This window comes from Endozoicomonas sp. ALB032 (assembly GCF_049310125.1).
Lineage (GTDB): Bacteria > Pseudomonadota > Gammaproteobacteria > Pseudomonadales > Endozoicomonadaceae > Endozoicomonas_A.
This window is the reverse complement of record NZ_JBLYNW010000001.1, coordinates 1,614,804-1,672,474: the sequence shown is the minus strand read 5'-3', so window position 1 is coordinate 1,672,474 and position 57,671 is coordinate 1,614,804. Positions and strand designations below refer to the sequence as shown.

Below are 57,671 nucleotides of genomic sequence, written 5' to 3'. Positions count from 1 at the left end.
CGACAGACTTTAAAAGCGTAATCCGCAACTCTTCCGTACTCAGCCGGTCAAATAAACACTTGAAAAAAACTTTGTTTGCCTCGGATTCCCTGGCTGCTTGCAAAAGTAAACTGGCGTGATTCTTGGTATAATGTTTAGTTAGAAAAGATCTAGGGGCTTCAGCCATCAAAAGGCTTTTGATCTGATCTTCTCTAAGTGCATATAATTGTTTCTCAAGTGTTGGATGGTCATTTTCTTGCAAAGATTCATAGATTTGCCCGAAACAATCAAACCAAGGCCTTATTGTTTCGGTGTTATTGCTTTCAGAATGGGGTCTATAATCAAGCCCGGTAGCCGGTATTTTAACAATCTCTTCTGCAGGCATGCATGCAGCACTTGAACTTTGCAGCTTGGCCAGTCGGGTATCTGCCAAGGATAAGTCCAGCATATCCACCTTCCTTTCTAAGCCTGTTTCTGCATAAGGCTTTGATGAAGTCATACCTTCTGGTTTAGTATTTGGAACTAACTGCTCATTTTTGAAGGGTAAAACTTTAGATTCTGGCATTTTTTTAGAGATTTTACCGCTCTGTGAATGATCGTCTGTAGAATTTGTCATCCTTTTTCGAGCAGTTTCATCTAAGACGAACTGAGAATTGGTTGATTTAATAGTATCCATAAGAATTATCTCCTTTTCTTGTGTATAAAATAACTAGATATAGCAATCGAGCCTTGTAACCACGCTATTGTTCGGCAATCTGTGTACCAACGTGGCATTGGTGCTCCTCGCAATACCAGCTATTACTGTTCGTTTCCTTGACATGCTCATTACGGCAGTTAGAAAGCAGGACAATAGTATTTGACAGTTACAATGGCTTTTAGTTCCCTGGAATTGAATTCAGCAGCATTTTTATGTAAGTGCTCATTTGAGGACGTCTTCAAAAATCACAACTTGACTGCCAGACTTTCTCCTGCAAACAACGCAGGAGATGCGAAACATGAATCAACCGACAAGAAGCGCTTGAAATTGCAATCGCTTTGCTTTTTGGGTTGCTGAACTGACGGAGTTTTTCAAGATAGATGTCGCCTCTTTTGATTCATGACTCTCAATAACCGAGAGTATTGAGAAAGAGGCTGTTATATCGGATTGAGTGTGCTGTTCATGGATCAGCATACTTCACCGGCTGTCTACACCAGCGGTGGTCAGGCCGGTGATTATGTTTATCGGCCCTGACCTGGCTTCTACTGCCGGTGGGTTAGTATTAGCTGACTTTTCTGCCACCGATACAATTGACGATGAGTCTCAATTTTTAAACAGAACGGCGTATTTTGGATCAGAGTTCAATTTTTTTTCAAACTTGCCAACATCTATAGCAGGTTCATCTTGATTGTCTTTGATATTCACTAACTCACGAAATGTTCCAAGACCAAGTTCATCAATTAACAGATCAACGATTTCATAATTTATTCTATAAAAGGAAAATAATTTGTGCAGAGGTGTGCAGCCATTGTTGTCTTTTAGTTTGAGCAACTCAACCAGATGAATGCGATCTGTTTTTGTCCGGCATAGGCGCTGCAGAATATTTTTTTGTGTTGATCCAGCCCTCGAGCGACGTATTCCTCCTTCTGCATTCAAGAGTACATGTAAAGGGGTTGAGCCATCGTTTTCCGAATGACTTTGCAAAAACGAGGTTAATCCATAGATTTTATCCAGCCATTCAACTGTATCAATCATATTTTTCTTATCTACGTAATTTTCATTAATAAGATTGCTCCTGAAAATAATATGCAATAAATTTTCACCAGTCTTCGGATCTGTTTTTTCAAGAAAGGCTTTGCCTGAACCGTCCGGTCTTTCCACGATTGGCTCAAGGATATCTTTATAAACAAGCAAGTATAAATTATTACTCCCACCCAGTTCAGGCAAAAGCCACTCTCTTATCTGCTCCAGTGTCATCATTTTAATGATCTTCTGAAATATCGGCCTACTCAACATGATTTCTTTTTTGGCACTTTTACTTTCTAAAAAAAGCTTCCCCCAGAGATAACTTTTATCAGGGCTATTGATCGCAAGACAAGCAGTAGTAAACCGTTCCAGGATCTTAATCAATGGGCTTTGCTTTCCGTTCAACGGACTTAAAGCCCACTTGACAAAAGCATCTTTATCACCTCTATTCTCCTGTACCATAAGCAACGGCAAATGATTTTTCCCGGGGTATTCTTTTGTATAGAAGCTATGTTCAAATATATATGTAATAGCGTCTGTACATTGAGATGGGGTTGTTTTGCTGAAATCAGCTTCTGTAAGCTTCTTACCCTGCTTGTAGAGGTTAGCTAAAAAATATTTATAATGATCTTTAGACACATCCTTTATTAATTGTGAATCCCTGATTTGGCTTAGGTAATAAGAGGCATCTTTCATGCGATCAGCTTTTGATGCAATCTTATATAATTCAGCCGCGAGTAGATCCCGTTCGGTTCCGCTGTCGGTATCTGTCAGCATTTTGTTGAACCATTGCAGACTAACTCCTTTTTCCAAAATGTGCTGGAACAGGTTTTTTTGGTGTTTTGACCTGTAAAGTAAGAGTTTAATTCGTAATTGCGGGTCAGTAATCTGTGTCCAGAGATATTCAGCCAGTGACATATTTTCTTTGTTCAAGGCAACTACTATTGGATTTCGCTCTTGCTGTCTGAGTGCTCGATCGCTACTCACGGCAGATTGCTCCCAAATATTTGCATCACCAATAACCAGTTGATTCCGTTCGCTAGAATCCATATCACGTAATATGTCTTTCACATTATTATTACTGTAAAAAAAATCATTTTCGACTAACAGCCGTTGAAATACGGAATCGCCTTCTGCATTGGGCAAAGACAATACTTTAAATCTCAATAATGCAGATTGGATTAAATGGACAATTCGCATAACAGTAACTGAATGATTTATTTCAAAGCACTTGTGCAACAGTGACTTGCCCGTTTCCACTTCCCATTTACAAAGCTCAAAAAGCTTGTTATCACTAAGTTTTGCCGCAATTAATTTATAAAATTCCCAGCTGTTTACGTTTTTACAGGCCGTCAGAAAAACAGACTCATTCTTTTTGCCAGCAAATCTGAGCGCATCCAAAAATTCTTGACCAATCAGAAAATTTGACAGATCATTTAAACGCTCCCAGTATTCCTCATTATTTAGACCCTTTCCTAGCACGTAATTCCCAAAATTAACAAACATGAACTGTAACAAGCTTTCATCAATATCGGGACCACCCTTCAGGAGTTTTTCTATCAATTCCCTGTTTTGTGTGAGAGCGGTATTAAACAGATATGTACTTTGATTATAAAGGCAGGCATATGCAATAGGAGGAGCATGATTATTTACCTTAAGGGTTACCATTTCCAGAAGTGTTTCCCTACCTAATTTCTGCTCCAGCTGCTTGAATAGTGACTCTTCTATAACGGAGCTGGCATAATGCAATAGTGTCAGACCATCATCGACAGACTTTAAAAGCATAATCCGCAATTCTTCCGTACTCAGCCGGTCAAATAAACACTTGAAAAAAACTTTGTTTGCCTCGGATTCCCTGGCTGCTTGCAACAGTAAACTGGCGTGATTCTGGGTATAATGTTTAGTTAGAAAAGATCTAGGGGCTTCAGCCATCAAAAGGCTTTCGATCTGATCTTCTCTAAGTGCATATAATTGTTTCTCAAGTGTTGGATGGTCATTTTCTTGCAAAGATTCATAGATTTGCCCGAAACAATCAAACCAAGGCCTTATTGTTTCGGTGTTATTGCTTTCAGAATGGGGTCTATAATCAAGCTCGGTAGCCGGTATTTTAACAATCTCTTCTGCAGGCATGCATGCAGGACTTGAACTTTGTAGCTGGGCCAGTCGGGTATCTGCCAAGGATAAGTCCAGCATATCCACCTTCCTTTCTAAGCCTGTTTCTGCATAAGGCTTTGATGAAGTCATACCTTCTGGATTAGTATTTGGAACTAACTGCTCATTTTTGAAGGGTAAAACTTTAGATTCTGGCATTTTTTTAGAGATTTTAACGCTCTGTGAATGATCGTCTGTAGAGTTTGTCATCCTTTTTAGAGCAGTTTCATCTGAGACGAACTGAGAATTGGTTGATTTAATAGTATCCATAGGAATTATCTCCTTTTCTTGTGTATAAAATAACTGGATATAGCAATCGAGCCTTGTAACCACGCTATTGTTCGGCAATCTGTGTACCAAGGTGGCATTGGTGCTCCTCGCAATACCAGCTATTACTTTTCGCTTCCTTGACATGCTCATAACGGTAGTTAGAAAGCGGATAACGGTATTTGACAGTTACAATGGCTTTTAGTTCCCTGGAATTGAATCCAGCAGCGTTTTTATGTAAGTGCTCATTTGAGGACGTCTTCAAAAATCACAACCTGACTGCCAGTCTTTCTCCTGCAAACAACGCAGGAGATGCGAAACATGAATCAACCGACAAGAAGCGCTTGAAATTGCAATCGCTTTGCTTTTTGGGTTGCTGAACTGAAATATTATGACTATCGTGTTTTTTCTCTACTTGTTTGGATTTATTCATGGGATTGTCCTCTTGCTGTATAGAAAAAAGTTAGAGGCAAGCGGATGAAATTGGCAATGGCTATCACAATGATAAAAAAGCTGTATTCAAATTATTGCAGTGCTGGACGCTAACAGTTTTTAATCAATATCTGATAATAAGGCCGCATTACCCATGCCTATGGTCAGGCTTTTTCTGGTCGCGACTCAGGACGTAATTTCATGATCTACCACGGAGTTAAGGTTGATGAAAATCATTGTGTATAACAAGAAAAATAGTGAACTTTGGACTTCAGCCTTCAGGAATGCTTTTCCTGATGCAGACGCACGTCATAAAATTAATTATGAAAAAATTAAGCACTTCTGCTTTTTTACAGCTACCCTTCGAACTCATATAAATTTCAGAGAAATCTGAAAGCAGCAGAATTTAAACAGATAAAAAACACAACCCGTAGACTGGTACGAAACTCCGTCGTATTTCTGAGAAATCTCCTTGACCAGTTGTTCAGTATTATATCGCTATGTGTTGATTCATGACCTTAGTTCAATGCTGGGTTTGTGAAGCGTTGCTAGCACATTGCAGCGAATCAAATGCTAATCCGTTTCAATCTGTCTAAAACATCAAGAGGGGACTTTCTTTAGCTGTTAGCTGAAGTTGACTAAACATAAATAGTAAATTCGGAGCCATTTAAAAAATGAATAATTTAGCCAGATGTATGGCATTAATTTTAATTTTGACTGCACTTCCATTCGCTGCAAGTGGAAATACTGAAACACTCATTACAGTCAATCAAAATCCGGTAGGTACTACTCTTTCGAGTCAGAGAATACCTCATTTATTAAAAGCTCAGACCCACCTTCTGCTACACCAGGATTCTTACACAATGGCACAGCAGATACTGGCCACACTGAGAACTTCTGCGTCTCTTGTGGGGGTCGCATTTTTACCCTACTACATAGCCGCCGTCGGCGAGGTTGTTCTCAGGCAGCCGTCAGCAGGCAGTCACTCTTATATAACCGATTTTTTCGCAGTATCTGCAATGACATTGGAGTCTCAGATCAGGGCATTTTTTATACTGATCAACCTGAAATTTTATTTTAACTATCTGACCAGTACGCTATCTGAATATGTGGATAGAGAAAACAAAATCCTTGCCTGTGACGCACAACTTCCCCGCAAAGGCATTATGCCTGTCTATCCTGAGCACCCCTGGCTGGCCAGTCATTATTATCAGCAGGTTGTATTCCCCGAAGATCAAAAGCCTTTCCTGGAAATCAATGTTCTGAATAATACCGGAAACAGTGCTGAAATTGATCCGCCTGAAGATATTCCGGAATGGGTCAACTTATATCAAACGCTTTCTGACAACCGTATGGATAAACTGACTATCCAAATTCAGGGGATCAATAATAACCTGTTAAAACTTATGATGAGTGGCGATCAGGTTTCTGAGGAAATAAACTTGCTTATTGACGCTGAAGCGGATGTTCAATGGGACTTAGAGACAATCACAACCCTCTGCTCACACTTTCAAGAGGATAAGGTTTACAGCCTCTTTCATGGACAAACCTTAAAGGCTGTTAACCGGGCCATTGAAAACACAATGTCAGGCAATACCGCTGAAAGGGAGGTTTTTTCCCCACCTTTAACCGATGTTTTAAAAAGTCAAAAAGGCGCTGCGGTAATCGGCCTGAGTAGTAGCCAGAATAACCCGGTATCACGACTGGTTTACTCTGATCATGATCTTTTTACCCATCATCCGGGCTTTTTATTGCTCACTGACTCAAGTCAACATTCAGAGAATCTGTTTTCACTGGCTCTCAGTACGACATCAGATAGACTGGCTACGGGGATTTCGTCGCAAAAAATCTGGAGGCAAGATCATATCAATGACCTGATGTCATTACTCCAAATGGGAACCGGGCACTTGTTCTATCACTCCACGAATACCTATCTGGCAAGGTCGTCTAACTTTGGCGCAACCCCATCACCTCAACAGAGCAACTCCTTTAAAAACAGCCTGTCAAATGTTCGGGAGTCGACGACACAATTATCGAAACGCTCGGCAGTGCCTGTTTTTTTTAGATCATTGACACATAATTTCAAAGAGATGGCAGAAGCAGGCAAATCGCCTCTGCGCAACAGACAGCACAGGCAGGATGTTTCAGAAGCTGGAGTAGATAGTGGCATAATCGCTGGTAGCCATGTCGCCACTCCACTGGTTTCAGGGGAAAGGACAGTTAATAAACATATAAAATATGGTGATAAATTTATAATGGTAAACCATTTATTTGATGAAGATCTTTTAAAAATGGTCAACGAAGAAGTAGACAAAGATCGCCGATTGTTTGATGCCGATTTTCTGAAAAGCGAGATTGATAAATCCACCGCTTATGAATTTGAAATACCAAAGAATGATGTTTTTGATCGTATCTTAGTCAGCTTTCAGCGCGCTAACATACGGCATTCAACGCTTTTGCATTCCAGGAACCAAAACTTAATTAGTCATTTTGATGAAAATGGCAAGATAAAAGAAAAAGAAGCGTTCAAGAAAAATATTATTCATACTCGTTCAGAAGCTGTTAAAGAGCTATGCTGTCAGGCATTGGAAAAAATGGCTGATTCATTAGATTGGTCAGGTAAAAAAGTTGAAAATATAAAGTTTTGGATAATTCGCTATCCCTCAATCAATGCTGACAGCTTTGAAGGGTTCTTCTTCACTCCCCGGAACGTTGTGGATATGCCTTGGCATCGCGACAAAGGGCTGGCAAGTCTGGTCGTACAGTTGAATGACAACGATTGTGAGATTGAATATTCAGGCGGTGGGCTTAATATTGGCCAGTCTTCAAGCCCTGAGTTTGCTGTTGACTCGCCAGATGAAGGTACGAAAGAAACACATCGTTATAAAAGAAATTGCGGTTTTATCTTTACTAACAGGAAGGGGTTGGTTCACCAATGTGAAGATATAGACTTTAAAAGCAGTAATGGTCAGAAAAAAGTGGCAGAAAAACGCATAATGGCTGTATTAGCTGATGACTGGTAACCACAAAAGCTGTATGGCGAAATCACCCGCACCTTTAATCAGTAATGGCGAGTCTCAGCGAACCTATCTTGTTGTGGCAGGAGCCTGGCTGTGAGGTCAGGCTCATTCGATCATCAATCCTTCTTCCGAAGTTCAGTGATTTCCACTTGGTTAAGGTCACTGAAGGTCAATATATATCGGCCATCGGCGCTGATGTTGGCTGATCTGGACGCTATCTCATGTTGAACAGTGGCTTTTTTTACCCATGATCCATCGGGCCCAAGACTATAAATGTTCGCCATATTGTCATCACTGGCGGTTGTTATAACATGGCATCCATCGCCACTAAAGGCGGCTCGTTGAACCGGACCTTTGTGGTGAATGGTGGCTTTTTTTACCCAGGATTCAGTGGCCTCCAGACCATAGATTTTTGCTGTGTGATCGTCACTGGTGGTCACCAGGTGGCGTCCATCGGCGCTGAAGTCGGCTGACTTGACTGACTCATTGTGTAAAATGGTGGTCTCTCTTACCCATAATCCAGGGGCCCTCTGGCCATAGACCTCTGCCGTACCATCTCTGCTGGCGGTCACCATATGACTGCCATCGGCGCTGAAGTTGGCTGAGTAGGCCTCCTCATAGTGAGAAATCCTGACTATTTCTTTCCATGACCCATTGGCCTGTAGGACACAGATTTTTGCCGTACCATCTTTACTGGTGGTTGCCATATGGCGACCATCGGCGCTGAAAGTGGCTGAGGTGACAAAATAATTATGGGAAATGGTAGACTTTATTTCCCAGAATCCGTCGTCTCCCTGACCGTAGATTGTCGCATTGTTATTTGTATCGACAATCAACACATAACGGCCATCGTAGCTTAAACTGGTTGACCTGGCTGGACAATTATGCTTGATAGATTCTTTTTCTTCCCATGATCCATCGTCTTTCTGACTACAGATTTTCATTATGGCATCATAACCGTTAGTCACCACATGGCGACCATTAGCACTAAAGGCCGCCCACTTGACTGAAATTTTATGGAGAATGTTGGCTTTTATTTCCCATGATCCATCGTCCTCCAGACCATAGATTTTCACTGTGCAATCCTTACTGGCGGTCACCACATGACGGCCATCGGAACTGAAGGCGGCTGATCTGACCGCTTTGTTATGGTTAATAGTGGCTTTTAGTTTCCATGATCCATCGTTCTCCCGGCCATGGATTTCCACCACTTCAGCGACAGTGGCAATCAGTGCATGGCGACAATCAGCGCTGAAGGTGGCCGACATGACAGTGTGACATTTGCTCATTTCGGCTGTTTTCACCAGGTAAAATTCTTCACATTGAGACATCAGTCTACTGTTGTTGAAAAGAAGCAGAGCAGGAAAATAAGCCTTATATTGATGTTTTATGAGTGACTCGACAGTGTCCTCATTGGCAAACGGCTTCAACCAATCACGGAGCTGTTGTTCATCTTTCGTCGATACGATGGTCTTTAGTTGATCCTGGCGTGGTGAAGGAAACCGGCGGTACCAGGCTCTTTCCAGAACTTTCTCTCTTTCAACAAAATCGCGAAGACATTTGCATACTCTTGCTAAACGGGTAATCTCTCGAAAACTCAAATAGCGAATAATCATAGATCTTGTTTCGTTGGGCAAATAGAAGAATGAAGATTGATTTTGGTTATATACACTAACGCCCCTGCCGGCACTGACACCTGTTGGTGTTTCCTCCAGTGAAAGCTGTTCAGGTGTTGGTGAGAGTGATCCGTTAATGCCGGAATGGCTTTCAATGGGCTCCATGCCTGATTTCTCCGTAGCTCTATAGTTGGTATTCATCCTTGCCTGGAAAGGACATTCGAAATTGATTCGATCTATTAGAGTCGGTTTGGTTATGGAAGTTCAAAATATTGAACAGCTTATTCCTTCCTCCTTAGTTCAGTCATTTTCGTCGTGATATATTCATCGACGGTCAACACATGTCGGCTATCGGCGCTGATGATGGCGAATCTGAGCTTCTCCTTGTGTCGAATAGTGGCTTTTTTTACCCATGATCCATTGGCCCCTGGTCCATAAATTTTTGCCTTTTTGTCACCTATGGCGGTCGTTACGACATGGCAACCATCAGCACTAAAGGCGGCTGGTCGAACCCAGCCTTTGTGGGCAATGGTGGCTTTTTTTTTCCATGATCCGGAGATCTCCCGGCCATAGATTTTTGCCCTGTGATCTTTACTGGTGGTCACCAGGTGGCGGCCATCGGGACTAAAGTTAGCTGAGATGACTGATTGTTTGTGTTTAATGGTGGCCTCTTTTACCCACGACCCGGGGGTCTCTTGACCATAGATTTTTGCCGTACCATCTTCACTGGCGGTCACCAGATAGCTGCCATCTGTGCTGAAGGTGGCTGAGTAGACCACATCATCATGAGAAATTTTGACTATCTCTTTCCATGATCCATCGGCCTGCAGGGCACAGATTTTGGCCGAACAATCTTCACTGGCGGTTACCAGATGACGTTCATCGCCGCTGAAGGTGGCTGAGTAGACAATACCCTCATGAGTAATGGTGCCTTTTACTTTCCATGATCCATCTTCCTCCTGACCATAGACTGTGGCATTTCTATCAAAACCGTCGACCAGCAAATGACGGCAATCGGCGCTCAAGCTGGCTGAGGTAACCGGACCATTATGTTTGATAGTGGCTATTTCTTCCCATGATCCATCGGTCTTCAGACCATAAATTTTCATCGTCTCATCCATACTGGCAGTCACCAGATGGCGGCCATCAGCACTGAAGTTGGCCGATCTGGCCGAAAATTTATGGGAAATGATGGTCTTTACTTCCCATAAGCCATCGTCTCCCAGACCACAGATTCTCGATGTGCGATCATAACTGGCGGTCACCAGATGCCTGCTATCTGGACTGAAGGAGGCTGATCTGACCCAATTCTCATGGGAAATGGTGGCTTTTGTTTTCCATGATCCATCAGTCTTCCGGCCATAGATTCTCACCTTACCCATACTGGCGGTTACCAAGTGGCAACCATCGGGACTGAAGGCGGTTGTGGTGATCTGGTAATTAAGGTTATTTTTTTTTCTGGTCACCCTGTGAAATTTTTCACATTGAGACATCAGCTTACTGTTGATGAAAAGTAACTGAGCAGGAAAATAACTGCTCTTTCGTTGTTTTATGAGTGACTTGACCGTGCCTTTATTCGCTAATGGCTGCAACCAATTACTGAGTTGTTTCTTATCTTTTGCTGTAACGATAGTCTTTAGTTGATATTGGTGTGCTGAAGGAAACCGGCGAATCCATGCTCTTTCCAGAGCCTTATTATTTTCAACATGATCACGAAGATATTTGCATACCCTTACTAAACGGGTAATCTCTCGAAGACCCAAATAGCGAATGATCATAGATTTTGTTTCGTCGGGCAAACGGAAGAATGAAGATTGATTTTGGTTATATACAGCAACGTCCCTGTAGGCACTGACACCTGTCGGTGCTCCCTCCAGTCGAGGTCTCTTGGGTGTTGGCGAGAGTGAACCGTCATTGCTGGAAGTGTTGTTCAAAGGGTTCATGCCGGGCTTCTCCAGAGCTCCAATGTCAGTATTTATCCTTGCTTAAAAAGGTCATTCAAAATGGATTCGATCAGTTAGAGTCGGTTTTATAATGAAAGTTCAAAATACTGAGGTCAGTGTAACCAAGAAAAAAACAGCCCTGATCCGGGAAAATGGCAGGAAGAAATTTTTTTTATTAAGAGCCCGGTGCAAAAATTGCCACCGGGCTTTCGATATAACGCTATTTTTTAATTGGTTCTCACCAAAATTAAGCTTAATTACTGTTCATTTAGAAACAGTCCGTGCAAGAAACTATTATTCACTTTGCGCGGTCATTTCAGCAAAAAAAGCTTCTAATTTTTGAGGTTTATCTAAAAAGATAGAATACATTTGACTGGCAAAATCATCAGGAAATACATCACTAACCCCGGCATCTAAACTTTCGAATGTTCTGATTGCCACCTCTTCAGGAGCAGGTTTATCCATCTCAATGCCTTCAGCCAGGCGAGTGTCCGTTGGGCCGGGATAGACCCCTAAAACCCGTATCCCAAACCCGCTTAAATCTGCTCGCAACCCCTGAGTGTAAGAATGCAATGCTGCTTTTGTTGCTGAATAAGGCCCTAAAGATGGGAAATTACTTATGGCAGCAATGGACGAAATATTAATTATGGCCGCTTGATTAGACGCTTTTAATTTCGGCAGTAAAGCATGGGTCAGCGCCATTGGACCCAATAAATTTACTTCCATTTCTTTGCGTGCCACCTCAAGGGCTCCGGGCTCGGTGGTGTGGATTCCTGTGGCAATCCCCGCATTGTTAATAAGAATATCCAGCTCTGGTACGGATTCCCTCACGTTGGTCACATGCGCGTTATTCGTTACATCCAACTGGATGGGCTTAATCACCCGAGGGTCAAGGGCAATGACTGACGGCAAATTATCCAGATCACGAGCAGCGGCGTAAATGGTTTTAGCGCCCTGTGCCAATAAAATCTTTGCAAAACCTTCTCCAATCCCTCGATTGGCACCTGTTACCAACACGACTTTATCTTTAACTGAAAACGACATAAGACTCTCCTTAACGGTAAAGAATGGGCGACTTTGCAGCGGCAGAATGACCCCTTCAGGCTGATTCGATAATCAATTGCTCCCACGTAGTTCAGTGATTCTAGCCGTGTAATCTTCACTGGCGGTCACTATATATCGGCCATCGGTGCTGAAGGTGGCTGAGGTAATCGGCCTCTTGTGAGAAATGATGGCTTTTATTACCCATGATCCATTGTGTCCCAGACCATAAATTTTCGCCTTTTTGTCGCAACTCGCGGTCACCACGAGGCACCCATCGGGGCTGAAGGTGGCTGACAGGACCCAATCGTCGTGGGTGATGGTAAGTTTTTCTACCCATGACCCATCGGCCCGGAGGCCATAGATTTTCGACGTATTGTCAGCACTGGTGGTCACCACATGGCGGCCATCGGCGCTGAAGTTGGCTGAAGTGGCTGCCCTGATGTGGTTAATGGTGGCTTCTTTTTCCCATGATCCAGAGGCCTTCAGACCATAGATTTTTGCCGTGTTATCTTTACTGGCAGTGACTACACGGAGGCCATCGAGGCTGAAGGAGGCTGAGTAGACTGCACCCTCATGACTAATGGTGGCTTTTTCTTCCCATGAACTATCGTCCTGGAGGCCGTAGATTTTTGCCGTGTGATCTTCACCCGCAGTCACTACATATCGGCCATCGGCGCTGAAACTGGCTGAGAAGACTTTATCCTCATGGGCGATGGTGGTTTTTTCTTCCCATGACCCATTAGCTTTCCGGACATAGATTTTTGCCATGTGATCGATACTTGCGGTCAGGACATGACGGCCATCGCAGCTGAAGCTGGCTGATCTGACCGGACCATCATGTTGAATGGTGGCTTTTATTGACCATGATCCATCGTCGTCCCGACCACAGATTTTTGCCGTGTGATCGTGACTGGCAGTCACCACGTGGCTGCCATCAGCATTGAAGCTCGATGTGTTGATCCAACTATTATGGGAAATGGTGGTTTCTACTTCCCATGAGCCATCATCTCTTTCACTACAGATTTTCGCTGTGTGATCACGGCTGGCGGTCACCAATTGACGGCCATCGGCACTAAAGGTGGCTGATATGACCCAACAATTATGGGAAATGGTCGTTTTTTCTTTCCATGATCCATCGGCCTCCCGGGCACAGATTTTCACATTACTATCCAAACTGGCGGTCACTAGATAGCGGTTATCGGTGCTTAGAGTAGCTGTCTCCACATCGTGACGATGGATAATGGTTGCTTTTTTCACCAGGTGGAATTTTTTACACTGAGACATCAGTTTACTCTTGTTAAAAAGGACCAGAGCATGAAAATAAGCGCTATCTCGATGTTTTACGAGTGACTCGACAGTGTCTTCATTCGCAGACGGCTTCAGCCAGTCACGGAGTTGTTGCTCATCTTTTGCCGTAACGAGGGTCTTTAGTTGATATTGGTATGGTGAAGGAAATCGGCGAATCCATGCTCTTTCCAGAGCTTTATCGTTTTCAACAAGATCGCGAAGATATTTGCATACCGTTACTAAACGGGTAATCTCTCGAAGACCCAAATAGCGAATAACCATAGATTTTGTTTCGTTGGGCAAACAGAAGAATAAAGATTGATTTTGGTCATATACAGTAACGTCCCTTCCTGCACTGACACCCATTGGTGCTTCCTCCGGTTCGGACTGCCTGGGTGTTGGCGGGTTTGAAACGTCGGTGCTTAAATGGCTGTTCATTGGGTCCATGCCCGATTCCTCAACGGCTTCAAAGTCAATATTTATCCTCCCATAGAAAAGGAGGCTCAAAATGGATCAGGTCTGTTAGAGTCGGTTTTGAAATGGAAGTTCAAAATATTGAAGTCAGTGGAATTAAGAAAAAGAAGAGTCCTGGTCCGGGAAAATTCATTCCTGCAAAAAGCATTTCTGTCTGATAGCCGTCTGCAGTCAATGGGTTTTACACTCATTAGCTCATCAAAGTTTCTGCAGTTCAGTGATTCTTACCTTGTGATCATTACTGATGGTCAACACATGTCGGCCATCGGGGCTGAAGGTAGCTGAGGAGATGCCCTCCTCGTGAGAAATGATGGCTTTTTTTAGCCATGTTCCCTCGGGACCCAGACCATAAATTTTTGCCGTTTTGTCATTATCGGCCCACGTCACCAGATGGGTACCATCAGGACTGAAGGTGGCTTCTGAGAAATGACCTTTGTGGCAAATGACGGTTTCTTTCTTCCATGATCCATCTTCCCCCAGGCCATAGATTATTACCTTGTTATCAGTGCCGTTGATCGCCAGATGCTGGCCATCGGGGCTAAGGGTGGCTGAGTGGATGCCTTTCTTGTGAGAAATGGTGGCATTTTTCACCCATGATCCAGCCGCCTTATGGCTATGGGCTTTTGCCGAGTTATCTTCACTGGCGCTTACCAGATGGCGGCTATCGGCGATGAAGCTGGCTGAGTAGATCGCATTATCATGAAAAATTCTGACTTTTCTTTGGGTGATGGTCACCAAATAGCAGCTATCGTGGCTTAATATGGTTGAGAAGACAGTATCGTCATGAGCAATTGTGGCTGTTTCTCTCCATGACCCATCGTCCTGCAGGTCACAGATTTTTGCCGTGCGATCATCAGCGGTGGTGACCAGACGGCGGTTATCGGCGCTGAAGGTGGCTGAGAAGATCTTACCCTCATGGGTAATGGTGGCTTTTACATCCCAGGATCCATCGTCCTCCAGACCATAGATTGTCACTGTGTTATATGAACTGGCGATCAACAAATGACGACTGTCTGAGCTGAAGCTGAACGAAATGATCGTATCATCATGCTTATAAGCGGCTTTTTCTTTCCATAATCCATCGGTCTCCTGACCATGGATTTTCACCAAATTATACTGACTGATGGTCAACAGATAGCGGCCATCGGGGCTGAAGGTGGCTGAAATGATACCACCCTCTTGGGTGGTGGTAGCTTTTACTTCCCATGATCCATCTTTCTCCTGAGCATGGATTTTCGCAGTCTCAGAGTTATCTCCATCGGAAGTCAGAAGATAACAGGTATCAGAGCTGAAGCTGGCCGCAAAGACTGGACCATCAAGGTTAATAGTGTCTTTTGCTTCCCATGATCCATCGGTCTTCCGGTCACAGATTGTCAACGAACCATCGTTACTGGTCATGATAAAGCTGGCATCAGCGCTGAAGCTGGCTGTGTAGACCTCGTCAAAATGGGAGATTTCGTTTTTTTTCACTAACTTGAATTGTTCACAGTCAGACATCAGACTGCTGTTGTTAAAAAGAAGCAGAGCAGGAAAATAAGTACTCAGTCGTTGTTTTACCATTGACTCGACAGTGCCCTGAGGTGCAAAAGGACTCAACCAGTCACGGAGTTGTTGCTCATCTTTTGACTTAACGATGGTCTTTAGTTGATTTTGGTGTGGTGAAGAAAATCGGCGATACCAGGCTTTTTCCAGAAGTTTATGGTTTTCAACAAGATCGCAAAAATATCTGCATACCTCTTTTAGGCGGGTAATCTCTCGAAAGCCCAGGTAGCCGATAATCATAGTTTTTTTTTCGTCGGGCAAACAGAAGAATAAAGATTGATTTTGGTCATATACAGTAACGTCCCTGCCTGCACTGACACCCGTTGGTGCTTCCTCCGGTAAAGGTTGCCCGGGTGTTGGCGGGTTTGAAACGCCGATGCTGGAATGGCTGTTCATGGGATCCATACCCGATTCCTCCCTGGTTCCAGAGTCATTATTTATCCTTGCATAGAAAAAGACATTCAAAATACATTCGATATTTAGAGTTGGTTTTGTAGTGGGAGTTCATAACATTGAGGTCAGTGAAACTAAGAAAACCTGAGCTCAACGCAAACGAACAGGGTCTTGATCACGGGAAATGATAGAAAGAAATTTTTCCATTGAGAGCCCAGTGAAAAAATTGCCAGAGGGCTTTTCATATAACGCTGTTTGCTGATCGGTTCTGAGAAAAAATACATTCATTCGATTATCAATCGTTCTTCCATAGTTCAGTGATTCTCACCTTGTGATCTTTGCTGGCGGTCACCAGGTGTCGGCCATCGGCGCAGAAGGTGGCTGAGATGACTGCACTGTTGTGTACAACGGTGGTTTTTTTTACCCATGTTCCGTCCTTCCCCAGACCATAAATTTGCGCCGTGTTATCCTCACTGGCGGTCACCACAAGGCATCCATCGGCACTGAAAGTGGCTGATCGGATCCAACCTTCGTGGACAATGGTGGTTTTTTTTACCCACAATCCACCGGCCCCAAGGCCATAGATTTTCGCCGTTTTATCACCACTGGCGGTCACTAAATGGCGGCCATCGGCGCTGAACCTGGTTGCGGTGATACTCGCATTGTGTTTAATGGTGGTTTCTATTACCCATGATCCAGGGGTCTCCTGACCATAGACTTTCGCCTTGTTATCTTCACTTCTGATAATCAGATAGCGGCCATCGGCACTGAACTCGACTGAGTAGATAAAACCATCATGAGAAATGCTGGTTATTTCTTTCCATGATCCATCATCCTGCAGGTCACATATTTTCGTTGTATTATCAAAACTGACGGTTGCAAGATGGCGGCAATCGTCGCTGAAGGCGTGTGAGTGGACAAAATTATTATGGTTAATGGTGGCTTTGACTTCCCATGACCCAATGGCCTGCTGGCCGCAGATTTTCATAGTGTTATGTCCAACGCGTATCAACGCATGACGGCCATCGGAGCTGAGGCGGGCCCAATCGACACTACCCGGATCAGTAATGGTGGCTTTTGCTTGCAATGAGCCATCGTCCTCCTGACCATAGATTGTCGCAACGTCAGATGTATTGACAACCAACAGATGACGGCCATCGGCACTGAAGCTGGCCCACTTGATCGAAGTATCACAGTTAATAATGTATTTTGCTTCCCATGATCCATCGGTCTTCTGGCCATAGACTTTCAGCGTATTATCGAAACTGGCGGTCAACACATGGCGACCATCAGCACTGAAAGTGGCTGAAATGACGGAATTATTATGGGAAATGTTGGCTTTTGCTTCCCATGATCCATCCTCCTTCGTACCATAGATTTCCACCCTCAAACGACTGACGACCAACACATGCCGGTTATCGGCGCTGAAAAAGGCTTCATAGATCCAACCATTCCTGGGAATGGAGGCTTTTACTTTCCATGATCCATCGGTCTCCTGACTACAGATCTTCACTGTGTTATCCAAACTGACGGTCACTAAGTGGCGGCTATCGGCGCTTAAGGTGACTACAAAGATATCATTAGGATGGGTAATTTCGGTCTTTGTCTGTAAGTTAAATGTTTCACATTGAGACATCAGTTTACTGTTATTGAAAAGGAGCAGAGCAGGAAAAGAAGTACTCTTTTGTTGTTTTACGAGTGATTCGACAGTGTCCTTATTCGCAAACGGTTTCAACCAGTCACAGAGTTGCTGCTCATTTTTTGCGGTAGCGATGTTCTCCAGTTGATATTGGTGTGGTGAAGGAAACCGGCGATACCAGGCTCTTTCCAGAGCGTTATGGTTTTCAACAAGATCGCGAAGGTATCTGCATACCTTTGCTAAACGGGTAATCTCCCGAAAACCCAGATAGCGAATGATCATGGTTTTTGATTCGTCGGGCAAAGAGAAGAATGAAGACTGATTTTGGTTATACACACTAACGTCCCTGCCTGCGCTGACACCCGTTGGCGCTTGCTCGAGTCGAGACTGCTCAGTTGTTGGCGAGAGTAAACCGTCATTGCTGGAACGTTGGTTCAAAGGGATCAAGAGCAGCTCCTCCAGAGCTTTAGAGTTAATATTTATCCCCGCATAGAAAAAGGATATTTAAAATGAATAAGTCTGGTTCCCATGCTTTCAGGTCCTGTGGGACTCAGCGTGGGAACGAGTTGACTACCGTCATTCCCGGCTTCATTCTCGTCATTCCCGCGAAGGCGGGAATCCACACTGACTCTCCACCAGAACCCTACTGCCCGGTGTCCCCCTGGCCTTGTTATCCCCGAGAAGGCAGAGATCCACCGTTGGCGCTGGATTCCCGCCTTCGCGGGAATGACGACTTCAGAGCGTGAGAACGAGCTGTTGAAGTTTTGCGACACCCTCAGAGCGTGGGAACGAGTTGTTAAATTGATTCGATCTGTTTGACTCGGTTTTGTCATGGAAGTTCAATCTATTGATATAACACGCTGTTTGCTAATCGGTTCAGAGTAAAAATACGTTCATCCGATCATCAATCGTTCTTCCATAGTTCAGTGATTCTCACCTTGTGATCTTCACTGGTGGTCACCAGATGTCGGCCATCGACGCAGAAGGTGGCTGAGATGACGGCTTTATCGTGTACGACGGTGGCTTTTTTTACCCAAGACCCATCCTTCCCCAGACCATAAATTTGCGCGGTGTTATCGTCACAGGCGGTCACCACAAGGCAACCATCGGCACTGAAGGTGGCTGATCGGACCCTATCTTTGTGGGCTATGGTGGCTTTTTTTACCCAGGATCCACCGGCCTCAAGTCCATAGATTTTCGCTGTTTTATCAAAACTGGCGGTCACTAAATGGCGGCCATCGGCACTGAACCCTGCTGACGTGATATGATCATTGTGTTCAATGGTGGCTTTTTTTGCCCATGATCCGGGGTTCTCCTGACTATAGACTTGCGCCGTATTATCATCTCTTCCGGTCACCAGATGGCAACCATCGGCGCTGAACTTGACAGAGTAGAAAAAAATATCATGAGAAATCGTGGTTATTTCTTTCCATGATCCATCGTCCAGCAGGCCACATATTTTCGTTGTATTATCGGAACTGACGGTTGCAAGATGGCGGCAATCGTCGCTGAAGGTGTGTGAGTGGACAAAATTATTATGGTTAATGGTGGCTTTGACTTCCCATGACCCAATGGCCTCCTGACCGCAGATTTTCATAGTGTTGTGTCCAACGCATATCAAAGCATGACAACCATCGGAGCTGAGGCAGGCCCAATCGACAATACCCAGATCAGTAATGGTGGCTTTTGCTTGCAATGAGCCATCGTCCTCCAGACCATAGATTGTCGCAACGTCAGGTGTATTGACAACCAGCAGATGACAGCCATTGGCGCTGAAGCTGGCCAATCTGATCGGAGTATCACAGTTAATAATGTGTTTTGCTTCCCATGATCCATCGGTCTTCTGGCTATAGACTTTCAGCGTATCGGAAATGGCGGTCAACGCATGGTGACCATCAGCACTGAAGGTGGCTGAGAAGACCCAAAAATTATGGGCAATGGTGGCTTTTGCTTCCCATGATCCATCCTCCTTCATACCATAGATTTCCACCCTGGAACGACTGACGGTCAACACATGTCGGTTATCGGTGCTGAAAAAGGCTTCATAGACCCAACCATTCGTGGGAGTGGAGGCTTTTACTTTCCATGATCCATCGGTCTCCTGACTACAGATCTTCACTGTACCATCTACACTGGTGGTCACTAAGTGGCGGCTATTGGCGCTTAAGGTGACTACAAAGATATCATCAGGATGGGTAATTTCGATCTTTGTCTGTAAGTTAAATGTTTCACATTGAGACATCAGTTTACTGTTATTGAAAAGGAGCAGAGCAGGAAAAGAAGTACTCTTTTGTTGTTTTACGAGTGATTCGACAGTGTCCTTATTCGCAAACGGTTTCAACCAGTCGCAGAGTTGTTGCTCATTTTTTTCAGTGGCGATGGTCTCCAGTTGATATTGGTTTGGGGAAGGAAACCGGCGATACCAGGCTCTTTCCAGAGCCTTATGGTTTTCAACAAGATCGCGAAGGTATCTGCATACCTTTGCTAAACGGGTAATCTCCCGAAAACCCAGATAGCGAATGATCATGGTTTTTGATTCGTCGGGCAAAGAGAAGAATGAAGACTGATTTTGGTTATACACACTAACGTCCCTGCCTGCGCTGACACCCGTTGGCGCTTGCTCGAGTCGAGACTGCTCAGTTGTTGGCGAGAGTAAACCGTCATTGCTGGAACTTTGGTTCAAAGGGATCAAGAGCAGCTCCTCCAGAGCTTTAGAGTTAATATTTATCCCCGCATAGAAAAAGGATATTTAAAATGAATAAGTCTGGTTCCCATGTTTTCAGGCCCTGTGGGTCTCAGCGTGGGAACGAGTTGACTACCGTCATTCCCGGCTTCATTCTCGTCATTCCCGGCTTCATTCTCGTCATTCCCGGCTTCATTCTCGTCATTCCCGCGAAGGCGGGAATCCACACTGACTCTCCACCAGAACCCTACTGCCCGGTGTCCCCCTGGCCTTGTCATCCCCGAGAAGGCAGAGATCCACCGTTGGCGCTGGATTCCCGCCTTCGCGGGAATGACGACTTCAGAGCGTGAGAACGAGCTGTTGAAGTTTTGCGACACCCTCAGAGCGTGGGAACGAGTTGTTAAATTGATTCGATCTGTTTGACTCGGTTTTGTCATGGAAGTTCAATCTATTGATATAACGCTGTTTGCTAATCGGTTCAGAGTAAAAATACATTCATCCGATCATCAATCGTTTTTCCATAGTTCGGTGATTCTCATCTTGTGATCTTCACTGGTGGTCACCAGATGTCGGCCATCGACGCAGAAGGTGGCTGAGATGACGGCTTTATCGTGTACAACGGTGGTTTTTTTTACCCATAATCCATCCTTCCCCAGACCATAAATTTGCGCGGTGTTATCGTCACAGGCGGTCACCACAAGGCAACCATCGGCACTGAAGGTGGCTGATCGGACCCTGTTTTTGTGGGCTATGGTGGCTTTTTTTACCCAGGATCCACCGGCCTCAAGTCCATAGATTTTCGCTGTTTTATCATAACTGGCAGTCACTAAATGGCGGCCATCGGCACTGAACCTGGCTGATATGATATCCCCATTGTGTTTAATGGTTGCTTTTTTTACCCATGATCCAGGGGTCTCCTGACCATAGACTTGCGCAGTATTATCATAACTTCCGGTCACCAGATGGCGACTATCGGCGCTGAACTTGACAGAGTAGAAATTATTATCATGAGAAATCGTGGTTATTTCTTTCCATGATCCATCGTCCTGCAGGTCACATATTTTCGTTTCATTATCGAAACTGACGGTTGCAAGATGGCGACAATCGTCGCTGAAGAAGTGTGAGTGGACAAAATGATTATGGTTAATGGTGGCTTTGACTTCCCATGACCCAATGGCCTCCTGACTGCAGATTTTCATAGTGTTATGTCCAACGCGTATCAACGCATGACGGCCATCGGGGCTGAGGCTGGCCCAATTGACACCACTCGGATCAGTAATGGTGGCTTTTGCCTGCAATGATCCATCGTCCTCCTGACCGTAGATTGTCGCAACGTCTGATATATTGATAACCAACAGACGACAGCCATCGGCGCTGAAGCTGGCCAATCTGATCGGAGTATCACAGTGAATAATGTATTTTGCTTCCCATGATCCATCGGTCTTCTGGCCATAGACTTTCAGCGTATCATCCAAACTGGCGGTCAACGCATAGCGACCACCATCACTGAATGCGGCTGAAAGGATCATACGATTATGGGGAATGGTGGCTTTTGCTCCCCATGATCCATCCTCCTTCGTACCATAGATTTCCGCCCTGAAACGACTGATGACCAACACATGGCGGTTATCGGTGCTGAAAAAGGCTTCATAGACCCAACTATTCCTGGGAATGGAGGCTTTTACTTTCCATGATCCATCGGTCTCCTGACTACAGATCTTCACTGTGTTATCCACACTGGCGGTCACTAAGTTACGGCCATCGGCGCTTAAGGAGACGACTGAGATCTTGCTGGGATGAGTAATTTCGTTTTTTGCCTCTAAGTTAAATGTTTCACATTGAGACATCAGTTTACTGTTATTGAAAAGGAGCAGAGCAGGAAAAGAAGTACTCTTTTGTTGTTTTACGAGTGATTCGACAGTGTCCTTATTCGCAAACGGTTTCAACCAGTCACAGAGTTGTTGCTCATTTTTTGCGGTAGCGATGTTCTCCAGTTGATATTGGTGTGGTGAAGGAAACCGGCGATACCATGCTCTTTCCATAGATTTATCATTTTTAACAAGATCACGAAGATATTTGCATACCTTTGCTAAACGGGTAATCTCCCGAAAACCCACATAGCGAATAATCATGGCTTTTGATTCGTCGGGCAAAGAGAAGAATGAAGACTGATTTTGGTTATACACACTAACGTCCCTGCTTGCGCTGACACCCGTTGGCGCTAGCTCGAGTCGAGACTGCTCAGTTGTTGGCGAGAGTAAACCGTCATTGCTGGAACTTTGGTTCAAAGGGATCAAGAGCAGCTCCTCCAGAGCTTTAGAGTTAATATTTATCCCCGCATAGAAAAAGGATATTTAAAATGAATAAGTCTGGTTCCCATGCTTTCAGGCCCTGTGGGTCTCAGCGTGGGAACGAGTTGACTACCGTCATTCCCGGCTTCATTTTCGTCATTCCCGGCTTCATTCTCGTCATTCCCGGCTTCATTCTCGTCATTTCCGGCTTCATTCTCGTCATTCCCGCGAAGGCGGGAATCCACACTGACTCTCCACCAGAACCCTACTGCCCAGTGTCCCCCTGGCCTTGTCATCCCCCGAGAAGGCAGAGATCCACCATTGGCGCTGGATTCCCGCCTTCGCGGGAATGACGACTTCAGAGCGTGAGAACGAGCTGTTGAAGTTTTGCGATGAAGTTTTGCGACACCCTCAGAGCGTGGGAACGAGTTGTTAAATTGATTCGATCTGTTTGACTCGGTTTTGTCATGGAAGTTCAATCTATTGATATAACGCTGTTTGCTAATCGGTTCAGAGTAAAAATACGTTCATCCGATCATCAATCGTTCTTCGATAGCTCAGTGATTCTCACCTTGTGATCTTCAGTGGCAGTCACCAGGTGTCGGCCATCGACGCAGAAGGTGGCTGAGATGACGGCTTTATCGTGTACAACGGTGGTTTTTTTTACCCATAATCCATCCTTCCCCAGACCATAAATTTGCGCGGTGTTATCGTCACAGGCGGTCACCACAAGGCAACCATCGGCACTGAAGGTGGCTGATCGGACCCTATCTTTGTGGGCTATGGTGGCTTTTTTTACCCAGGATCCACCGGCCTCAAGTCCATAGATTTTCGCTGTTTTATCAAAACTGGCGGTCACTAAATGGCGGCCATCGGCACTGAACCCGGCTGACGTGATATGATCATTGTGTTCAATGGTGGCTTTTTTTGCCCATGATCCGGGGTTCTCCTGACTATAGACTTGCGCCGTATTATCATCTCTTCCGGTCACCAGATGACGACCATCGGCGCTGAACTTGACAGAGTAGAAAAAAATATCATGAGAAATCGTGGTTATTTCTTTCCATGATCCATCGTCCAGCAGGTCACATATTTTCGTTGTATTATCGGAACTGACGGTTGCAAGATGGCGGCAATCGTCGCTGAAGATGTGTGAGTGGACAAAATGATTATGGTTAATGGTGGCTTTGACTTCCCATGACCCAATGGCCTCCTGACCGCAGATTTTCAAAGTTTCATGTCCAATGCGGATCAGCGCATAACGGCCATCAGAGCTGAGGCAGGCCCAATTGACACCACCCGGATCAGTAATGGTGGCTTTTGCTTGCAATGATCCATCGACCTCCAGACCATAGATTGTCGCAACGTCAGATGTATTGACAACCAGCAGATGACAGCCATTGGCGCTGAAACTGGCCAATCTGATCGGAGTATCACAGTTAATAATGTGTTTTGCTTCCCATGATCCATCGGTCTTCTGGCCATAGACTTTCAGCGTATCGGAACTGGCGGTCAACGCGTGGTGACCATCAGCACTGAAGGTGGCTGAGAAGACCAAAAAATTATGGGTAATGGTGGCTTTTGCTTCCCATGATCCATCCTCCTTCATACCATAGATTTCCACCCTGAAACGACTGATGACCAACACGTGGCGGTTATCGGTGCTGAAAAAGGCTTCATAGACCCAACTATTTCTGGGAATGGAGGCTTTTACTTTCCATGATCCATCGGTCTCCTGACTACAGATCTTCACTGTGTTATCCACACTGGCGGTCACTAAGTTACGGCCATCGGCGCTTAAGGAGACGACTGAGATCTTGCTGGGATGAGTAATTTCGTTTTTTGCCTCTAAGTTAAATGTTTCACATTGAGACATCAGTTTACTGTTATTGAAAAGGAGCAGAGCAGGAAAAGAAGTACTCTTTTGTTGTTTTACGAGTGATTCGACAGTGTCCTTATTCGCAAACGGTTTCAACCAGTCACAGAGTTGTTGCTCATTTTTTGCGGTAGCGATGTTCTCCAGTTGATATTGGTGTGGTGAAGGAAACCGGCGATACCAGGCTCTTTCCAGAGCGTTATGGTTTTCAACAAGATCGCGAAGGTATCTGCATACCTTTGCTAAACGGGTAATCTCCCGAAAACCCAGATAGCGAATAATCATGGTTTTTGATTCGTCGGGCAAAGAGAAGAATGAAGATTGATTTTGGTTATATGCAGTAACATCGCTGCCTGCAAGGGTGCCCGTTGGCGCTTGCTCGAGTCCAGGCTGTTTGGGTGTTGGTGAGAGTGAACCGTCATTGCTGGAATTATTGTTCAAAGGGGTCATGTGCAGCTCCTCCAGAGCTTCAGAGTCAATATTTATCCGCGCGTAGAAAAGGACATTCGAAATGGATAACTCTGGTTTCCATGCTTTCAGGCCCAGTGGGTCCCCGTGCGGAAATCCATACCTATCTCACGCTGTAGAGTCCGCTTTTCAGGGAAGGTATGCATTCCCACGCAGAGCGAGGGTGTCGCAAAACTCTCTCCGGCGTGGGAACGCGTTGACTCCCGTCATTCCCGGCTTCATTCTCGTCATTCCCGGCTTCATTCTCGTCATTCCCGGCTGCATTCTCGTCATTTCCGGCTTCATTCTCGTCATTCCCGCGAAGGCGGGAATCCACACTGACTCTCCACCAGAACCCTACTGCCCGGTGTCCCCCGGCCTTGTCATCCCCGAGAAGGCAGAGATCCACCGTTGGCGCTGGATTCCCGCCTTCGCGGGAATGACGAATTCAGAGCGTGAGAACGAGCTGTTGAAGTTTTGCGACACCCTCAGAGCGTGGGAACGAGTTGTTAAATTGATTCGATCTGTTTGACTCGGTTTTGTCATGGAAGTTCAATCTATTGATATAACGCTGTTTGCTAATCGGTTCAGAGTAAAAATACGTTCATCCGATCATCAATCGTTCTTCAATAGTTCAGTGATTCTCACCTTGTGATCTTTGCTGGCGGTCACCAGGTGTCGGCCATCGACGCAGAAGGTGGCTGAGATGACGGCTTTATCGTGTACAACGGTGGTTTTTTTTATCCATAATCCATCCTTCCCCAGACCATAAATTTGCGCGGTGTTATCCTCACTGGCGGTCACCACAAGGCAACCATCGGCGCTGAAAGTGGCGGATCGGACCTTATCTTTGTGGACTATGGTGGCTTTTTTTACCCAGGATCCATCGGCCTCATGGCCATAGATTTCCGCTGTTTTATCATAACTGGTGGTCACCAAATGGCGGCCATCGGCGCTGAACCCGGCTGACGTGATATGATCATTGTGTTCAATGGTGGCTTTTTTTGCCCATGATCCGGGGTTCTCCTGACTATAGACTTGCGCCGTTTTATCATCACCGATGGTCACCAGATGACGACCATCGGCGCTGAACTTGACAGAGTGGACAAAACGATCGTGATAAATCGTGGTTATTTCTTTCCATGATCCATCGTCCTGCAGGTCACATATTTTCGCTGTATTATCGAAACTGGCGGTTGCAAGATGGCGGCAATCGTCGCTGAAGGAGTGTGAGTGAACAAAATTATTATGGTTAATGGTGGCTTTGACTTCCCATGACCCAGTGGCTTCCTGACTGCAGATTTTCAAAGTTTCATGTCCAATGCGGATCAGCGCATAACGGCCATCAGAGCTGAGGCAGGCCCAATTGACACCATCCGGATCAGTAATGGTGGCTTTTGCTTGCAATGATCCATCGACCTCCAGATCATAGATTGTCGCAACGTCAGATGCATTGACAACCAACAGATGACGACCATCGGCGGTGAAGTTGGCCAACCTGATCGGAGTATCACAGTTAATAATGTATTTTGCTTCCCATGATCCATCGGTATTCTGGCCATAGATTTTCAGCGTATTATCCATACTGGCGGTCAACGCATGGCGACCATCAGCACTGAGTGCGGCTGAGAAGACCCAACCATTATGGGAAATGGTGGCTTTTGCTTCCCATGATCCATCCTCCCTCATACCATAGATCACCGCCTTGCGACGACTGATGACCAACAGATGGCGGCTATCGACGCTGAAAACGGCTTCTTTGATCCAACCATTACCGGAAGTGGAGGCTTTTACTTTCCATGATCCATCGCTCTCCTGGCTACAGATCTTCACTGTATTATCCAAACTGGCGGTCACCAGGTGGCGGCCATCGGCGCTTAAAGTGACTGCTAAGATTTTGCTGTGATGGGTAACTTCGTTTTTTGCCTCTAAGTTAAATGTTTCACATTGAGACATCAGTTTACTGTTGTTAAAAAGGAGCAGAGCAGGAAAACAAGTACTCTTTTGCTGTTTTACGAGTGACTCGACAGTGTCTTTATTCGCAAACGGCTTCAACCAGTCACGGAGTTGTTGCTCATCTTTTGTAGTAGCTATGGTCTTTAGTAGATGTTGGTGTGGGGAAGGAAACCGGCGATACCATTCTCTTTCCAGAGTTTTATGGTTTTCTAAAAGGTCGCAAAGATATTTGCATACCTTTGCTAAACGGGTAATCTCCCGGAAACCCAGATAGTGAATAATCCTGGTTTTTATTTCATCGGGCAAACGGAAGAATGAAGATTGATTTTGGTTATATGCAGTAACATCCCTGCCTGCAACGATGCCCGTTGGCGCTTGCTCGAGTCGCAACTGCACAGGTGTTGGTAAGAGTGAACCGTCATCGCCGGAATTATTGTTCAAAGGGGTCATGTGCAGCTCCTTAAGAGTCAATATTTATCGTCACATTGAAAATCAATAACTCTGGTTCCCATGCTTTCAGGCCCTGTGGGTCCCAGCGTGGGAATGAGTGATTCGATCTGTTTGACTCTGTTTTGTCATGAAAGTTCAAACTATTGATACAACAACACTGTTTGCTAATCGGTTCTGAGCAAAAATACGTTCATTCGTTCATCAATCGTTCTTCCATAGTTCAGTGATTCTCACCTTGTAATCTTCACTGGTGGTCACCAGGTGTCGGCCATCGGCGCAGAAGGTGGCCGAGATGACTGCTCTGTCGTGTACAAGGGTGGCTTTTTTCACCCATGATCCATCCTTCCCAAGGCCATAAATTTGCGCCGTGTTATCCTTACTGGCGGTCACCACAAGGCAACCATCGGCACTGAAGGTGGCTGATCGGACCCAATCTTTGTGGGCTATGGTGGCTTTTTTTACCCAGGATCCACCGGCTTCACGGCCATAGATTTTCGCTGTTTTATCATAACTGGCGGTCACCAAATGGCGGCTATCGGCGCTGAACCCGGTTGAGATGATCCTCTCATCGTGTTTAATGGTGGCTTCTTCTACCCATGATCCAGGGGTCTCCTGACCATAGATTTTCAGAGTAATATCATCACTTCCGGTCATAAGACGGCGAGAATCAGCGCTGAACTTGAGAGAGTAGAAAAAATGATTATGAGAAACCGTGGTTATTTCTTTCCATGATCCATCATCCTGCAGGTCAAATATTTTCGCTGTATTATTGGAACTGGCGGTTGCAAGATGGCGGCAATCGTCGCTGAAGGAGTATGAGTTGGCAAAATTATTATGGTTAATGGTGGTTTTTACTTTCCATGACCCGGCCTCCCGACCGTAGATTTTCAAAGTATTAGGTCTAAAGCGGATCAACGCATGGCGGCCATCGGAGCTGAGGCAAGCCCAATTGACACCACCCGGATCAGCAATGGTGGCTTTTGCTTCCAATGATCCATCGTTCTCCAGACCATAGAATGTCGCAACATCAGATGTATTGACAACCAACAGATGTCGGCCATCGGCGCTGAAACTGGCCAATCTGGTCGAAGCATCACAGTTAACAATGTATTTTGCTTCCCATGATCCATCGATCTTCTGGCCATAGATTTTCAGCGTATTATCCAAACTGGCGATCACCACATGACGACCATCAGCACTGGTGATGGCTGAGATGATCCAAGGATTATGAGAAATGTTGGCTTTTGCTTCCCATGATCCATCCTCATTCATACCATAGATTCTTGCCCTGAGACGACTGACGACCAACACATGGCGGTTATCGGTACTGAAAATGGCTTTTTGGACCCAACCATTATCGGGAGTGGAGGCTTTTACTTTCCATGATCCATCGGTCTCCTGACTACAGATCTTCACTATACCATCCAAACAGACGGTCACTAAGTGGCGGCTATCGGCGCTTAAGGTGGCTATCAAGATATGGTAAGGATGGGTAATTTCGGTCTTTGTCACTAAGTTAAATGTTTCACATTGAGACATCAGTTTACTGTTGTTGAAAAGCAGCAGAGCAGGAAAATAAGTACTCTGTTGTTTTTTTACGAGTGACTCGACAGTGTCCTTATTCGCAAACGGCTTCAACCAATCACGGAGTTGTTGCTCATCTTTTGTCGTAGCGATGGTCTTTAATTGATACAGGTGTGGTGAAGGAAACCTTTGATACCAGGCTCTTTCCAGAGCTTTATGGTTTTCAACAAGATCGCGAAAATATTTGCATACCTTTACTAAACGGGTAATGTCCCGAAAACCCAGATAGCGAATAATCATGGTTTTTGATTCGTCGGGCAAACAAAAGAATGCAGATTGATTTTGGTTATATGCAGTAACATCCCTGCCTGCAACCATGCCAGTTGGCGCCTGCTCGAGTCGAGGCTGCTCAGGTGTTGAACCGTCATTACCGGAATTATTGTTCAAAGGGGTCATGAGCAGCTCCTTCAGAGCTTCAGAGTCAGTATTTATCCTCACATAGAAAAGGACATACAAAATCGATAACTCTGGTTCCCATGCCGTGGGAACCCATACCTATCTCACGCTGTAGAGCCTGCTTTTCAGGTGTGGTATGCATTCCCACAGAGCGTGGGTGTCGCAAAACCTCTGGCTCCCATGCTCCAGCGTGGGAACGGATTGACTTCCGTCATTCCCGGCTTCGTTCTTGTCATTCCCGCGAAAGCGGGAATCCACACTGACTCACCACCAGAACCATACTGCCCGGTGCCCCCCTGGCCTTGTCATCCCCGAGAAGGCAGAGACCCACTGTTGGCGCTGGATTCCCGCCTTCGCGGGAATGACGACTTCAGAGCGTGAGAACGAGCTGTTGAAGTTTTGCGACACCCACAGAGCGTGGGAACGAGTGATTCGATCAGTTTGACTCGCTTTTGTCATGGAAGTTCAAACTATTGAGTGTTTGCTAATCGGTTCTGAGCAAAAAGACGTTCATTCGTAGATCAATCGCTCTTCTAGTTCAGTGATTCTTACCTTGTAATCTTCACTGGTGGTCACCACATGTCGGCCATCGACGCAGAAGATGGCTGATATGAGGGCTTTATCGTGTACAACGGTGGCTTTTTTTACCCATGATCCATCCTTGCTTAGACCATAAATTTGCGCGCTGTTATCCTCACTGGCGGTCACCACAAGGCAACCATCGGTACTGAAGGTGGCGGATCGGACCTTATCTTTGTGGGTTATGGTGGCTTTTTTTACCCAGGAACCACCGGCCTCATGGCCATAGATTTTCGCTGTTTCATCATGACTGGCGGTCACCAAATGGTGGCCATCGGCGCTGAACCCGGCTGAGGTGATAGCCCCATTGTGTTCAATGATGGCTTTTTTTACCCATGATCCAGGGGTTTCCTGACTATAGACTTGCGCCGTTTTATCATCACTTCTGGTCACCAGATGGCAACCATCGGTGCTGAACTTGACAGAGTGGACATAACTATCATGAGAAATCGTGGTTATTTCTTTCCATGATCCATCGTCCTGCAGGTCACATATTTTTGCTGTATTATCGAAACTGGCGGTTGCAAGATGGCGGCAATCTTCGCTGAAAGTGGTTGACCTGATTACATCATTATGGGTAATGATCGCTTTTACTTCCCATGACCCAGTGGCCTGCTGACCGTAGATTTTCAAAGTCTCATAATCAACGCGGATCAACAAATGACAGCCATCGGAGCTGAGGCGGGCCCGACTGACACTACTCGTATCAGTAATGCTGGCTTTTGCTTCCAATGATCCATCGTCCTGCAGACCATAGATAGTCGCAACATCAGATGAATTGACAACCAATAGACGACGGCCATGGGTGCTGAAGCTGGCAAACCTGATCGGATTATCAAAGTTAATAATGTATTTTGCTTCCCATGATCCATCATTCTTCTGGCCATAGGTTTTCAGCGTATTATCGAAACTGGCGGTGAATACATGGCGACCATCAGCACTGAATGCGGCTGAGATGACCCAACGATTATGGGAAATGGTGGCTTTTGCTTCCCATGATCCATCCTCATTCATACCGTAGATTCTTGCCCTGAGACGACTGACGACCAACGCATGGCGATTATCGGTGCTGAAAATGGCTTTTTTGACCTCATTATTGGGAGTTGAGGCTTTTACTTTCCACGATCCATCGGTCTCCTGGCTACAGATCTTCAATGTGTCATCCAAACTGGCGGTCACTAAGTGGCGGCAATCGGCGCTTAAGGTGGTTATAGAGATTTTGTCAGGATGGGTCATTTCGGTTTTTGTCTTTAAGTTAAATGTTTCACTTTGAGACATCAGTTTACTGTTGTTGAAAAAGAGCAGAGCTGGAAAATAAGTACTCTTTTGTTGTTTTACGAGTGACTCGACCGTGTCTTTATTCGCAAATGGCTTCAACCAGCCACGGAGTTGTTGCTCATCTTTTGCAGTAGCGATGGTCTTCAGTTGATATTGGTGTGGTGAAGGGAACCGTCGATACCAGGCTCTTTCCAGAGCTTTATGGTTTTCAACAAGATCGCGAAGATATTTGCATACCTTTGCTAAACGGGTAATCTCCCGAAAACCCAGATAGCGAATAATCATGGTTTTTGATTCGTCGGGCAAAGAAAAGAATGCAGATTGATTTTGGTTATATGCAGTAACATCCCTGCCTGCAATGATGCCCGTTGGTGCTTGCTCGAGTCGAGGCTGCTTAGGTGTTGAACCGTCATTACTGGAATTATTGTTCAAAGGGGTCATGAGCAGCTCCTCCAGAGCTTCAGAGTCAATATTTATCCGCGCGTAGAAAAAGACATTCAAAATCGATAACTCTGGTTCCCATGCCGTGGGAACCCATACCTATCTCACGCTGTAGAGTCTGCTTTTCAGGTGTGGTATGCATTCCCACAGAGCGTGGGTGCCGCAAAACCTCTGGCTCCCATGCTCCAGCGTGGGAACGGGTTGACTTCCGTCATTCCCGGCTTCATTCTCGTCATTCCCGCGAAAGCGGGAATCCACACTGACTCACCACCAGAACCATACTGCCCGGTGCCCCCCTGGCCTTGTCATCCCCGAGAAGGCAGAGACCCACTGTTGGCGCTGGATTCCCGCCTTCGCGGGAATGACGACTTCAGAGCGTGAGAACGAGCTGTTGAAGTTTTGCGACACCCACAGAGCGTGGGAACGAGTGATTCGATCAGTTTGACTCGCTTTTGTCATGGAAGTTCAAACTATTGAGTGTTTGCTAATCGGTTCAGAGCAAAAATACATTCATTCGATCATCAATCGTTCTTCCATAGTTCAGTGATTCTCACCGTGTAATCTTCACTGGCAGTCACCAGGTGTCGGCCATCGACGCAGAAGGTGGCTGAGATGAGGGCTTTATCGTGTATAACGGTGGCTTTTTTTACCCATGATCCATCTTTGCTCAGACCATAAATTTGCGCGGTGTTATCCTTACTGGCGGTCACCACAAGGCAACCATCGGCACTGAAGGTGGCGGATAGGACCTCATCTTCGTGGGTTATGGTGGCTTTTTTTACCCAGGTTCCATCGGCCTTACGGCCACAGATTTTCGCCGTTTTATCATGACTGGCGGTCACTAAATGGCGGCCATCGGCGCTGAACATGGCTGCGGTGATATACCCATTGTGTTTAATGGTGACTTCTTCTAGCCATGATCCAGGGGCCTCCTGACTACAGATTTTCGCCTTGTTATCATAACTTTTGGTCACCAGATGGCAGCCATCGACGCTGAACTCGACAGAGAGGACAAGGCTGTGATGAGAAATCCTGGTTATTTCTTTCCATGATCCATCGTCCTGCAGGTCACATATTATTGCTGTATTATCGCAACTGCCGGTTGCAAGATGGCGGCAATCTTTGCTAAAAGAGATTAAGCTGAGACCACTATTATGGGTAATGGTGGCTTTTTCTTCCCATGACCCGGCCTCCTGACTATAGATTTTTAAAGTCATCCATCCATCGCAGAACAACGCATGACGGCCATTGGAGCTGAGGAAGGCCCAGCTGTCACTACCCTCATCAGGAAGGGTGGCTTCTACTTCCCATGATCCATCCTCCTCCTGACCATAGATTGTCGCAACGCCAGATGTGTTGACAACCAACAGATGACGGCCATCGTCGCTGAAGCTGGCCAAACTGTTCGGAGTATCACAGTTAATAATGTATTTTACTTCCCATGATCTATCGTTATTCTGGCCGTAGATTTTCAGCGTATTATCCACAATATCCACATTATTCAAACCGGCGGTCAACACATGGCGACTATCAGCACTGAAGGTGGCTGAGAAGGTCGTACGATTATTGGGAATGGTGTCTTTTGCTTCCCATGATCCATCCTCGTTCATACTATAGATTTCCGCCGTGAAACGACTGACGACCAGCACATGTCGGTTATCGGCGCTGAAAAAAGCTTCATTGACCCATCCATTCCTGGGAATGGAGGCTTTTACTTTCCATGATCCATCGGTCTCCTGGCTACAGATCTTCAATGTATCATTTGAACAGGCGGTCACCAGGTGGCGGCTATCGGCGCTTAAGGTGGCTTTTAAGATTCTGTCAGGATGGGCAATTTCGATTTTTGTCTTTAAGTCAAATGTTTCACATTGAGACATCAGCTTACTGTTGTTGAAAAGGAGCAGAGCAGGAAAGTAAGTACTCTCATGTTTTTGTACGAGTGACTCGACAGTGTCCATATTCGCAAACGGCTTCAACCAGTCACGGAGTTGTTGCTCACCTTTTGTGGTAGCTATGGTCTTTAGTAGATATTGGTGTGGTGAAGGAAACCGTTGATACCAGGCTCTTTCCAGAGTCTCATTGTTTTCAACAAGATCGCGAAGGTGTTTGCAAACCCTGGTTAAACAGGTAATCTCCCGAAAACCCAAATAGCGGATAATCAAGTCTTTTGTTTCATTGGGCAAACAGAATAATGCAGATTGCTTTTGGTTATACAAAGTAACGTCCCTGCCTGCACTGACACCTGTTGGTGCTTCTTCTCGCCGAAGTTGCCTGATTGGCAAGAGTGAACCGTCATCGCTGGAATTGTTGTTCAAAGGGTTCATGAGCAGCTCCTCCCTGAGCTTCAGAGTCAATATTTGTCCCCGCACAGAAACATAGAATAAGGACATTCAAAATGGATTCGATCTACAATAGAGTCGATTTTGTCATGAAAGTTCAAACTATTGAGGTCAGTGGCATTAAGAAAAAGAAGAGCCCTGATCCGGGAAAAGGATAGAAAGGCATTTTTTTATTGAGAGCCCAGTGCAAAAATTGCCAAGGGTCTTTTGATCATACCTTCATTCGATCATCAATCGTTCTTCAATAGTTCTGTGATTCTCACCTTGTAATCTTCACTGATGGTCACCACATGTCGGCCATCGGCGCAGAGGTCGGCTGAAATGACTCTGTCATTGTGTTGAATGGTGGTTTTTTTTACCCAGGATCCATCCTCACTCAGACCATAAATTTGCGCTGTGTGATCCTTACTGGCGGTCACCACAAGGCAACCATCGGCACTGAAGGTGGCTGATCGGACCCAGCCTTTGTGGACAATGGTAGTTTTTTTTACCCAGGCTCCACCGGCCTCACGGCCATAGATTTTCGCCGTTTTATCATGACTGGCGGTCACCAAATAGCGGCCATCGGCACTGAACTCAGCTGTGATGATCCTCCCATTGTGTCTAATGGTGGTTTCTTCTACCCATGATCCGGGGGTCTCCTGACCACAGACTTTCGCCGTATTATCCTCACTTCTGGTCACCAGATGGCGACCATCGGCGCTGAACTTGACTGAGAAGACAAAACGATCATGAGAAAACCTGGTTATTTCTTTCCATGATCCATCATCCTGCAGGTCAAGTATTTTCACTGTATTATCTAAACTGATGGTTGCAAGATGGCGGCAATCGTCGCTGAAGTAGTGTGAGTTGGCAAAATTGTTATGGTTAGTGGTGGCTTTTACTTCCCATGAACCAATGGCCTCCTGACCGTAGATTTTCAAGGTGTTTGGTATAACGCGGATCAGCGCATGACGGCCATCGGAGCTGAGGCAGGCCCAATTGACACCACCCGGATCAGTAATGGTGGCTGTTACTTGCCATGATCCATCGTCCTCTAGGCCGTAGATTGTCGCAACGTCATATGTATTGACAACCAACAGATGACGGCCATCGGCGCTGAAGCTGGCCGACCTGATCGAAGCATCGCAGTTAATAATATATTTTGCTTCCCATGATCTATGAGTCTTCTGGCCATAGATTTTCAGCGTATTATCGCAACTGGCGATCAACACATGGCGACCATCAGCACTGCAGGTGGCTGAAATGACCGAGCTATTATCGGTAATGGTGGCTTTGACTTCACATGATCCGTCCTCGTTCATACCATAGATTCCCGCCCCTAAATGATTGACCACCAACAGATGGCGGCTATCGGCGCTGAAAATGGCTTCTTTGAACCAACCATTATTGGAAGTGGAGGCTTTTACTTTCCATGATCCATCGGTCCTCTGGCTACAGATCTTCACTGTATTATCCAAACTGGCGGTCACTACGTGGCGGCCATCGGCGCTTAAGGTGACTGCAAAGATATCATCAGGATGGGTAATTTCGGTTTTTGTTTCTAAGTTAAATGTTTCACATTGAGACATCAGTTTACTGTTGTTGAAAAGGAGCAGAGCAGGAAAATAAATACTCTTTTGTTGTTTTACGAGTGACTCGACAGCGTCCTTATTCGCAAACGGTTTCAACCAATCACAGAGTTGTTGCTCAACTTTTGTCGTAGCGATGGTCTTGAGTTGATATTGGTGTGGTGAAGGAAACCGGCGATACCAGGCTCTTTCCAGAACTTTATGGTTTACAACAAGATCGCGAAGATATCTGCATACCTTTGTTAAACGGGTAATCTCCCGAAAACCCAGATAGCGAATAATCATGGTTTTTGATTCGTCGGGCAAACAGAAGAATAAAGATTGATTTTGGTCATATGCAGTAACATCCCTGCCTGCAACGATCCCCGTTGGCATTGGCTCGAGCCGAGGCTGCTTAGGCGTTGGTGAGAGTGAACCGTCATTACTGGAATTATTGTTCAAAGGGTTCATGAGCAGCTCCTCCAGAGCTTCAGAGTCAATATTTATCCTCACATAGAAAAGGACATTCAAAATGGATTCGATCTACATAGAGTCGATTTTTTCATGGAAGTTCAAACTATTGAGGTCAGTGCCATTAAGAAAACGAAAGTCAGGCACTGTTAAACATGAAAGTACCAGTTTACGGCCAGTACGGAAGCGATGGTTAGCAGGGCGCTGCCAAAGGTGACAAGGTATTGTCGGTTGATGGTGGTGTGGATTTCGGTTTTTAGTTCGGCGTATGCCCTGATGTTGTCCATTTTTACTTCGTGGTAGCGGGCGTCTGATTCGGCTTTCTGTTCGTAGTAGCGGGCGTCTGACTCGGCTTTCATTTCTTTGAATTGAGCATCTGACTCGGCTTTCATTTCTTTGAATTGAGTGTCTGACTCGGCCTTCTGTTGTTTGAATTCGGCATCAAACTTGGCATTCTGTTGTTTGAATTCGGCATCAAACTTGGCATTCATTTCAGCCATTTTTTGACTGAAGTGTGCCTGATGCTGCAAGATGGCCTCCTGCATGATGAGCACGTCTTTCTTGCTGGCGTTGTGGTCCGGGTCGAGGGAGGCACTGACTTTTGCCGCCAGCTCCTCACTGATGCCGATGTTTTTCAGTTCGTTGAACAGCGTGTCCGTCACATTCAGCTCCTGTTAACCGATGGAAGAGGCTGAAGCATAGACCATGGATGAACAAACTACCTGGGCTGATTGATCCTCTGGCCAGTGCCGAGGATCAACCGAGGGCCCAGTGCAAAATTTGCCATCGGGCTTTTGATATAAAGCTGTTTGTTGATCGGTTCAGATTGAAAATACGTTCATTCGATCACTAAAATCTTCTTCCATAGTTCAGTGATTCTTACCCTGTGATCTTCACTGGTAGTAACTACATGTCGGCCATCGGCGCAGAAGGTGGCTGAGATGACTGCTTCATTGTGTACAACGGTGGCTTTTTTTACCCATGATCCATCCTTCCCCAGACCATAAATTTGCGCCGTTTTATCCTTACTGGCAGTCACCACAAGGCAACCATCGGCACTGAAGGTAGCGGATCGGACCTTATCTGTGTGGACTATGGTGGCTTTTTTTACCCAGGATCCACCGGCCTCACGGCCATAGATTTTCGCTGTTTTATCAAAACTGGCAGTCACTAAATGGCGGCCATCGTCGCTGAACCTGGTTGTGGTGATCCACCCGTTGTGTTTAATGATGGTTTTTTTTACCCATGATCCAGGGGTCTCCTGACCATAGACTTGCACCGTTAGACGATCACTTCGGGCCATCAGATGGCGACCATTGGCGCTGAACCTGACAGAGTAGATAGAACTATCGTGAGAAACTGTGGCTATTTCTTTCCATGATCCATCGTCCTGCAGGTCACATATTTTGGCTGTATTATCGAAACAGCCGGTTGCAAGATGGCGGCAATCGTCACTAAAGGTGGTTGAGTTGACAATATCATTATGGGTAATGGTGGCCTTGACTTCCCATGATCCAATGGCTTCCTGACCGTAGATTTTCAAAGTGTAATGTCCAACCTGGATCAACGCATGACGGCCATCGGAGCTGAGGCAGGCCCAATTGACACCACTCTCACCATTAAGGTTGGCTTTTACTTCCCATGACCCATCGTCTTTCTGACCATAGATTATAGGAGCGTAAGATGAAGTAAGGACCAACAGACGACGGCCATCGGCGCTGAAGCTGGCCGACAAGATCGAAAGATCACAGTTGATATTGTATTTTACTTCCCATGATCCATCGGTCTTCTGGCCGTAGATTTTCAGCGTATTATTGAAACTGGCGGTCAACACATGGCGACCATCAGCACTGAATGTGGGTGAAATGACCGAACTATTATGGGAAAGGGTGGCTTTTGCTTCCCAGGATCCATCCTCATTCACACTATAGATTCCCGCCCTGAAACTACTGACGACCAACACATGCCGATTATCGGCGCTGAAAATGGCTTCTTTGGCCCAACCATTGTCGGAAGTGGAGGCTTTTACTTCCCATGATCCATCGGTCTCCTGGCTAAAGATCTTCACTGTATTGTCCAAACTGACGGTCACTAAGTGGCGGCCATCGCCGCTTAAGGTGACTGCAAAGATATTATTAGAACGGGTAATTTCGGCCTTTGTCTCTAAGTCAAATGTTTCACATTGAGACATCAGTTTGCTGTTGTTGAAAAAGAGCAGAGCAGGAAAATAAGTACTTTTTTGTTGTTTTACGAGTGACTCGACAGCATCCATAATCGTAAACGGTTTCAACCAGTCACGGAGTTGTTGTTCATCTTTTGTCGTAGCGATGGTCTTGAGTTGATATTGGAGTGGTGAAGGAAACCGGCGACACCAGGCTCTTTCCAGAGCGTTATGGTTTTCAACAAGATCGCGAAAATATTTGCATACCCTTACTAAACGGGTAATCTCCCGAAAACCCAGATAGCGGATAATCGTGGTTTTTGATTCGTCGGGCAAACAAAAGAATGAAGATTGATTTTGGTTATATGCAGTAACATCCCTGCCTGCAACGATGCCTGTTGGCACTTGCTCGAGTCGGGGCTGCTTAGGTGTTGGTGAGAGTGAACCGTCATTGCTGGTATTATTGTTCAAAGGGGTCATGAGCAGCTCCTCCAGAGCTTCAGAGTTCGCTTTTCAGTTGTTGTATGCATTCCCACGCAGAGCGAGGGTGTCGCAAAACTCTCTCCGGCTTGGGAACGCGTTGACTCCCGTCATTCCCGGCTTCATTCTCGTCATTCCCGCCTTCATTCTCGTCATTCCCGGCTTTATTCTCGTCATTCCCGGCTTCATTCTCGTCATTCCCGGCTTCATTCTCGTCATTCCCGCGAAGGCGGGAATCCACACTGACTCTCCACCAGAACCCTACTGCCCGGTGTCCCCCTGGCCTTGTCATCCCCGAGAAGGCAGAGATCCACCGTTGGCGCTGGATTCCCGCCTTCGCGGGAATGACGACTTCAGAGCGTGAGAACGAGCTGTTGAAGTTTTGCGACACCCTCAGAGCGTGGGAACGAGTTATTAGGACTTAGAGAGGACATCCAAAGGACTTATTCTCGTCATTCCCGGCTTCATTCTCGTCATTCCCGCGAAGGCGGGAATCCACACTGACTCTCCACCAGAACCCTACTGCCCGGTGTCCCCCTGGCCTTGTCATCCCCGAGAAGGCAGAGATCCACCGTTGGCGCTGGATTCCCGCCTTCGCGGGAATGACGACTTCAGAGCGTGAGAACGAGCTGTTGAAGTTTTGCGACACCCTCAGAGCGTGGGAACGAGTTGTTAGGACTTAGAGAGGACATCCAAAACTGATTCGATCTATATAGACTCGATTTTGTCATGGAAGTTCAAACTACTGTTCTTCCATAGCTCAGTGATTCTCACCTTGTGATCTTCACTGGTAGTAACTACATGTCGGCCATCAGCACTGAAGCTGGCTGTGGCGATAATCTCATTGTGTTCAATGGTGGCTTTTTTTACCCATGATCCAGGGCTTTCCTGACTGAAGATTTTCGCCGTTTTATCATCACTTATACTCACCAGGTGGCGACCATCGGCACTGAAATCGACAGAGCAGACAAAATTATCATGAGTAACCGTGGCTATTTCTTTCCATGATCCATCGTCCTGCAGGTCACATATTTTCGCTGTATTATCGTAACTGGCGGTTGCAAGATGTTGGCAATCTTCGCTGAAAGTGGCTGAGTTGATAACACGATTATGGATAATGATGGCTTTGATTTCCCATGATCCAGTAGCCTCTTGAGCGCAGATTTTCAAAGTGTTACGTCCAATGTAGAACAACGCATGACGGCCATCGGAGCTGAGGCAGCCCCAGTTGACACGGCTCCGATCAGTAATGGTGGCTTTTGCTTCCAATGGTCCATCGTCCTTCTGACCATAGATTGTCGCAACGTCAGATGTATCGACAACCAACAAATGACGGGCATCGGCGCTGAAACTGGCCGACTTGATCGAAGTATCACAGTTAATAATGTATTTTGCTGCCCATGATCCATCGGTCTCCTGGCTGCAGATCTTCACTGTATCATCCAAACTGGCGGTCACTAAGTGGCGGCTATCGGCGCTTAAAGTGGCTACCGAGATTTTGTCAAGATGGGTCATTTCGGTTTTTGTCTTTAAGTTAAATGTTTCACTTTGAGACATCAGTTTACTGTTGTTGAAAAAGAGCAGAGCAGGAAAATAAGTACTCTTTTGTTGTTTTACGAGTGACTCAACAGCGTCCTTATTCGCAAAGGGTTTCAACCAGTCACGGAGTTGTTGTTCATCTTTTGTCGTAGCGATGGTCTTCAGTTGATATTGGAGTGGTGAAGGCAACTGGCGATACCAAGCTCTTTCCAGAGCTTTATGGTTTTCAACAAGATCGCGAAGATGTTTGCATACCTCTGCTAAACGGGTAATCTCGCGAAAACCCAGATAGTGAATAATCTTGGTTTTTATTTCATCGGGCAAACAGAAGAATGAAGATTGATTTTGGTTATATGCAGTAACATCCCTGCCTGCAACCATGCCCGTTGGCACTTGCTCGAGTCGGGGCTGCTTAGGTGTTGGTGAGAGTGAACCGTCATTACTGGAATTATTGTTCAAAGGGGTCATGAGCAGCTCCTCCAGAGCTCCAGAGTCAATATTTATCCCCGCATAGAAAAGGACAGTCTTAAGTCCGACAGGCTGCTAGAGTCGGTTTTGTAATGGAAGTTCAAAATATTGGGGCCATTGGCATCAAGAAAAATCGCTCTTCAATAGTTCAGTGATTCTCACTTTGTAATCTTCACTGGTGGTCACCACATGTCGGCTATCGGTGCAGAAACTGGCTGTGATAACGGTTTTATTGTGCAGAACGGTGGCTTTTTTTACCCATGTTCCGTCCTTCCCCAGACCATAAATTTGCGCCGTGTTATCCTCACTGGCGGTCGCCACAAGGCATCCATCGGCACTGAAAGTGGCTGATCGGATCCAGCCTTCGTGGACAATGGTGGTTTTTTTTACCCACGATCCACCGGCCTCAAGGCCATAGATTTGAGCCGTTTTATCACCACTGGCGGTCACTAAATGACAGCCATCGGCGCTGAACCTGGTTGCGGTGATACTCCCATTGTGTTCAATGATGGCTTCTATTACCCATGATCCAGGGGTCTCCTGACCATAGACTTTCGCCGTATTATCACCACTGGCGGTCACTAAATGGCGGCCATCGGCGCTGAACTCGACTGAGTAGACAAAACTATCATGAGAAATCGTGGTTATTTCTTTCCATGATCCATCGTCCTGCAGGTCACATATTTTCGCTGTATGATCGAAACTGGCGGTTGCAAGATGGCGGCAATCTTCGCTGAAAGTGGTTAAGCCGATATTATGATTATGGGTAATGGTCGCTTTTACATCCCATGACCCAATGGCCTGCTCACCGCAGATTTTCAAAGTGTTATAACCAATACGGATCAGCGCATGACGGCCATCGGAGCTGAGGCGGGCCTGACTGGCACCATTCGTATCAGTAATGGTGGCTTTTGCTTTTAATGACCCATCGTCTTCCAGATCATAGATTGTCGCAACGTCAGATGTATTGACAACCAGCAGATGACGGCCATCGGCGCTGAAGCTGGCAAAAATGACCGGAGTATCACAGTTAATGGTGTATTTTGCTTCCCATGATCCATCGGTATTCTGGCCGAAGATTTTCAGCGTATTATCGAGGCTGACGGTGAATACATGACGACCATCAGCACTGAATGTGGCTGAGCAGATCCAATGATTATGGGCAATGGTGGCTTTTGCTTCCCATGATCCATCCTCCTTCATACCGTAGATTTCCGCCCAGAGACGAAAGTCGACCAACACATGGCGGTTATCGGTGCTGAAAATGACCTTTTTGAACGAACCATTACTGGGAGTGGAGACTTGTACTTTCCATGATCCATCGGTCTCCTGGCTACAGATCTTCACTGTACCATCCAAACTGGCAGTCACTAAGTGGCGGCTATCGGCGCTTAAGGTGGCTGTTAAGATTTTTTCAGGATGGGTGATTTCGGTTTTTGTCTCTAAGTTAAATGTTTCACATTGAGACATCAGCTTACTGTTGTTGAAAAGGAGCAGAGCAGGAAAATTAGTACTCTGTTGTTTTTTTACGAGCGACTCGACAGTGTCCTTATTCGCAAACGGCTTCAACCAGTCACGGAGTTGTTGCTCATCTTTTGTGGTAACGATGGTCTTTAGTTGATACTGGTGTGGTGAAGTAAACCGTTGATACCAGGCTCTTTCCAGAGACTTATGGTTTTCAACAAGATCGCGAAGGTATTTGCATACCTTGGCTAAACAGGTAATCTCCCGAAAACCCAGATAGCGGATAATCATGGTTTTTGATTCGTCGGGCAAACAAAAGAATGAAGATTGATTTTGGTTATATGCAGTAACATCCCTGCCTGCAACGATGCCCGTTGGTGCTTGCTCGAGTCGAGGCTGCTCAGGTGTTGGTGAGAGTGAACCGTCATTACTGGAATTATTGTTCAAAGGGGTCATGAGTAGCTTCTCCAGAGCTTCGGAGTCAATATTTATCCTCACATAGAAAAGGACATTCAAAATGGATAACTCTGGTTCCCATGCTTTCAGGCCCTTTGGGTCCCAGCGTGGGAACGAGTGATTCGATCTATATGACTCGATTTTGTCATGGAAGTTCAAACTATTGAGGTCATTGGCATTAAGAAAAAGAAGAGCCCTGATCCGGGAAAAGGATAGAAAGGCATTTTTTTTATTGAGAGCCCAGTGCAAAAATTACCATCAGGCTTTTGATATAACGCCGTTTGCTAATCGGTTCTGAGCAAAAATACGTTCATTCGATCATCAATCGTTCTTCCATAGCTCAGTGATTCTCACTTTGTAATCTCCACTGGTGGTCACCACATGTCGGCCATCGGCGCAGAAGGTGGCTGAGATGACGGCTTCATTGTGTACAACGGTGGCTTTTTTTACCCATGACCCATCCTTCCCCAGACCATAAATTTGTGCCGTGTTATCTTGGCTGGCGGTCACCACAAGGCAACCATCGACACTGAAGGTGGCGGATCGGACCCTATCTTTGTGGGCTATGGTGGCTTTTTTTACCCAGGATCCACCGGCCTCAAGGCCATAGATTCTGGCTGTTCTGTCAGCACTGGCGGTCACCAAATGGCTGCCATCGGCGCTGAAACTGGTTGAGTTGATCAACCCATTGTGTTCAATGGTAGTTTTTTTTACCCATGATCCAGGGGTCTCCTGACCATAGACTTTCGCCCTATAATCACTACCTCTGGTCACCAGATGGCGACTATTGGCGCTGAACCTGACAGAGTAGATAGATTCATCATGAGAAACCGTGGCTATTTCTTTCCATGATCCATCGTCCTGCAGGTCACATATTTTCGCTGTATTATCGTAACTGGCGGTTGCAAGATGTTGGCAATCTTCGCTGAAAGTGGCTGAGTTGATAACACGATTATGGGTAATGATGGCTTTGATTTCCCATGATCCGGTAGCCTCCTGAGCCCAGATTTTCAAAGTGTTATGTCCGATGCAGAACAACGCATGACGGCCATCGGAGCTGAGGCAGGCCCACTCGACACGACTCTCACCAGCAAGGGTAGCTTCTGCTTCCAATGGTCCATCGTCCTTCTGACCATAGATTGTCGCAACGCCAGATGTATCGACAACCAACAAATGACGGGCGTCGGCGCTGAAGCTGGCCGTCCTGATCGGAGTATCACAGTTAATAATGTATTTTGCTTCCCATGATCCATCGGTCTTCTGGCCGTAGATTTTCAGCGTCTTGTCGAAACTGGCGGTCAACACATGGCGACCATCAGCACTGAAGGTGGCTGAGACGACCCAACGATTATGGGAAATGGTGGCTTTTGCTTCCCATGATCCATCTTCCTTCATACTATAGATTCGCGCCCAGAGAATACTGATGACCAACGCATGGCGGTTATCGGTACTGAAAATGGCTTTTTGGACCCAACCACTATCGGGAGTGGAGGCTTTTACTTTCCATGATCCATCGGTCTCCTGGCTGCAGATCTTCACTGTATCATCCAAACTGGCGGTCACTAAGTGGCGGCTATCGGTGCTTAAAGTGGCTACCGAGATTTTGTCAAGATGGGTCATTTCGGTTTTTGTCTTTAAGTTAAATGTTTCACTTTGAGACATCAGTTTACTGTTGTTGAAAAAGAGCAGAGCAGGAAAATAAGTACTCTTTTGTTGTTTTACGAGTGACTCAACAGCGTTCTTATTCGCAAAGGGTTTCAACCAGTCACGGAGTTGTTGTTCATCTTTTGTCGTAGCGATGGTCTTCAGTTGATATTGGAGTGGTGAAGGCAACTGGCGATACCAAGCTCTTTCCAGAGCTTTATGGTTTTCAACAAGATCGCGAAAATATTTGCATACCTTTACTAAACGGGTAATGTCCCGAAAACCCAGATAGCGAATGATCATGGTTTTTGATTCGTCGGGCAAACAGAAGAATGAAGATTGATTTTGGTCATATGCAGTAACATCCCTGCCTGCAACCCTGCCCGTTGGCGCTGGCTCGAGTCGAGGCTGCTCAGGTGTTGGCGAGAGTGAACCGTCATTACTGGAATTGTTGTTCAAAGGGGTCATGAGCAGCTCCTCCAGAGCTTCGGAGTTAATATTTATCCCCGCATAGAAAAGCGCGCATAGAAAAGGACATTCAAAATGAATAAATCTGGTTCCCATGCTTTCAGGCGCTTTGGGTCCCAGCGTGGGAACGAGTGATTCGATCTGTTTGACTCAGTTTTGTCATGGAAGTTCAAACTATTGAGGTCAGTGGCATTAAAAAGAAGAGCCCCGATCCGGGAAAAGGATAGAAAGGCATTTTTTTTATTGAGAGCCCAGTGCAAAAATTACCATCAGGCTTTTGATATAACGCTGTTTGCTAATCGGTTCTGAGCAAAAATACGTTCATTCGATCATCAATCGTTCTTCCATAGCTCAGTGATTCTCACTTTGTAATCTCCACTGGTGGTCACCACATGTCGGCCATCGGCGCAGAAGGTGGCTGAGATGACGGCTTCATTGTGTACAACGGTGGCTTTTTTTACCCATGACCCATCCTTCCCCAGACCATAAATTTGCGCCGTGTTATCGTGGCTGGCGGTCACCACAAGGCAACCATCGACACTGAAGGTGGCGGATCGGACCGTATCTTTGTGGGCTATGGTGGCTTTTTTTACCCAGGATCCACCGGCCTCAAGGCCATAGATTCTGGCTGTTCTGTCAGCACTGGCGGTCACCAAATGGCTGCCATCGGCGCTGAAACTGGTTGAGTTGATCAACCCATTGTGTTCAATGGTAGTTTTTTTTACCCATGATCCAGGGGTCTCCTGACCATAGACTTTCGCCCTATAATCACCACCTTTGGTCACCAGATGGCGACCATTGGCGCTGAACCTGACAGAGTAGATAGATTCATCATGAGAAACCGTGGCTATTTCTTTCCATGATCCATCGTCCTGCAGGTCATATATTTTCGCTGTATTATCGAAACAGATGGCTGCAAGATGGCGGCAATCGTCGCTAAAGGTGGTTGCGCTGACAATATGATTATGTGTAATTGTGGCTTTGACTTCCCATGATCCAAGGGCTTCCTGACCGTAGATTTTCAAAGTGTTAGGTCCAACGCGGATCAACGCATGACGGCCATCGGAGCTGAGGCAGGCCCAATTGACATCACTCTCACCAGTAAGGTTGGCTTTTACTTCCCATGATCCATCGTCTTTCTGACCATAGATTATCGGAGTGTCAGATGAAGTAAGGACCAATAGACGACGGCCATCGGCGCTGAAGCTGGCCAACCAGATCGAAAGATCATAGTTAATACTGTATTTTACTTCCCATGATCCATCGGTCTTCTGGCCATAGATTTTCAGCGTATTATTGAAACTGACTGTCAACACATGCTGACCATCAGCACTGAAGGCGGCTGAAATGACCGAATTATTATGGGAAATGCTGGCTTTTGCTTCCCATGATCCATCCTCCTTCGTACCATAGATTTCCACCCTGAAACGATTGACGACCAACACATGCCGGTTATCAGTGCTGAAAAAAGCTTTTTTGACCCAACCATTTTTGGGAATGGAGGCTTTTAGTTTCCATGATCCATCGGTTTCCTGACTACAGATTTTCACTGTACCATCAAAACTGGCGGTCACTAAGTTACGGCTATCGGCGCTTAAGGTGACTACAAAGATATCATTAGGATGGGTCATTTCGGTTTTTGTCTTTAAGTTAAATGTTTCACTTTGAGACATCAGTTTACTGTTGTTGAAAAAGAGCAGAGCAGGAAAATAAATACTCTTTTGTTGTTTTACGAGTGACTCGACAGTGTCCATATTCGTAAACGGTTTCAACCAGTCACGGAGTTGTTGTTCATCTTTTGTCGTAGCGATGCTCTTCAGTTGATATTGGAGTGGTGAAGGAAACCGGCGATACAAGGCTCTTTCCAGAGCTTTTTGGTTTTCAACAAGATCGCGAAAATATTTGCAGACCTTTACTAAACGGGTAATCTCCCGAAAACCCAGATAGCGAATAATCATGGTTTTTGATTCGTCGGGCAAACAGAAGAATGAAGATTGATTTTGGTTATATGCAGTAACATCCCTGCCTGCAACCATGCCCGTTGGCGCTTGCTCGAGTTGAGGCTGCTTAGGTGTTGGTGAGAGTGAACCGTCATTACTGGAATTATTGTTCAAAGGGGTCATGAGCAGCTCCTCCAGAGCGCCAGGGTCAATATTTATCCCCGCATAGAAAAAGGATATTTAAAATGAATAATATCCGGTTCCCATGCTTTCAGGCCCTGTGGGTCCCAGCGTGGGAAAAAGTTGTTAAATTGATTCGATCTGTTTGACCCGGTTTTGTCATGGAAGTTCAAACTATTGAGGTCATTGGCATTAAGAAAAAGAAGAGCCCTGATCCGGGAAAAGGATAGAAAGACATTTTTTTATTGAGAGCCTGGTGCAAAAAATTGCCATCGGGCTTTTGACATAACGCTGTCTGCTAATCGCTTCTGAGCAATAATACGTTCATTCGGTCATCAATCCCTCTTCACCAGTTCAGTGATTCTCGCCGTTTTATCTTTACTGGCGGTCGCCACATGTCGGCTATCCATGCTGAATTTGGCTGAGGTGACTGCACTCTTGTGGTTAATGGTGGCTTTTTCTACCCATGACCCACTGCTCCCCAGACCATAAATTTTCGCTGTTTTGTCGCAACTCGCGGTCACCACGAGGCATGCATCGGCGCTGAAAGTGGCTGACAGGACCCAATCGTCGTGGGTGATGGTCACTTTTTCTACCCATGACCCATCGGCCCGGAGGCCATAAATTTTCGACGTATTGTCAGCACTGGCGGTCACCACATGGCAGCAATCGGCGCTGAAATTGGCTGAGATGACTGCCTTCTCATGTTGAATGGTGATTTCTTCTTTCCATGATCCATCGCTCTGCAGGCCATGGATTTTTGCCGTTTCATCTTGGCTGGTGGTCACCAGATAAAGGCCATCGGCACTGAATTTGGCTAAGTAAACCGCATCATCGTGGGAAATGGTGGCGACTTCTTCCCATGACCCACTGGTCCGCAGGCTCTGGATTTTTGCCGTCTTATCTCCACTGGCGGTTACCATATGGCGGCCATCAGCACTGAAGGCAGCTGAGAAGACCGTGAGATTATGGGTAATAGTGGCTTTTACTCCCCATAATCCATTGGCCTGCTGAACGTAGATTGCTACATTGTTATCTCCACAGACCAACAAATGACTGCCATCGGAGCTGAAGCTGGCCCAATCGGCCACAGCATAATGGTGAATAATGGCCTCTTCTTCCCATGAACCATCGTCTGCCTGAGCACAGATTTTTGCCGTGCAATCGTCACTGGTGGTTACCAGGCGTTGGCCATCAGCACTGAAGGTGGCTGAGTTGACCTTTCTGTTATGGAAAATGGTTTTTTTTACTTCCCATGACCCATCGTCCGCCCGACCACAGATTTTCGCTGTGTGATCACGACTGGCGGTCACCAAGTGACGGCCATCGACACTGAAGGTAGCTGATATGACCCGATTATAATGGTTAATGATGGCTTTTTTTTTCCATGATCCATTGGTCTTCTGGTCACAGATTCGCACCGTATTATCGAGACTTGCGGTCGCGAAATGTCGGCTATCAGCACTAAAGTTGGCCGTGTTGACATCGTCAAAGTGTTTAATTTTGGTTTTTGTTACGGGCTTGAATGTTTCACATCGAGCCATTTGTTTACTGTTGGTGAAAAGGAACAGCGCCGGAAAATAAGCATTATTCCGTTTTTTTACGAGTGACTTTACAGTGCCCTTATTCGCAAACGGCTTCAACCAATCGCTGAGTTGTTGATCATTTTTTGCTGCAAAGATTGTTTTCAGTTGATATTGGTGTGGTGAAGAAAATCGGCGATACCATGCTCTTTCCAGAGCCTTATCTTTTTTTATGAGATGGTGAAAATATCTGCATACCTTTGCTAAACGGGTAATCTCCCGAAAACCTAAACAGCGTATAATCATGGAATGTGTCAGGTCGGACAAATCGAGGAATGAAGGTGTTTTTTGGTCATTTACGGTAACCTGTCTGCCGGCGCTGACACCCGTTGGGATTCCCTCCAGTCGAGGTCGCTTGGGCGTTGGCGCGAGTGGACCGTCAATGCTGGAATGGCTTTTCATGGCGTCCATGTCTGATTTCTCCGTAGCTCTGAGGTCGGTATTTATCGTCGCTCAGGAAGGACATTCAAAATTGATTCGATCTTTTAGAGTTGGTTTTATAATGGGAGTTCATAACATTGAGGCCAGTGAAACTAACGAAAAACTGAGCCCTGATTCGGGAAAATGACAGAAAGACATTTTTTTATTCTATGATCAACCGTTCTTCTGAAGTTCAGTAATTCTTGCCGTGTCATCATAGCAGGTGGTCACCACATTTCGGATATCGGGGCTGAAGTTAGCTGAGTTGACAGTTCGCTTGTGTTCAATGATGGCTTTTACCAGCCATGACCCATCGGCCTCCAGACCACAAATTTTTGCTTTACAGTCCCGACTGGTGGTTACCAGATGATGGCCATCAGCACTGAAGGTGGCTGAAAGGACAGGGCCCTCATGGGTAATGTTGGCTTTTTTTGCCCAGGTTCCATCGGTCTGCAGACCATAAATTTTCGCCGTACGATCGTCACTGGCGGTTACCAGATGGCAACCATCGGCACTGAAGATGGCAGAGCAGACCCAATCATTATGGGTAATGGTGGTTATTCTTTGCCATGACCCATCGGACTTCAGGCCATAGATTTTTGCCGTGAAATCCCGGCTTGCGGTTACCAGATGGAGGCAATCGGCGCTGAAGTTGGCTGAGGTGATAAAATTACCATGTTGAATCGTGGCTGTTTTTTTCCATGATCCATCGACCTGCAGGTTAAAGATATTCGCCGCGTAATCGAAACTGGTGGTTACCAGATGGCAGCTATGGGTGCTGAAGTTGGCTGAGTCGATTGGGCTATCGTGTGGAATGACGGCTTTTCCTACCCATGATCCAGCGTCTGACTGACAATAGATTTCCAGAGCGAAATTTAAACCGTAGATCGCCAGATGACGGCCATCGGGGCTGAAACTGGCCGAAACGTTCTGACGAATGAGGTGGATAGTGTCCTCCAATTCCCATGATACATTGTCCACCTGAACAAAGATTTTCGCCGTATGATCTTCACCGACAATCACCACACGGCGCCCATCTGCACTGAAGTTGGCTGACTTGACACCGACAACATGGGGAATGATGGCATTTGCTTTCCATGATCCATCGTCCTCCCGACCGTAGATATTCACTGTCTTATCATAAATGGTGGCCAACACATGATGGCTGTCGGAGCTGAAGCTGGCCGACCTGACTGAACCGTTATGGGTAATGTTGGCGGTTTCTTGCCATGTCCCACCAGACTGCTGGCTATAGATTTTCAGCGTCCTGTCCAAACTGGCAGTTAACAGATGGCGGCTATCGGCGCTGAAGGTGGCTGTTTCGATTTTGTAGGAATGAGTAATTCTGGCTTTTTCTGCTAACTTGAATTTTCTACATTCAGACATCAGTTTACTGTTGATGAAAAGGAGCTGAAGAGGAAAATAAGTACTTTCCTGCTGTTTTAAAAGTGACTCGACAGTGTCTTTATTCGCAAACGGTTGCAACCAATCGCGGAGTTGTTGCTCATCTTTTGTCGCAATCATAGCTTTTAATTGATGTTGGTGTGATGAAGGAAACCGGCGATACCATGCACTTTCCATAGCTTTATGATTTTTAACAAGATCGCGAAGATATCTGCATACCTTTACTAAATGAGTAATCTCTCGAAAGCCCAGATAACGAATAATCATCGTTTTTGTTTCGTCGGGCAAACGGAAGAAGAAAGATTGATGTTGGTTATAGACAGTAACGTCCCTGCCCGCACTGATACCCGTTGGCGCGGCTTCCAGTCGAGGTTGCTTCGGTGTTGTCGAGGGTGGACCGTCAATGCCGGAATTGTTGTTAAGAGGATTCATTCTCGGATCCTTCAAAAATTCAGATTCAGTATTTATCCTTGCCTGGAAAGGACATTCAAAATTGATTAGACCGTTTAGACTCGGTTCTATGATGAAAGTTCACAAGTGGAACATTCGATCATCAGTCGTTCTTCTGCAGTTCAATGATTTTCGCCGTGCAATCTTTTTTACTTATGGTCAACACATTTCGGCCATCGGGGCTGAAGATGGCCCACAGGATCCCAAAACTGTCAGAAATGATGGCTTTTTTCTCCCATGATCCTTTGGGTCCCGGGCCATAAATTTTCGCTGTACAATCCAGACTGGCGGTTACTAAATGACAACTATCGGGACTGAAGGCGGCTGACAGGACATAATCTCTGTGGCAAATAGTGGCTTTTACTTTCCATGATCCATCAGCCTGCAGGCAGTGGATTTTTGCCGTGTTATCCATACTGGTGGTCACCATATGGCTGCTATCAGGGCTGAAGCTGGCCGACATGATCCGGTCGTTATGCTTAAAGGTGTATTTTACTTGCCATGGCCCATCGGTTTGCGGGCCATGGATTTCTACCGTGTTATCCTCATATACGGTCAACAGATGGCGGCTATCGGGACTGAAGGTGGCTGAATAGAGCCGATCATTATGGGTAATGATGGTGATTTTTTCCCATGATCCATCGGACTGCAGGCCATAGATTTTTGCCGTACCCTCTTCGCTGGCGGTTGCCACATAGCTGCCATTGGCGCTAAAGCTGGCGGACCTGACTGAATTATCATGATTAATAGTGACTTTGACTTCCCATGAGCTATCGTCCTTCTGGCCGTAGATAGTTACATTGTTTTCTCCACAGACCAACAAATGACTGCTATCGGCGCTGAAGCTGGCCCCTAGGACCGTAGGATTTTGCCTGATAGTGTATTTTGTTTTCCATGATCCATCAGTCTCCTGGTCGTAGATTTTCACCGTCCCATCCATACAGCTGGTCAATAAGCAGCGACCATCGGTGCTGAAGGTGGCTGATGTGACCGAAAAACTGAGAGGGGTGGACATGGTGAGCTCAAATTCACGGGCAATGGTGTCTTTTACTTTCCACGAGCCATCGTCCTCCTGAGCACAGATTTTTGCATGGCAGTCGTGACTGTCGGTCACCATCAGATGACCATCGGGACTGAAAGTGGGTGACAAGATAAGACTCTCATGGGGAATGGTGGTGGTTTTTACTACCCATGATCCATCGGTCTTCTGGCCTGTGATTTTCGCTGTTTGATCAAGGTCGACAGTCACCAAATGGCTGCTATCGGGGCTGAAGGAAGCTTTATTTTTAGTCTCGACATTGGGAATTTCGATTTTTACCACCGGGCTGAATGTTTCACATTGAGACATCAGTTTACTGTTGGTGAAAAAGAGCTGAGCAGGAAAAAAAGTACTTTCTTTTTGTGTTAGAAGTGACTCGATAGTGTCCTTATCCGCAAATGCCTTCAACCAATCACGGAGTTGTTGTTCATCTTTTGTTCTGACGAGAGTATCCAGTGGATTTTGGTATGCTGAAGGAAACCGGCGGTACCATGCTTTTTCCAGAGCTTTTTCTTCGTTTACAAGATCGTAAAGATATTTGCATGTCTTTGCTAAACGGGTAACCTCGCGAAAAGCCAAATAGCGAACAATCATAGATTTTTGTTCGTCGGGCAAACAGAAAAATAAAGATTGCTTTTGGTTATAGATACTAACGTCCCTGCCTGCACTGACAGCCGTCGACGTTCCTTCCACTGGAGGTTGCTCAGGTATTAACGAGAGTGAACCGTCATTGCTGGAATGGTTGTTCAAAGGGGTCATATCGGGTTCCTCCAAAGCTCCTAAGTCAATATTTATCCTCACTTGGAAAGGGCATTCAAAATTGATTAAACCTTTTAGAGTCGGTTTTATAACGGAAGTTCAAAATATTCAGACCAGTGGAATTAAGAGAAACCGTTCGCACAAAAAACCACCACTCGCTTTGCTCGGTCATTTCTGCAAAAACACGTCTAATGTCGCCTGCCGTTATCAGGCTTTGTACTCATACAATCATCAATCGTTCCCCTGTAGTTCAGTGATTTTCACCTTGTAATCTTCTTCACTGGCGGTCAATAGATGTCGGCTATCGGCGCTGAAGGTGGCTGAGAAGAGGCTTGCATTGTGTTGAATGGTGGCTTTTTCTACCCATGTTCCATCCCTTCTCAGGCCATAAATTTTTGCCTTTCTGTCATGACTGGCGGTCACCACAAGGCAACCATCGGCACTAAAGTTGGCTGACAGGATATAACCTTTGTGGACAATGGTGGCTTTTATTACCCATGAACCATCTTCCTGCAGGCCATAGATTTTTGCTGTGTGATCCAGATTGACGATTGCCAGATGTCGGCTATCGGCGCTGAAGTTAGCCGAGTCGATCGGCTGTGTGAAGGTAAAGCTGCCTTTTTCTAACCATTTTCCAGCGGCATTCCGGGTATAGATTTTTGCCGTATTATCACCATCAATGGTCACCACATGGCGGCTATCGGCGCTGAAGTTGGCTGAGAAGACCACAACATCATGCTTAATCAGGGCTGTTTGTTTCCATGATCCATCGGACTGCAGGCCATAGATTTTCGCCGTGCAATCTCTACTGGCAGTTGCCAGGTGGCAGCTATCGGCGCTGAAGTTGGCAGACTCGACCCTGCCTATGTGTAGAGGAGGGTCATTTTTTACCCATGATCCGGCGGCCCCCAGACTGTAGATTTTCAGACCGTCTCCTATAATACAAACCGCCAGATGACGGCCATCGGAGCTGAACCTGGTCACAACGATAAGTCTCTCATCGATAGTGCCCTCTATTTCCCATGATCCATCTTCCGACTGACTATGGATCCCCAACACACCATCGCCGAAGGTGAACACATGGCGCCCATCAGCGCTGAAGTCGGCTGAAATGATTGATTTTTCATGGAAAATGGAGGCCTTCAGATCCCATGACCCATCGTCCTCCAAACCATGGATTGTCGCTGTTTGTTTTAGACTGGCGGTTAACAGATGGCGGCCATCGGGGCTGAAGGCGGCTGAAATGAGCCAGTCTCTATGGGTAATGGTGGTTTTTTCTTCCCATGATCCATCATCCTTCAGGGCGTAGATTTTCGCTGTGTGATCTTTACTGGCGGTTACCAGATGGCGGCCATTGGGGCTGAAATTAGCTAGAGAAACCTTATCATTATGGAAAATGGTGGTTTTTGGTTTCCATGTTCCATCGTCCTCCTGACCATAAACTTTCGCGGTATTATCATCACTTCCGGTCACCATATGGCGACCATCGGTGCTGAAGGTGGCCGTGTTGACTATTGCACCATGGGTGATTTCGATTTTTTCCACTAACTTGAATTTTTCACATCGAGACATCAGTTTACTGTTGGTGAAAAAGAGTTGAGCAGGAAAAAAAGTACTTTCTTTTTGTGTTAAAAGTGACTCGATAGTGTCCTTATTTGCAAACGGCATCAACCAATCACGGAGTTGTTGCTCATCTGTTGTTTTGACGAGGGTGTGCAGTGGATTTTGGTATTCTGAAGGAAATCGGCGGTACCATGCTCTTTCCAGAGCTTTTTCTTCTTTAACAAGATCGCGAAGGTATTTGCATGTCTTTGCTAAACGGGTAATCTCGCGAAAACCCAAATAGCGAACAATCATAGATTTTTGTTCGTCGGGCAAATAGAAGAATAAAGATTGCGTTTGGTTGTAGACAGTAACGTCTCTGCCTGTACTGACAGCCGTCGTCGTTCCTTCCATTGGAGGTCGCTCAGGTATTGACGAGAGTGAACCGTCATTGCTGGAATTGTTGTTCAAAGGGACCATGAGTAGCTCCTCCAGAGTCAATATTTATCCTCACATAGAAAAGGACATTCAAAATGGCTTCGTTCTAAATAGAGTCGGTTTTGTAATGGAAGTTCAAAATATTGAGTTAAGAAAAAGAAGAGTCCTGACCCGGGAAAAATACGCTCATTCGATCATCAATCGTTCTTCCATTAGTTCAGTGATTGTCGCCGTGTGATCATTACTTATGGTCAACACATTTCGGCCATCGGGGCTGAAGCTGACTAAGTAGACCGCAGCCCTGTGAGAAATGATGGCTTTTTCCCTCCATGATCCTGTGGGTTCCAGACCATAAATTTTCGCTGTTTTGTCATCACTCGCGGTCACTACCAGGCAGCTATCGGGACTGAAGCTGGCTAATTTGACCTCCTTATCGTGGTAAACAGTGGCTTTTACATCCCATGATCCATCAGCCTGCAGGCTATGAATTTTTGCCGTGTTATCCTCACTGGTGGTCACCATATGGATGCTATCAGGGCTGAAGCTGGCCGATGTGATCTGGGCGTTATGGGCAAAGGTGTATTCTTCTTTCCATGAACCATCGGTTTGCAGGCCGTGGATTTTTACCGTCTTGTCACTGATGGTCACAACATGGCCGCCATCGGGGCTGAAGGTGGTGGATTCGACCCAATTATCATGGGGAATGATGGCCATTTTGTCCCATGATCCATTGGCCTGCAGGCCATAGATTTTTGCCTCGCAATCGACACCAGCGGTCACCACAAGACTGCCATCGGGGCTGAAGGTGGCCCTCACGACTGCAAGTGATTCGTTATGAGGAATGGTGGTTTTTACTTTCCATGAGCCATCGTCCTCCTGACCATAGATTGTCACAGTCTTGTCTCCACCTGAGGCCGACAAATGACTGCTATCGGGGCTGAAGCTGGCCCATTTGACCGGTGAATTATGCCAGATAGTGTATTTTGCTTCCCATGATCCATCGGTTTTCTGGCCACAGATTTTCAACGTTCTATCCAAACTGGCGGTCAATAAGTAGCGGTCATCAGTGCTGAAGCTGGCTGAACTGACCACAAAATCATGGTGAATGGTGGCTTTTACTTTCCACGATCCATCGTCTTCCAGAACACAGATTTTCGCTTGGTCGTCGGTACCTGCCACCATTTGATGACCATCGCCGCTGAAGCTGGTTGAGAAGACAAAACCTTCATTAGCAATGGCAAGTTTTGCTTCCCATGATCCATCGGTCTTCTGGCCAGTTATTTTCACTGCATCAAAGTCGGCAGTTACCACATGGCAGCTGTCAGGGCTGAAGGAGGCTTTTCGGATAGCCCCGGTATGGGGGATTTCGATTTTTTTCACCGGGTTGAATGTTTTACATTCAGACATCAGTTTACTGCTGGTGAAAAAGAGTTGAGCAGGAAAAAAAGTACTTTCTTTTTGTGTTAAAAGTGACTCGATAGTGTCCTTATTCGCAAACGGCATCAACCAATCACGGAGTTGCTGCTCATCTTTTGTTTTGACGAGGGTCTTCAGTGGATTTTGGTATTCTGAAGGAAACCGGCGGTACCATGCTCTTTCCAGAGCTTTTTCATCTTTAACAAGATCGCGAAGGTATTTGCATGTCTTTGCTAAACGGGTAATCTCGCGAAAACCCAAATAGCGAACAATCATAGATTTTTGTTCGTCGGGCAAACAGAAGAATAAAGATTCATTTTGGTTGTAGACAGTAACGTCCCTGCCTGCACTGACAGCCGTCGACGTTCCTTCCATTGGAGGTCGCTCAGGTATTGACGAGAATGGACCGTCATTGCTGGAATTGTTTTTCAAAGGGTTCATGTCGGGTTACTCCAAAGCTCCACAGCCAGTATTTATGCTCGCTTGAAGAAGGCATTCAAGCTTGATTAGATTCTGTTGCAGTTAGAGTCGATTTTGTAATGGAAGTTCATAACATTAATGTCAGTGAAACAATCAATCACCAATCATTCTTCTGTAGTTCAGTGATTCTTGCTTTGTTATCTCTGGAAACGGTCATCACAGTTCGGGCATCGGCGCTGAAGCTGGCTGAGACAACCTCCCCGTTGTGAGGAATGATGGCTTTTTCCCGCCATGATCCTGTGGGTTCCAGACCATAAATTTTCGCTGTTTTGTCATCACTCGCGGTCACTACCAGGCAGCTATCGGGACTGAAGCTGGCTAATTTGACCTCCTTATCGTGGTAAACAGTGGCTTTTACTTCCCATGATCCATCAGCCTGCAGGCTATGAATTTTTGCCGTGTTATCCTCACTGGTGGTCACCATATGGATGCTATCAGGGCTGAAGCTGGCCGATGTGATCCGGGCGTTATGGGCAAAGGTGTATATTTCTTTCCATGAACCATCGGTTTGCAGGCCGTGGATTTTTACCGTCTTGCCACTGATGGTCACCACATGGCCGCCATCGGGGCTGAAGGTGGCGGATTTGACCCAATTATCATGGGGAATGATGGCCATTTTGTCCCATGATCCATTGGCCTGCAGGCCATAGATTTTTGCCTCGCAATCGACACCAGCGGTCACCACAAGACTGCCATCGGGGCTGAAGGTGGCCCTCACGGCTGCAGATGATTCGTTATGAGGAATGGTGGCTTTTACTTTCCATGAGCCATCGTCCTCCTGACCATAGATTGTCACAGTGTTATCTCCATCTGAGACCAACAAATGGCTGACATCGGCACTAAAGCAGGCCGATATGATCGGAGAATTATGCCAGATAGTGTATTTTGGTTCCCAGGATCCATCGGTCTCCCGGGTGCAGATTTTCACCGTCATATCCAAACTGGCGATCAATAAGTAGCGGTCATCAGGGCTGAAGTTGGCTGAGCTGAGCGGAAGTCCATGGGAAATGGTGGTTTTTACTTTCCACGATCCATCGTCCTCCAGAACACAGATGTTGTTCGTACGGCTGCTATTACCAGCGGTCACCATTTGATGACCATCGGCGCTGAAGGTGGCTGAGAAGACAGCACCTTCATTAGGAATGGCGAGTTTTGCTTCCCATGATCCATCGGACTTCTGGCCAGTTATTTTCACTGCATCAAGAAAGGCGGCAGTTACCACATGACAGCTATCAGGGCTGAAGGAGGCTTTTCGGATAGCCTCGGTATGGATGATTTCGATTTTTTTCACCGGGTTGAATGTTTTACATTGAGACATCAGTTTACTGCTGGTGAAAAAAAGCTGATGAGGAAAAAAAGTACTTTCTTTTTGTTTTAAAAGTGACTCGATGGTGTCCTTATCTGCAAATGTCTTCAACCAATCACGGAGTTGTTGCTTGTCTTTTGTTCTGATGAGAGTCTTCAGTGGATTTTGGTATGCTGAAGGAAA

Annotated in this window: 38 protein-coding genes (2 of these 38 cut by a window edge); 8 read left to right on the top strand and 30 right to left on the bottom strand. The window is 46.0% G+C overall.

All coding sequences use genetic code 11. From position 1 onward, the window contains the following. From ACO6VG_RS05555 to ACO6VG_RS05545, 3 genes are all read right to left on the bottom strand, one after another. Positions 1-655, bottom strand: partial view of a hypothetical protein gene (locus tag ACO6VG_RS05555; RefSeq protein WP_422473094.1) — the 5' end (the start) only. It extends 2,186 nt beyond the left edge of the window; the window shows 655 of its 2,841 coding nt (coding positions 1-655); the start codon lies at positions 653-655; its stop codon lies off the left edge, out of view. Positions 656-1,279: 624 nt separating this feature from the next. Next, complete coding sequence (locus ACO6VG_RS05550; RefSeq protein ID WP_422473092.1) at positions 1,280-4,123, bottom strand: hypothetical protein; 2,844 nt, start codon at positions 4,121-4,123, stop codon at positions 1,280-1,282. Positions 4,124-4,187: 64 nt separating this feature from the next. Then, on the bottom strand, positions 4,188-4,385 hold the full coding sequence (locus ACO6VG_RS05545) for a hypothetical protein (RefSeq protein ID WP_422135994.1): 198 nt from the start codon (positions 4,383-4,385) through the stop codon (positions 4,188-4,190). Positions 4,386-5,415: 1,030 nt separating this feature from the next. Here ACO6VG_RS05545 and ACO6VG_RS05540 point away from each other — a divergent pair. Continuing rightward, the gene (locus ACO6VG_RS05540) at positions 5,416-7,575 is read left to right on the top strand and encodes a hypothetical protein (protein WP_422473090.1); all 2,160 of its coding nucleotides are present in this window, start codon (positions 5,416-5,418) and stop codon (positions 7,573-7,575) included. A gap of 113 nt (positions 7,576-7,688) precedes the next feature. Here the strand turns inward: ACO6VG_RS05540 and ACO6VG_RS05535 are convergent, their stop codons facing one another. From ACO6VG_RS05535 to ACO6VG_RS05510, 6 genes are all read right to left on the bottom strand, one after another. Beyond that, on the bottom strand, positions 7,689-9,353 hold the full coding sequence (locus ACO6VG_RS05535) for an F-box/WD repeat-containing protein (protein WP_422473088.1): 1,665 nt from the start codon (positions 9,351-9,353) through the stop codon (positions 7,689-7,691). 116 nt (positions 9,354-9,469) lie between these two features. Further along, on the bottom strand, positions 9,470-11,131 hold the full coding sequence (locus ACO6VG_RS05530) for an F-box/WD repeat-containing protein (RefSeq protein WP_422473086.1): 1,662 nt from the start codon (positions 11,129-11,131) through the stop codon (positions 9,470-9,472). Positions 11,132-11,425: 294 nt separating this feature from the next. Further along, positions 11,426-12,175 (bottom strand): SDR family NAD(P)-dependent oxidoreductase, encoded by a 750-nt coding sequence (locus ACO6VG_RS05525; RefSeq protein ID WP_422139355.1) that lies wholly within the window; start codon positions 12,173-12,175, stop codon positions 11,426-11,428. A 72-nt stretch (positions 12,176-12,247) separates the two neighbouring features. Continuing rightward, on the bottom strand, positions 12,248-13,909 hold the full coding sequence (locus tag ACO6VG_RS05520; protein WP_422473084.1) for an F-box/WD repeat-containing protein: 1,662 nt from the start codon (positions 13,907-13,909) through the stop codon (positions 12,248-12,250). 225 nt (positions 13,910-14,134) lie between these two features. Next, positions 14,135-15,883, bottom strand: coding sequence for an F-box/WD repeat-containing protein (locus tag ACO6VG_RS05515; RefSeq protein WP_422135988.1), 1,749 nt, complete (start codon positions 15,881-15,883; stop codon positions 14,135-14,137). A gap of 283 nt (positions 15,884-16,166) precedes the next feature. Continuing rightward, entirely contained in the window at positions 16,167-17,957 is a 1,791-nt protein-coding gene (locus ACO6VG_RS05510) for an F-box-like domain-containing protein (RefSeq protein ID WP_422412580.1), read from the bottom strand. A gap of 62 nt (positions 17,958-18,019) precedes the next feature. On the opposite strand from ACO6VG_RS05510, the gene ACO6VG_RS05505 reads away from it, so the two are divergent. Continuing rightward, positions 18,020-18,256: a hypothetical protein gene (locus ACO6VG_RS05505; RefSeq protein WP_422442025.1), complete on the top strand. Its 237-nt coding sequence runs from the start codon at positions 18,020-18,022 to the stop codon at positions 18,254-18,256. Positions 18,257-18,414: 158 nt separating this feature from the next. Here ACO6VG_RS05505 and ACO6VG_RS05500 read toward each other — a convergent pair whose 3' ends face one another. Continuing rightward, positions 18,415-20,202 carry an F-box/WD repeat-containing protein gene (locus ACO6VG_RS05500; RefSeq protein ID WP_422473082.1) on the bottom strand — a complete coding sequence of 596 codons (1,788 nt, stop codon included), beginning with the start codon at positions 20,200-20,202 and terminating at the stop codon, positions 18,415-18,417. A gap of 62 nt (positions 20,203-20,264) precedes the next feature. Between ACO6VG_RS05500 and ACO6VG_RS05495 the strand changes: the two genes are divergently transcribed. Beyond that, on the top strand, positions 20,265-20,543 hold the full coding sequence (locus ACO6VG_RS05495) for a hypothetical protein (protein ID WP_422473080.1): 279 nt from the start codon (positions 20,265-20,267) through the stop codon (positions 20,541-20,543). 156 nt (positions 20,544-20,699) lie between these two features. Here the strand turns inward: ACO6VG_RS05495 and ACO6VG_RS05490 are convergent, their stop codons facing one another. After that, positions 20,700-22,490, bottom strand: a complete 1,791-nt coding sequence (locus ACO6VG_RS05490; protein ID WP_422473078.1) for an F-box/WD repeat-containing protein — start codon at positions 22,488-22,490, stop codon at positions 20,700-20,702. Positions 22,491-22,552: 62 nt separating this feature from the next. Between ACO6VG_RS05490 and ACO6VG_RS05485 the strand changes: the two genes are divergently transcribed. Continuing rightward, entirely contained in the window at positions 22,553-22,837 is a 285-nt protein-coding gene (locus ACO6VG_RS05485; RefSeq protein WP_422473076.1) for a hypothetical protein, read from the top strand. Between the two features lie 185 nt (positions 22,838-23,022). On the opposite strand, the gene ACO6VG_RS05480 is transcribed toward ACO6VG_RS05485, so the two are convergent. Then, positions 23,023-24,810, bottom strand: coding sequence for an F-box/WD repeat-containing protein (locus ACO6VG_RS05480; RefSeq protein WP_422473074.1), 1,788 nt, complete (start codon positions 24,808-24,810; stop codon positions 23,023-23,025). Positions 24,811-25,024: 214 nt separating this feature from the next. On the opposite strand from ACO6VG_RS05480, the gene ACO6VG_RS05475 reads away from it, so the two are divergent. Next, positions 25,025-25,339 carry a hypothetical protein gene (locus ACO6VG_RS05475; protein WP_422473072.1) on the top strand — a complete coding sequence of 105 codons (315 nt, stop codon included), beginning with the start codon at positions 25,025-25,027 and terminating at the stop codon, positions 25,337-25,339. An 83-nt stretch (positions 25,340-25,422) separates the two neighbouring features. Here the strand turns inward: ACO6VG_RS05475 and ACO6VG_RS05470 are convergent, their stop codons facing one another. Together ACO6VG_RS05470 and ACO6VG_RS05465 are read right to left on the bottom strand one after the other, a co-directional pair. Next, the gene (locus ACO6VG_RS05470) at positions 25,423-27,213 is read right to left on the bottom strand and encodes an F-box/WD repeat-containing protein (protein WP_422413125.1); all 1,791 of its coding nucleotides are present in this window, start codon (positions 27,211-27,213) and stop codon (positions 25,423-25,425) included. A gap of 201 nt (positions 27,214-27,414) precedes the next feature. Next, the gene (locus tag ACO6VG_RS05465; RefSeq protein WP_422473070.1) at positions 27,415-29,193 is read right to left on the bottom strand and encodes an F-box/WD repeat-containing protein; all 1,779 of its coding nucleotides are present in this window, start codon (positions 29,191-29,193) and stop codon (positions 27,415-27,417) included. Between the two features lie 129 nt (positions 29,194-29,322). Between ACO6VG_RS05465 and ACO6VG_RS05460 the strand changes: the two genes are divergently transcribed. Then, positions 29,323-29,574, top strand: coding sequence for a hypothetical protein (locus ACO6VG_RS05460; RefSeq protein WP_422413129.1), 252 nt, complete (start codon positions 29,323-29,325; stop codon positions 29,572-29,574). Between the two features lie 129 nt (positions 29,575-29,703). Here the strand turns inward: ACO6VG_RS05460 and ACO6VG_RS05455 are convergent, their stop codons facing one another. Continuing rightward, positions 29,704-31,491: an F-box protein gene (locus tag ACO6VG_RS05455; protein ID WP_422473068.1), complete on the bottom strand. Its 1,788-nt coding sequence runs from the start codon at positions 31,489-31,491 to the stop codon at positions 29,704-29,706. A gap of 129 nt (positions 31,492-31,620) precedes the next feature. Between ACO6VG_RS05455 and ACO6VG_RS05450 the strand changes: the two genes are divergently transcribed. Next, complete coding sequence (locus ACO6VG_RS05450; RefSeq protein WP_422473066.1) at positions 31,621-31,872, top strand: hypothetical protein; 252 nt, start codon at positions 31,621-31,623, stop codon at positions 31,870-31,872. Positions 31,873-32,012: 140 nt separating this feature from the next. On the opposite strand, the gene ACO6VG_RS05445 is transcribed toward ACO6VG_RS05450, so the two are convergent. From ACO6VG_RS05445 to ACO6VG_RS05430, 4 genes are all read right to left on the bottom strand, one after another. After that, positions 32,013-33,815 (bottom strand): F-box/WD repeat-containing protein, encoded by a 1,803-nt coding sequence (locus ACO6VG_RS05445; protein WP_422135974.1) that lies wholly within the window; start codon positions 33,813-33,815, stop codon positions 32,013-32,015. 245 nt (positions 33,816-34,060) lie between these two features. Further along, positions 34,061-35,851: an F-box protein gene (locus tag ACO6VG_RS05440; RefSeq protein ID WP_422473064.1), complete on the bottom strand. Its 1,791-nt coding sequence runs from the start codon at positions 35,849-35,851 to the stop codon at positions 34,061-34,063. Between the two features lie 149 nt (positions 35,852-36,000). Continuing rightward, complete coding sequence (locus tag ACO6VG_RS05435) at positions 36,001-36,513, bottom strand: hypothetical protein (protein ID WP_422473062.1); 513 nt, start codon at positions 36,511-36,513, stop codon at positions 36,001-36,003. Positions 36,514-36,689: 176 nt separating this feature from the next. Beyond that, positions 36,690-38,492: an F-box/WD repeat-containing protein gene (locus ACO6VG_RS05430; protein ID WP_422473060.1), complete on the bottom strand. Its 1,803-nt coding sequence runs from the start codon at positions 38,490-38,492 to the stop codon at positions 36,690-36,692. Between the two features lie 100 nt (positions 38,493-38,592). Here ACO6VG_RS05430 and ACO6VG_RS05425 point away from each other — a divergent pair, with 100 nt between their 5' ends. Beyond that, the gene (locus tag ACO6VG_RS05425) at positions 38,593-38,856 is read left to right on the top strand and encodes a hypothetical protein (RefSeq protein WP_422135970.1); all 264 of its coding nucleotides are present in this window, start codon (positions 38,593-38,595) and stop codon (positions 38,854-38,856) included. Positions 38,857-38,913: 57 nt separating this feature from the next. On the opposite strand, the gene ACO6VG_RS05420 is transcribed toward ACO6VG_RS05425, so the two are convergent. The 11 genes from ACO6VG_RS05420 to ACO6VG_RS05370 form a co-directional block, all read right to left on the bottom strand. Continuing rightward, complete coding sequence (locus tag ACO6VG_RS05420; RefSeq protein ID WP_422442014.1) at positions 38,914-39,141, bottom strand: hypothetical protein; 228 nt, start codon at positions 39,139-39,141, stop codon at positions 38,914-38,916. 59 nt (positions 39,142-39,200) lie between these two features. Further along, entirely contained in the window at positions 39,201-40,499 is a 1,299-nt protein-coding gene (locus tag ACO6VG_RS05415) for an F-box/WD repeat-containing protein (RefSeq protein ID WP_422135969.1), read from the bottom strand. 123 nt (positions 40,500-40,622) lie between these two features. Continuing rightward, the gene (locus tag ACO6VG_RS05410) at positions 40,623-42,419 is read right to left on the bottom strand and encodes an F-box/WD repeat-containing protein (protein ID WP_422135968.1); all 1,797 of its coding nucleotides are present in this window, start codon (positions 42,417-42,419) and stop codon (positions 40,623-40,625) included. Positions 42,420-42,740: 321 nt separating this feature from the next. Continuing rightward, positions 42,741-44,531, bottom strand: a complete 1,791-nt coding sequence (locus ACO6VG_RS05405; RefSeq protein ID WP_422473057.1) for an F-box/WD repeat-containing protein — start codon at positions 44,529-44,531, stop codon at positions 42,741-42,743. A 332-nt stretch (positions 44,532-44,863) separates the two neighbouring features. Further along, positions 44,864-46,654 (bottom strand): F-box/WD repeat-containing protein, encoded by a 1,791-nt coding sequence (locus ACO6VG_RS05400; protein ID WP_422473055.1) that lies wholly within the window; start codon positions 46,652-46,654, stop codon positions 44,864-44,866. A gap of 332 nt (positions 46,655-46,986) precedes the next feature. Then, positions 46,987-48,645 carry an F-box/WD repeat-containing protein gene (locus tag ACO6VG_RS05395; RefSeq protein ID WP_422473053.1) on the bottom strand — a complete coding sequence of 553 codons (1,659 nt, stop codon included), beginning with the start codon at positions 48,643-48,645 and terminating at the stop codon, positions 46,987-46,989. Between the two features lie 183 nt (positions 48,646-48,828). Further along, a complete protein-coding gene (locus ACO6VG_RS05390) occupies positions 48,829-50,490 on the bottom strand; it encodes an F-box/WD repeat-containing protein (RefSeq protein WP_422473051.1) in 1,662 nt (553 codons plus the stop codon). Between the two features lie 121 nt (positions 50,491-50,611). Continuing rightward, entirely contained in the window at positions 50,612-52,306 is a 1,695-nt protein-coding gene (locus ACO6VG_RS05385; RefSeq protein ID WP_422473049.1) for an F-box/WD repeat-containing protein, read from the bottom strand. Between the two features lie 231 nt (positions 52,307-52,537). Then, complete coding sequence (locus ACO6VG_RS05380; RefSeq protein WP_422473047.1) at positions 52,538-54,328, bottom strand: F-box/WD repeat-containing protein; 1,791 nt, start codon at positions 54,326-54,328, stop codon at positions 52,538-52,540. 144 nt (positions 54,329-54,472) lie between these two features. Then, complete coding sequence (locus ACO6VG_RS05375) at positions 54,473-56,143, bottom strand: F-box/WD repeat-containing protein (RefSeq protein ID WP_422473045.1); 1,671 nt, start codon at positions 56,141-56,143, stop codon at positions 54,473-54,475. Between the two features lie 136 nt (positions 56,144-56,279). Further along, positions 56,280-57,671: the 3' portion of an F-box/WD repeat-containing protein gene (locus ACO6VG_RS05370; RefSeq protein ID WP_422473043.1), read on the bottom strand. 279 nt of this gene lie beyond the right edge of the window; the window shows 1,392 of its 1,671 coding nt (coding positions 280-1,671); its start codon lies beyond the right edge, outside the window — the gene reads right to left on this strand; its stop codon occupies positions 56,280-56,282.

Bases quoted from the DNA above. Each gene is read 5' to 3' on its own strand.
- ACO6VG_RS05550 (WP_422473092.1), bottom strand. From the start codon at position 4,123: ATGGATACTATTAAATCAACCAATTCTCAGTTCGTCTCAGATGAAACT.
- ACO6VG_RS05540 (WP_422473090.1), top strand. From the start codon at position 5,416: ATGGCACAGCAGATACTGGCCACACTGAGAACTTCTGCGTCTCTTGTG.
- ACO6VG_RS05535 (WP_422473088.1), bottom strand. From the start codon at position 9,353: ATGGAGCCCATTGAAAGCCATTCCGGCATTAACGGATCACTCTCACCA.
- ACO6VG_RS05530 (WP_422473086.1), bottom strand. From the start codon at position 11,131: ATGAACCCTTTGAACAACACTTCCAGCAATGACGGTTCACTCTCGCCA.
- ACO6VG_RS05525 (WP_422139355.1), bottom strand. From the start codon at position 12,175: ATGTCGTTTTCAGTTAAAGATAAAGTCGTGTTGGTAACAGGTGCCAAT.
- ACO6VG_RS05520 (WP_422473084.1), bottom strand. From the start codon at position 13,909: ATGGACCCAATGAACAGCCATTTAAGCACCGACGTTTCAAACCCGCCA.
- ACO6VG_RS05515 (WP_422135988.1), bottom strand. From the start codon at position 15,883: ATGGATCCCATGAACAGCCATTCCAGCATCGGCGTTTCAAACCCGCCA.
- ACO6VG_RS05505 (WP_422442025.1), top strand. From the start codon at position 18,020: ATGAATAAGTCTGGTTCCCATGCTTTCAGGTCCTGTGGGACTCAGCGT.
- ACO6VG_RS05495 (WP_422473080.1), top strand. From the start codon at position 20,265: ATGAATAAGTCTGGTTCCCATGTTTTCAGGCCCTGTGGGTCTCAGCGT.
- ACO6VG_RS05485 (WP_422473076.1), top strand. From the start codon at position 22,553: ATGAATAAGTCTGGTTCCCATGCTTTCAGGCCCTGTGGGTCTCAGCGT.
- ACO6VG_RS05480 (WP_422473074.1), bottom strand. From the start codon at position 24,810: ATGACCCCTTTGAACAATAATTCCAGCAATGACGGTTCACTCTCACCA.
- ACO6VG_RS05470 (WP_422413125.1), bottom strand. From the start codon at position 27,213: ATGACCCCTTTGAACAATAATTCCGGCGATGACGGTTCACTCTTACCA.
- ACO6VG_RS05465 (WP_422473070.1), bottom strand. From the start codon at position 29,193: ATGACCCCTTTGAACAATAATTCCGGTAATGACGGTTCAACACCTGAG.
- ACO6VG_RS05455 (WP_422473068.1), bottom strand. From the start codon at position 31,491: ATGACCCCTTTGAACAATAATTCCAGTAATGACGGTTCAACACCTAAG.
- ACO6VG_RS05445 (WP_422135974.1), bottom strand. From the start codon at position 33,815: ATGAACCCTTTGAACAACAATTCCAGCGATGACGGTTCACTCTTGCCA.
- ACO6VG_RS05440 (WP_422473064.1), bottom strand. From the start codon at position 35,851: ATGAACCCTTTGAACAATAATTCCAGTAATGACGGTTCACTCTCACCA.
- ACO6VG_RS05430 (WP_422473060.1), bottom strand. From the start codon at position 38,492: ATGACCCCTTTGAACAATAATACCAGCAATGACGGTTCACTCTCACCA.
- ACO6VG_RS05415 (WP_422135969.1), bottom strand. From the start codon at position 40,499: ATGACCCCTTTGAACAATAATTCCAGTAATGACGGTTCACTCTCACCA.
- ACO6VG_RS05410 (WP_422135968.1), bottom strand. From the start codon at position 42,419: ATGACCCCTTTGAACAATAATTCCAGTAATGACGGTTCACTCTCACCA.
- ACO6VG_RS05405 (WP_422473057.1), bottom strand. From the start codon at position 44,531: ATGACCCCTTTGAACAACAATTCCAGTAATGACGGTTCACTCTCGCCA.
- ACO6VG_RS05400 (WP_422473055.1), bottom strand. From the start codon at position 46,654: ATGACCCCTTTGAACAATAATTCCAGTAATGACGGTTCACTCTCACCA.
- ACO6VG_RS05395 (WP_422473053.1), bottom strand. From the start codon at position 48,645: ATGGACGCCATGAAAAGCCATTCCAGCATTGACGGTCCACTCGCGCCA.
- ACO6VG_RS05390 (WP_422473051.1), bottom strand. From the start codon at position 50,490: ATGAATCCTCTTAACAACAATTCCGGCATTGACGGTCCACCCTCGACA.
- ACO6VG_RS05385 (WP_422473049.1), bottom strand. From the start codon at position 52,306: ATGACCCCTTTGAACAACCATTCCAGCAATGACGGTTCACTCTCGTTA.
- ACO6VG_RS05380 (WP_422473047.1), bottom strand. From the start codon at position 54,328: ATGGTCCCTTTGAACAACAATTCCAGCAATGACGGTTCACTCTCGTCA.
- ACO6VG_RS05375 (WP_422473045.1), bottom strand. From the start codon at position 56,143: ATGAACCCTTTGAAAAACAATTCCAGCAATGACGGTCCATTCTCGTCA.